General features: G+C 62.8%; 60 protein-coding genes and 1 pseudogene (2 of these 61 only partly in view). 28 read left to right on the top strand and 33 right to left on the bottom strand.

Annotation, left to right across the window (positions count from 1 at the left end; all coding sequences use genetic code 11):
- The 6 genes from AC1VON_RS19305 to AC1VON_RS19280 form a co-directional block, all read right to left on the bottom strand.
- A protein-coding gene (locus tag AC1VON_RS19305; protein ID WP_483124553.1) for an NTP transferase domain-containing protein crosses the window boundary here: on the bottom strand, positions 1-1,578 show its 5' portion. Its footprint begins 33 nt before the window's first position; only the first 1,578 of its 1,611 coding nucleotides appear in the window; its start codon is at positions 1,576-1,578; its stop codon lies beyond the left edge, outside the window.
- Positions 1,579-1,644: 66 nt separating this feature from the next.
- On the bottom strand, positions 1,645-2,382 hold the full coding sequence (locus AC1VON_RS19300) for an XdhC family protein (RefSeq protein ID WP_172352986.1): 738 nt from the start codon (positions 2,380-2,382) through the stop codon (positions 1,645-1,647).
- Between the two features lie 4 nt (positions 2,383-2,386).
- Positions 2,387-2,725, bottom strand: a complete 339-nt coding sequence (locus tag AC1VON_RS19295) for an XdhC family protein (RefSeq protein WP_137930017.1) — start codon at positions 2,723-2,725, stop codon at positions 2,387-2,389.
- A gap of 49 nt (positions 2,726-2,774) precedes the next feature.
- Positions 2,775-4,040 (bottom strand): vWA domain-containing protein, encoded by a 1,266-nt coding sequence (locus AC1VON_RS19290; protein WP_483124552.1) that lies wholly within the window; start codon positions 4,038-4,040, stop codon positions 2,775-2,777.
- Between the two features lie 4 nt (positions 4,041-4,044).
- Positions 4,045-4,974, bottom strand: a complete 930-nt coding sequence (locus AC1VON_RS19285; RefSeq protein WP_483124551.1) for an AAA family ATPase — start codon at positions 4,972-4,974, stop codon at positions 4,045-4,047.
- Positions 4,971-5,498, bottom strand: a complete 528-nt coding sequence (locus AC1VON_RS19280) for a flavin reductase (protein WP_172350784.1) — start codon at positions 5,496-5,498, stop codon at positions 4,971-4,973. Before AC1VON_RS19280 ends, AC1VON_RS19285 begins: the two co-directional genes overlap by 4 nt.
- Before the next feature lie 181 nt (positions 5,499-5,679).
- On the opposite strand from AC1VON_RS19280, the gene AC1VON_RS19275 reads away from it, so the two are divergent.
- Both AC1VON_RS19275 and AC1VON_RS19270 read left to right on the top strand, forming a co-directional pair.
- Positions 5,680-6,753, top strand: a complete 1,074-nt coding sequence (locus tag AC1VON_RS19275; protein ID WP_483126347.1) for a branched-chain amino acid ABC transporter substrate-binding protein — start codon at positions 5,680-5,682, stop codon at positions 6,751-6,753.
- Positions 6,753-7,775, top strand: a complete 1,023-nt coding sequence (locus AC1VON_RS19270; RefSeq protein WP_483124550.1) for a P1 family peptidase — start codon at positions 6,753-6,755, stop codon at positions 7,773-7,775. Before AC1VON_RS19275 ends, AC1VON_RS19270 begins: the two co-directional genes overlap by 1 nt.
- Before the next feature lie 9 nt (positions 7,776-7,784).
- Here the strand turns inward: AC1VON_RS19270 and AC1VON_RS19265 are convergent, their stop codons facing one another.
- A complete protein-coding gene (locus AC1VON_RS19265) occupies positions 7,785-8,039 on the bottom strand; it encodes a DUF2171 domain-containing protein (protein WP_483124549.1) in 255 nt (84 codons plus the stop codon).
- Positions 8,040-8,173: 134 nt separating this feature from the next.
- Here AC1VON_RS19265 and AC1VON_RS19260 point away from each other — a divergent pair, with 134 nt between their 5' ends.
- From AC1VON_RS19260 to purB, 3 genes are all read left to right on the top strand, one after another.
- Positions 8,174-8,899 carry a DUF2259 domain-containing protein gene (locus AC1VON_RS19260; protein ID WP_483124548.1) on the top strand — a complete coding sequence of 242 codons (726 nt, stop codon included), beginning with the start codon at positions 8,174-8,176 and terminating at the stop codon, positions 8,897-8,899.
- Between the two features lie 107 nt (positions 8,900-9,006).
- Positions 9,007-9,423, top strand: a complete 417-nt coding sequence (locus tag AC1VON_RS19255) for a hypothetical protein (RefSeq protein ID WP_172352988.1) — start codon at positions 9,007-9,009, stop codon at positions 9,421-9,423.
- Between the two features lie 156 nt (positions 9,424-9,579).
- On the top strand, positions 9,580-10,887 hold the full coding sequence (purB, locus tag AC1VON_RS19250) for an adenylosuccinate lyase (protein WP_483124547.1): 1,308 nt from the start codon (positions 9,580-9,582) through the stop codon (positions 10,885-10,887).
- Positions 10,888-10,938: 51 nt separating this feature from the next.
- Here purB and AC1VON_RS19245 read toward each other — a convergent pair whose 3' ends face one another.
- Positions 10,939-11,751: a VOC family protein gene (locus AC1VON_RS19245; protein ID WP_483124546.1), complete on the bottom strand. Its 813-nt coding sequence runs from the start codon at positions 11,749-11,751 to the stop codon at positions 10,939-10,941.
- A gap of 245 nt (positions 11,752-11,996) precedes the next feature.
- On the opposite strand from AC1VON_RS19245, the gene AC1VON_RS19240 reads away from it, so the two are divergent.
- Positions 11,997-12,545, top strand: a complete 549-nt coding sequence (locus AC1VON_RS19240; protein WP_483124545.1) for an RBBP9/YdeN family alpha/beta hydrolase — start codon at positions 11,997-11,999, stop codon at positions 12,543-12,545.
- Positions 12,546-12,718: 173 nt separating this feature from the next.
- Entirely contained in the window at positions 12,719-13,891 is a 1,173-nt protein-coding gene (locus AC1VON_RS19235) for an acyltransferase family protein (RefSeq protein WP_483124544.1), read from the top strand.
- Positions 13,892-13,930: 39 nt separating this feature from the next.
- Here the strand turns inward: AC1VON_RS19235 and AC1VON_RS19230 are convergent, their stop codons facing one another.
- Together AC1VON_RS19230 and AC1VON_RS19225 are read right to left on the bottom strand one after the other, a co-directional pair.
- Positions 13,931-14,704 carry an HpcH/HpaI aldolase family protein gene (locus tag AC1VON_RS19230; RefSeq protein ID WP_483124543.1) on the bottom strand — a complete coding sequence of 258 codons (774 nt, stop codon included), beginning with the start codon at positions 14,702-14,704 and terminating at the stop codon, positions 13,931-13,933.
- Between the two features lie 270 nt (positions 14,705-14,974).
- Positions 14,975-15,295 carry a DUF1476 domain-containing protein gene (locus AC1VON_RS19225; protein WP_483124542.1) on the bottom strand — a complete coding sequence of 107 codons (321 nt, stop codon included), beginning with the start codon at positions 15,293-15,295 and terminating at the stop codon, positions 14,975-14,977.
- A 275-nt stretch (positions 15,296-15,570) separates the two neighbouring features.
- On the opposite strand from AC1VON_RS19225, the gene purC reads away from it, so the two are divergent.
- The 6 genes from purC (at position 15,571) to AC1VON_RS19195 (ending at position 19,104) form a co-directional block, all read left to right on the top strand.
- Positions 15,571-16,365: a phosphoribosylaminoimidazolesuccinocarboxamide synthase gene (gene purC / locus AC1VON_RS19220; protein ID WP_172350792.1), complete on the top strand. Its 795-nt coding sequence runs from the start codon at positions 15,571-15,573 to the stop codon at positions 16,363-16,365.
- Positions 16,366-16,408: 43 nt separating this feature from the next.
- Complete coding sequence (purS, locus tag AC1VON_RS19215) at positions 16,409-16,651, top strand: phosphoribosylformylglycinamidine synthase subunit PurS (protein ID WP_483124541.1); 243 nt, start codon at positions 16,409-16,411, stop codon at positions 16,649-16,651.
- A gap of 1 nt (position 16,652) precedes the next feature.
- Positions 16,653-17,321, top strand: a complete 669-nt coding sequence (gene purQ, locus AC1VON_RS19210) for a phosphoribosylformylglycinamidine synthase subunit PurQ (RefSeq protein WP_140767820.1) — start codon at positions 16,653-16,655, stop codon at positions 17,319-17,321.
- A gap of 69 nt (positions 17,322-17,390) precedes the next feature.
- Positions 17,391-18,056: a glutathione S-transferase family protein gene (locus tag AC1VON_RS19205; protein WP_140767821.1), complete on the top strand. Its 666-nt coding sequence runs from the start codon at positions 17,391-17,393 to the stop codon at positions 18,054-18,056.
- Positions 18,053-18,460, top strand: coding sequence for a hypothetical protein (locus AC1VON_RS19200; protein WP_172350794.1), 408 nt, complete (start codon positions 18,053-18,055; stop codon positions 18,458-18,460). The genes AC1VON_RS19205 and AC1VON_RS19200 overlap by 4 nt, the downstream gene beginning before the upstream one ends.
- A gap of 2 nt (positions 18,461-18,462) precedes the next feature.
- Positions 18,463-19,104 carry a Pr6Pr family membrane protein gene (locus AC1VON_RS19195; protein ID WP_483124540.1) on the top strand — a complete coding sequence of 214 codons (642 nt, stop codon included), beginning with the start codon at positions 18,463-18,465 and terminating at the stop codon, positions 19,102-19,104.
- Between the two features lie 8 nt (positions 19,105-19,112).
- Here the strand turns inward: AC1VON_RS19195 and AC1VON_RS19190 are convergent, their stop codons facing one another.
- Complete coding sequence (locus AC1VON_RS19190) at positions 19,113-19,364, bottom strand: DUF1127 domain-containing protein (RefSeq protein ID WP_172350796.1); 252 nt, start codon at positions 19,362-19,364, stop codon at positions 19,113-19,115.
- 93 nt (positions 19,365-19,457) lie between these two features.
- Here AC1VON_RS19190 and AC1VON_RS19185 point away from each other — a divergent pair.
- Positions 19,458-20,869 (top strand): annotated as a pseudogene (locus tag AC1VON_RS19185) (aminotransferase-like domain-containing protein).
- 15 nt (positions 20,870-20,884) lie between these two features.
- Here the strand turns inward: AC1VON_RS19185 and AC1VON_RS19180 are convergent.
- The gene (locus AC1VON_RS19180; RefSeq protein ID WP_172350798.1) at positions 20,885-21,049 is read right to left on the bottom strand and encodes a hypothetical protein; all 165 of its coding nucleotides are present in this window, start codon (positions 21,047-21,049) and stop codon (positions 20,885-20,887) included.
- A gap of 256 nt (positions 21,050-21,305) precedes the next feature.
- On the opposite strand from AC1VON_RS19180, the gene purL reads away from it, so the two are divergent.
- The 5 genes from purL (at position 21,306) to AC1VON_RS19155 (ending at position 26,308) form a co-directional block, all read left to right on the top strand.
- A complete protein-coding gene (gene purL, locus AC1VON_RS19175) occupies positions 21,306-23,537 on the top strand; it encodes a phosphoribosylformylglycinamidine synthase subunit PurL (RefSeq protein WP_483124539.1) in 2,232 nt (743 codons plus the stop codon).
- Positions 23,534-24,058: a hypothetical protein gene (locus AC1VON_RS19170; RefSeq protein ID WP_483124538.1), complete on the top strand. Its 525-nt coding sequence runs from the start codon at positions 23,534-23,536 to the stop codon at positions 24,056-24,058. Before purL ends, AC1VON_RS19170 begins: the two co-directional genes overlap by 4 nt.
- Positions 24,059-24,175: 117 nt before the next feature.
- Positions 24,176-24,409 carry a BolA/IbaG family iron-sulfur metabolism protein gene (locus tag AC1VON_RS19165; protein WP_056562227.1) on the top strand — a complete coding sequence of 78 codons (234 nt, stop codon included), beginning with the start codon at positions 24,176-24,178 and terminating at the stop codon, positions 24,407-24,409.
- Between the two features lie 153 nt (positions 24,410-24,562).
- Positions 24,563-24,898, top strand: a complete 336-nt coding sequence (gene grxD, locus AC1VON_RS19160; RefSeq protein ID WP_013895877.1) for a Grx4 family monothiol glutaredoxin — start codon at positions 24,563-24,565, stop codon at positions 24,896-24,898.
- Positions 24,899-25,039: 141 nt separating this feature from the next.
- Complete coding sequence (locus AC1VON_RS19155; RefSeq protein ID WP_281411401.1) at positions 25,040-26,308, top strand: multidrug effflux MFS transporter; 1,269 nt, start codon at positions 25,040-25,042, stop codon at positions 26,306-26,308.
- A gap of 28 nt (positions 26,309-26,336) precedes the next feature.
- Here AC1VON_RS19155 and AC1VON_RS19150 read toward each other — a convergent pair whose 3' ends face one another.
- The 3 genes from AC1VON_RS19150 to rpsD form a co-directional block, all read right to left on the bottom strand.
- Entirely contained in the window at positions 26,337-27,164 is an 828-nt protein-coding gene (locus AC1VON_RS19150) for an inositol monophosphatase family protein (RefSeq protein ID WP_483124537.1), read from the bottom strand.
- The gene (gene ttcA, locus AC1VON_RS19145) at positions 27,154-28,041 is read right to left on the bottom strand and encodes a tRNA 2-thiocytidine(32) synthetase TtcA (protein WP_483124536.1); all 888 of its coding nucleotides are present in this window, start codon (positions 28,039-28,041) and stop codon (positions 27,154-27,156) included. The genes AC1VON_RS19150 and ttcA overlap by 11 nt, the downstream gene beginning before the upstream one ends.
- Positions 28,042-28,176: 135 nt before the next feature.
- On the bottom strand, positions 28,177-28,794 hold the full coding sequence (rpsD, locus tag AC1VON_RS19140; RefSeq protein WP_010909086.1) for a 30S ribosomal protein S4: 618 nt from the start codon (positions 28,792-28,794) through the stop codon (positions 28,177-28,179).
- A gap of 376 nt (positions 28,795-29,170) precedes the next feature.
- On the opposite strand from rpsD, the gene AC1VON_RS19135 reads away from it, so the two are divergent.
- Positions 29,171-29,368: a hypothetical protein gene (locus tag AC1VON_RS19135; protein ID WP_140767832.1), complete on the top strand. Its 198-nt coding sequence runs from the start codon at positions 29,171-29,173 to the stop codon at positions 29,366-29,368.
- Positions 29,369-29,470: 102 nt separating this feature from the next.
- Here AC1VON_RS19135 and AC1VON_RS19130 read toward each other — a convergent pair whose 3' ends face one another.
- Entirely contained in the window at positions 29,471-29,659 is a 189-nt protein-coding gene (locus AC1VON_RS19130; RefSeq protein ID WP_140767833.1) for a DUF3008 family protein, read from the bottom strand.
- 151 nt (positions 29,660-29,810) lie between these two features.
- Here AC1VON_RS19130 and AC1VON_RS19125 point away from each other — a divergent pair, with 151 nt between their 5' ends.
- Entirely contained in the window at positions 29,811-31,193 is a 1,383-nt protein-coding gene (locus AC1VON_RS19125) for an RNB domain-containing ribonuclease (RefSeq protein WP_172350804.1), read from the top strand.
- Here the strand turns inward: AC1VON_RS19125 and murI are convergent.
- Together murI and AC1VON_RS19115 are read right to left on the bottom strand one after the other, a co-directional pair.
- A complete protein-coding gene (gene murI, locus AC1VON_RS19120; protein ID WP_483124535.1) occupies positions 31,190-31,990 on the bottom strand; it encodes a glutamate racemase in 801 nt (266 codons plus the stop codon). The genes AC1VON_RS19125 and murI overlap by 4 nt on opposite strands.
- Positions 31,983-32,900 (bottom strand): RNA methyltransferase, encoded by a 918-nt coding sequence (locus AC1VON_RS19115; protein ID WP_483124534.1) that lies wholly within the window; start codon positions 32,898-32,900, stop codon positions 31,983-31,985. Before AC1VON_RS19115 ends, murI begins: the two co-directional genes overlap by 8 nt.
- 216 nt (positions 32,901-33,116) lie before the next feature.
- On the opposite strand from AC1VON_RS19115, the gene AC1VON_RS19110 reads away from it, so the two are divergent.
- Positions 33,117-34,328, top strand: coding sequence for an NADP-dependent isocitrate dehydrogenase (locus AC1VON_RS19110; protein WP_172350807.1), 1,212 nt, complete (start codon positions 33,117-33,119; stop codon positions 34,326-34,328).
- A gap of 81 nt (positions 34,329-34,409) precedes the next feature.
- Positions 34,410-35,036, top strand: coding sequence for a glutathione S-transferase family protein (locus AC1VON_RS19105; protein ID WP_483124533.1), 627 nt, complete (start codon positions 34,410-34,412; stop codon positions 35,034-35,036).
- Between the two features lie 30 nt (positions 35,037-35,066).
- Here AC1VON_RS19105 and AC1VON_RS19100 read toward each other — a convergent pair whose 3' ends face one another.
- From AC1VON_RS19100 to AC1VON_RS19080, 5 genes are all read right to left on the bottom strand, one after another.
- A complete protein-coding gene (locus tag AC1VON_RS19100) occupies positions 35,067-35,546 on the bottom strand; it encodes a DUF2269 family protein (protein ID WP_483124532.1) in 480 nt (159 codons plus the stop codon).
- Positions 35,543-36,838, bottom strand: a complete 1,296-nt coding sequence (locus tag AC1VON_RS19095) for an SDR family oxidoreductase (RefSeq protein ID WP_483124531.1) — start codon at positions 36,836-36,838, stop codon at positions 35,543-35,545. The genes AC1VON_RS19100 and AC1VON_RS19095 overlap by 4 nt, the downstream gene beginning before the upstream one ends.
- A gap of 10 nt (positions 36,839-36,848) precedes the next feature.
- On the bottom strand, positions 36,849-39,515 hold the full coding sequence (alaS, locus tag AC1VON_RS19090; RefSeq protein WP_483124530.1) for an alanine--tRNA ligase: 2,667 nt from the start codon (positions 39,513-39,515) through the stop codon (positions 36,849-36,851).
- 269 nt (positions 39,516-39,784) lie between these two features.
- A complete protein-coding gene (gene recA, locus AC1VON_RS19085; RefSeq protein WP_013895892.1) occupies positions 39,785-40,885 on the bottom strand; it encodes a recombinase RecA in 1,101 nt (366 codons plus the stop codon).
- Positions 40,886-40,905: 20 nt separating this feature from the next.
- The gene (locus AC1VON_RS19080) at positions 40,906-41,157 is read right to left on the bottom strand and encodes a hypothetical protein (RefSeq protein WP_483124529.1); all 252 of its coding nucleotides are present in this window, start codon (positions 41,155-41,157) and stop codon (positions 40,906-40,908) included.
- A 9-nt stretch (positions 41,158-41,166) separates the two neighbouring features.
- Here AC1VON_RS19080 and AC1VON_RS19075 point away from each other — a divergent pair, with 9 nt between their 5' ends.
- Together AC1VON_RS19075 and AC1VON_RS19070 are read left to right on the top strand one after the other, a co-directional pair.
- Positions 41,167-42,111, top strand: a complete 945-nt coding sequence (locus AC1VON_RS19075) for a carbohydrate kinase family protein (protein WP_483124528.1) — start codon at positions 41,167-41,169, stop codon at positions 42,109-42,111.
- Positions 42,112-42,185: 74 nt separating this feature from the next.
- Positions 42,186-43,103, top strand: coding sequence for a pseudouridine-5'-phosphate glycosidase (locus AC1VON_RS19070; RefSeq protein ID WP_483124527.1), 918 nt, complete (start codon positions 42,186-42,188; stop codon positions 43,101-43,103).
- A 10-nt stretch (positions 43,104-43,113) separates the two neighbouring features.
- Here the strand turns inward: AC1VON_RS19070 and AC1VON_RS19065 are convergent, their stop codons facing one another.
- Positions 43,114-43,437, bottom strand: coding sequence for a TfoX/Sxy family protein (locus AC1VON_RS19065; RefSeq protein ID WP_172350815.1), 324 nt, complete (start codon positions 43,435-43,437; stop codon positions 43,114-43,116).
- 89 nt (positions 43,438-43,526) lie between these two features.
- Between AC1VON_RS19065 and AC1VON_RS19060 the strand changes: the two genes are divergently transcribed.
- On the top strand, positions 43,527-44,024 hold the full coding sequence (locus tag AC1VON_RS19060; protein WP_172350816.1) for a GFA family protein: 498 nt from the start codon (positions 43,527-43,529) through the stop codon (positions 44,022-44,024).
- Between the two features lie 33 nt (positions 44,025-44,057).
- Here the strand turns inward: AC1VON_RS19060 and sufA are convergent, their stop codons facing one another.
- From sufA to AC1VON_RS19025, 7 genes are all read right to left on the bottom strand, one after another.
- Positions 44,058-44,438: a Fe-S cluster assembly scaffold SufA gene (sufA, locus tag AC1VON_RS19055; protein WP_013895897.1), complete on the bottom strand. Its 381-nt coding sequence runs from the start codon at positions 44,436-44,438 to the stop codon at positions 44,058-44,060.
- Between the two features lie 102 nt (positions 44,439-44,540).
- Complete coding sequence (locus AC1VON_RS19050) at positions 44,541-44,942, bottom strand: SUF system Fe-S cluster assembly protein (RefSeq protein ID WP_172350817.1); 402 nt, start codon at positions 44,940-44,942, stop codon at positions 44,541-44,543.
- Positions 44,942-46,186: a cysteine desulfurase gene (locus AC1VON_RS19045; protein ID WP_172350818.1), complete on the bottom strand. Its 1,245-nt coding sequence runs from the start codon at positions 46,184-46,186 to the stop codon at positions 44,942-44,944. Before AC1VON_RS19045 ends, AC1VON_RS19050 begins: the two co-directional genes overlap by 1 nt.
- A gap of 4 nt (positions 46,187-46,190) precedes the next feature.
- The gene (sufD, locus tag AC1VON_RS19040; RefSeq protein ID WP_483124526.1) at positions 46,191-47,459 is read right to left on the bottom strand and encodes a Fe-S cluster assembly protein SufD; all 1,269 of its coding nucleotides are present in this window, start codon (positions 47,457-47,459) and stop codon (positions 46,191-46,193) included.
- A 25-nt stretch (positions 47,460-47,484) separates the two neighbouring features.
- Entirely contained in the window at positions 47,485-48,240 is a 756-nt protein-coding gene (gene sufC / locus AC1VON_RS19035; protein ID WP_015318168.1) for a Fe-S cluster assembly ATPase SufC, read from the bottom strand.
- A gap of 27 nt (positions 48,241-48,267) precedes the next feature.
- Complete coding sequence (sufB, locus tag AC1VON_RS19030; protein WP_483124525.1) at positions 48,268-49,785, bottom strand: Fe-S cluster assembly protein SufB; 1,518 nt, start codon at positions 49,783-49,785, stop codon at positions 48,268-48,270.
- Between the two features lie 186 nt (positions 49,786-49,971).
- Entirely contained in the window at positions 49,972-51,135 is a 1,164-nt protein-coding gene (locus AC1VON_RS19025; RefSeq protein ID WP_483126346.1) for a cysteine desulfurase family protein, read from the bottom strand.
- Between the two features lie 238 nt (positions 51,136-51,373).
- Here AC1VON_RS19025 and AC1VON_RS19020 point away from each other — a divergent pair, with 238 nt between their 5' ends.
- Entirely contained in the window at positions 51,374-52,048 is a 675-nt protein-coding gene (locus tag AC1VON_RS19020; RefSeq protein ID WP_027042409.1) for an alpha/beta hydrolase, read from the top strand.
- Positions 52,049-52,070: 22 nt separating this feature from the next.
- The gene (locus AC1VON_RS19015) at positions 52,071-52,721 is read left to right on the top strand and encodes an FMN-binding negative transcriptional regulator (RefSeq protein WP_483124524.1); all 651 of its coding nucleotides are present in this window, start codon (positions 52,071-52,073) and stop codon (positions 52,719-52,721) included.
- 27 nt (positions 52,722-52,748) lie between these two features.
- Here AC1VON_RS19015 and AC1VON_RS19010 read toward each other — a convergent pair whose 3' ends face one another.
- A complete protein-coding gene (locus AC1VON_RS19010) occupies positions 52,749-53,570 on the bottom strand; it encodes a phosphatase PAP2 family protein (protein ID WP_483124523.1) in 822 nt (273 codons plus the stop codon).
- Between the two features lie 25 nt (positions 53,571-53,595).
- Positions 53,596-53,634, bottom strand: the 3' portion of a protein-coding gene (locus AC1VON_RS19005; protein ID WP_483124522.1) for an ArnT family glycosyltransferase. 1,611 nt of this gene lie beyond the right edge of the window; 39 of the gene's 1,650 nt are visible here — the last part of the coding sequence; its start codon lies beyond the right edge, outside the window; the stop codon is at positions 53,596-53,598.

The raw sequence follows: 53,634 nt of genomic DNA, 5'->3' as shown, positions 1-53,634 counted from the left end.
CGCTTCGCGGGTGTCGACATCGACGGACGCGCCCTCGCCGATCTCGACATCGATGACATCGAGCCCTTCGGCCTCGACCAGATGGCGAGCGCCGGTGTCGCCTTCGAGATGAGCGATGGCCGGGAACAGCGAGCGCGGCAAAAGCACGGGGTTGCCGCGTTTGCCCTGATGCGAGGCGCGGACCACGGAATTGCCTCCAGCCTTGCGGAAGGCATCGATCAGCCGGTCGAGATCGTCTGACACAACGCCAGGCATGTCTCCCAGAACAATCATCACGCCGGCGGTGTCCTCCGGCAGATAGGCAATACCTGCCTTCAGCGACGTGGACAGGCCATCGGCGAAATCCGGATTGTCTGCGAAGGTGACGTCGAGGCCTAGCAAAGCTGCGCGCACCCGCTCGCGCTGATGACCGGTGACGACGATCGTGCCCGACGCCTTCGAGGCGACCGCGCGCTCGGCGGTGCGGCGCACCAGCGGCTTGCCGTCGAACAACGCCATGAGCTTGTTCGGTCCGCCCATGCGGCTCGACCGGCCGGCTGCCAGAAGCACGGTGGCGACCTTGAGCCGGCTTTTGGCCGGCAACGGCTCGCGCGGCTGCGGCCGTGTCGGGATTTCCATGAGCAACCCGCCGACTCCCATACCGGCGATGTCCTTCGCGGTGACGTCAAGGCCGGCGATCAACCGGTCAAGCACCCAGTCGAAGCCGTTCTCCTTGGGGCTGCGGGCGCAGCCGGGCGCGCCGATGACGCGCTTGCCGCCGAGCGTACCGAGCACCAGCAGATTGCCGGGATCGACCGGCATGCCCGCGCGGATGACAGTTCCGCCCGCCATCTCGATCGCAGCCGGAACGACATCGGCGAAGTCGCTCATCGCCGAAGCGCCGAAGATCACCACCATGTCATTCTCGCGCGCCAGCGAGGTCGCAGCCTCCGCCACGGGCGCGATCTCATGCGGCGTGCGGCGTTCCGCCGTCAGCCTGCCGCCCGAACGCGCCAGCCTTGCTTCGGTGACACGCAGCGTCTTGTCGAGCACGCTGGGCTTGATTCCCGGTAGAACCGTCTGGATGATACCGACGCGCACCGGTTTATAGGCGTTGACGGCAAAGATGACGCCGCCGGCGCAGATTTTCGCGACCGCATCGACCAGCGCAGAGTTGACTGCGAACGGGATGATCTTCACCGTTGCGACCATCTGACCCTTTTCGACCGGCGCATGCCGCGCCAGCGTGGCAATGGTGATGGCTGGATCGACGGCGTTGATGGCGTCGATCATCGCGGCATCGACCGTGAAGACGCCTGATGCCCTGGCGTGGAGATTGACGCGGCCGGTGGCGGCCGGCTTGGCCTCGATGCCGCTGAAAATCATACTCTCGGCAATTCTTTGTGCCGCCGCGTCCTCGCCGAGATCGTCTGAGGCCAGCACGGCCGCGACGACCTGCGAGACGCCAGCCCGCTTGAGTATGGAGACGTCTTCGGCGCTCAGCCGGTGCGCCTTGCGAAAGCGTCTTTCGCCGGCGGTGGTGGCGTGTGCCAGTACCGCGCCTTCGGCCTCTTCAATGGCAACCGGGCCGAATTTCACGCCACCGCGCCCGCAGAGCGGGGCGCGTCCACTTGGACGCGCAAAGGACGCTCCGCCGCTTTGAATCTACGCATCGTGCTTCTCCAAAATCGATTCCGATCTTTGGGCCGATGCGGAGGCATCAAGGCCGCGCGAGCGGAAGGCGTAGATGGTCTGCGCGAGAACCGCAACGGCGATCTCGGCGGGGCTCGCGGCACCGATGTCGAGCCCGATCGGCGCATGGATGCGGGCGATCTGGTCGGCACTCGCGCCCAGCGCCAGCAAGCGTTCGACGCGCTTTGCATGCGTCTTGCGGCTGCCGAGCGCGCCGACATAAAAACAGTTGGCGTCAAGCGCCGCTTTCAGCGCGAAATCGTCGATCTTCGGGTCATGGGTAACGGCGGCAAGCGCCGTGTAACTGTCGAGGGGCTGGCGCTTCAGCACATCCTCCGGCCACTCTGCATGCAAGGCGATGTCGGGAAAGCGGTCCGATGTGGCGAAGGCCGTGCGCGGATCGATGATCTCCAAGGGATAGCCGGCGATCCTGGCCATCGGCGCCAGCGCCTGGCTGATATGGACGGCACCGATCACCACGAGGCGTGGTTGGGGCAGATGCGCATTGAGAAAGAAGGTCCGTCCTTCCGCCTCGACGGAGCCGGAATTGCCCGATCGAAATGCCTTGGCGATCGCGGCCCCAAGGTCGCCCGCGACCTGGTCGCCCTCACGCACGATGCGGTCGCGGCCATCGCCGAGATCGGTGACGAGGATCGCCGCGCGGCGGGCACGGCGCTCCGCGTTGAGCGTTTTCAGCGCATAGGGATCCATTGGATCAGCCAAGCCTTTCCACATAAACCTTGATACGGCCACCGCAGGACAGGCCGACCTGCCAGGCGGTCTCATCGGCAACGCCAAACTCCAGCATCCTGGCCTTGCCGGAGCCGATGACGTCGATCGCTTCGGTCACCACGGCGCCCTCGACGCAGCCGCCGGAGACAGAACCGTGGAAATTGCCGTCAGCATCGATGACAAGGTGGCTGCCGACCGGGCGTGGTGCCGAACCCCAGGTCTCGACCACCGTCGCGATAGCGACATCCTTGCCGTCCTTCATCCAACCTTCCGCGATGATCAGCGGATCGCGGGCCTCATCGAGATAAAGACTGTCACTCATCGTTGCTTCTCTCAGGGTCTGTTTTTCCAAGGGGCCGAGAAACATATGGCTATGCGGCGTGCCTCGCGCCAGCGTCAATCCATCGGCGCGGATCGACGGATTGTGCCGACTTCTTGTCGAGTGACGCGCAGAGGTCGGCGAGCGCATCGAGATTGTGCACCGAGCGGAATTCGTCGACATGCGGCAGCATCGCCCTGACGCCGCGGGCGCGCGCCTGGAAACCATCAAAGCGCAGCAACGGGTTCAGCCAGATCAGCCGCCGGCAGGATTTGTGCAGCCGCTCCATCTCCTCCGAGAGACCGGCGACATCGTCACGCTCCAGCCCGTCGGTTATCAGAAGCACCACCGCGCCCTGCCCCAGCACGCGCCGCGACCATATCAGGTTGAACTCGGCCAGCGTGTCACCGATGCGTGTGCCGCCGGACCAGTCCTTGACCACCATCGAACAGTCTGCAAGGGCGGCATCGGGATCGCGATGGCGCATCTGCCGGGTCAGGTTCGTCAGTCGCGTGCCGAAGACGAAGGTATGCACGCGCCGGCGTTTTTCCGTCAGCGCATGCAGGAAATGCAGGAAGATGCGCGTGTACTGGCTCATTGAGCCGGAAATGTCGGCCAGTACCACGAGCGGCGGATGAACTTCGCGTGTCGAACGGAATTTCGGCAGGATCAATTCGCCGCCGGTGCGCGCAGCTGAGCGCATCATGGCGCGCGGATCGATGCGGCGGCCATGCGCGTCGGCCTTGAAGCGCCTTGTCCGCACCATGTCGACGGGCAGCCGGAGCTCGGCGATCGCCTTCCTGGCATCAGCCATCTCGGCTGCGTTCATCTGGGCGAAATCCTTGCCCCGCAGCACCTCGCTGCCGGAAAAGGTAAAGCGGGCATCGACCTCGATCTCAGGGACTTCCTGCGGTGGCTGGTTCTTCTGGTGGCCTTCGAACATCGCCTGACTGACACGGTTTTCGGCGGCGCGCGGCTTCTGCTTCTCCCTGACGTCAGGCGCCACAGGGGAAAACATCGCCAGCAATTTCTCGATCAGTTCGCGCGATTTCCAGAACAGCCGGAAGGCCTCGTCGAAGGTTGAGTGATCCTCATGCCTGGACACCAGCACGGCATGCAGGGTCCAATAGAAATCGTCGCGCGAGCCTATGCCGGCGGCCAGCACCGCCTCGATGGCATCCTTGACCGAAGCCGGCCCGACCCTCATGCCGGCCTTGCGCAAGGTGCGGGCGAAATAGACGATGTTGTCGGCGATGCGCCCATCCGCCGTCGCCTCCGTGGGGCCGGCCTCTTTGGAGTAAACACCCGGCGCCTTCATCGCGCTACTCCGCCGCCGCGAGCTCGGCCTTGACCTGGTCGAGGATGCGCCGGCCCTCGCCCGAACCGATGCGGGCAATGTCGTCCTGGTATTTCAACAGCACGCCGATCGTGTCGGATACGGTCTCCGGATCGAGCGCCACCTTGTCGAGTTCGGTCAGCGCACCGGCCCAGTCTATGGTTTCCGCGACGCCCGGCACCTTGAACAGCTCGATCTGGCGCAGCTTCTGGATGAAGGAGACCACCTCCGCCGAAAGCCGCTGGTTAGCTCGCGGCACCTTGCGGCGCACGATCTCCAGTTCGCGCTCGGCATTGGGATAATCGACCCAGTGATAGAGGCAGCGCCGCTTCAAAGCGTCGTGGATCTCGCGGGTGCGGTTGGTGGTGATGATGACGATCGGCGGTTCTTCCGCCTTGATGGTGCCGAGTTCGGGCACCGTCACCTGGTAGTCGGAGAGGATTTCGAGCAGGAAGGCCTCGAAGGCTTCATCCGTGCGGTCGAGCTCGTCGATCAGAAAGACAGGCGCGGCACCTGCCTTGCCGGTCAGCGCATCGAGCACCGGGCGGCGGATCAGGTATTTTTCGGAGAACACGTTGCGCTCCATGGCGGAGCGGTCGACCTTGCCGGCCGCCTCCTCCATGCGGATCTCGATCATCTGCGCGGCGTAGTTCCACTCGTAGACGGCGGAGGAGACATCGAGCCCTTCATAGCATTGCAGCCGGATCAGCCGGCGACCAAGCGCCTGCGCCAGCACCTTGGCGATTTCGGTCTTGCCGACGCCGGCCTCGCCCTCGAGGAACAAGGGCCGGTTCATGCGCAACGACAGGAACAGCACGGTCGCCAGCGACCGGTCCGCCACATAGTCCGCGCCGGTCAGGAGATCGAGCGTCTCGTCGATCGTCCGCGGCACGGGACGCGATTTCAGCTCGGTCATTCTTTCTCCGTGAACGCCGCCGCTCCGCTGTCCAGGACGTGATAGCCGCGGGCGTGGTAGATCAGCGGCCGCAAATTATCGCCCATGCGCAGGCCTGTCACCTTGCCAAAAAGCACACGATGGGTGGCCAGATCCTTGGTGTCGATCAATTCGCAGTCGAAGACCGCAAGCGCGCCCTTAAGCGTCGGCGCGCCGGTGGAAATTACATCCCATTCGCCGAGCGCGAAACGCTCCTCGACCGGCAGGCCGGTAATGCCGGAAAAACCAATCGCCAGCGGCTCCTGGTGCGAAGCCAGCGTGTTCAAGGCAAACTTGCCGTTTTTCACGAACAGCTCATTCTTGGCATTTTCACGGTTGAGGCAGACCAGGATAGTCGGAGGGGTGTCCGACACGGAACAGGCGGCGATCACCGTGGTGCCGCGCTTGCCGGCAGGGCCGTCCGTCGTGACCACATGGACGTGACCGGCAAAATGGCTCATCGCGTCGCGATAGGCCTGCGGTCCAATGTCATTCTTCTTCAGCACAAGAACTTTCCACAGCCAGAACCCCTACCGCTATATATGGCCAGACATGACAGGCCACAAGCGAAGTGCTTGGCCCATATCCCTGAATTCGCGTGTTGCACCAAGGCCGGGCAGCCTTTAGGTCTTGGCGGTAATTGGCGCCCGCGCTGTCATCGCGGGTCTGGAGGAACTCTTCGGCAAGATGCGACCCGGGGCAACGATATCGGCCGCACTGGCCTGGCTGTTCCTGGCCGGCACCGCCGGCGCACAGACGCTGTCGATCGGCGTCGCCGCTCCCTTGTCGGGCCCATCGGCCATCCTCGGCAAACAGATCCAGGCCGGCGCCGGGCTGGCGGCGCAGGCAAATGGCGTTGAACTCACGAGCGAGGACGATGGCTGCACCGCCGATGGCGGTGCAGCCGCGGCCAGGGTTTTTGCGGCAGCCAAGGTCAGTGTCGTGGTCGGATTCCTTTGTACCGAATCCATCGAGGCGGCAATGCCGATCCTCAAGGACGCCAACATCCCGGTCATCACCGTCGGCGTGCGAACCGAGAGCCTGACCGATCGCCGCGCCAAGACCGGCTGGCCGGTCTATCGCCTGGGGCCGCGCGGCGACGATGAGCGCAACGCCGTCGCCTCCATCCTCACCCGCCTGTGGCAGAACGAGCTGTTCGCCATCATCGACGACGGCACCATCTATGGGCGCGAGATGGCGGAAACATTTCGCGCGGCTGCGGAGCAAGCGGCGCTGAAGCCGGTGTTCGTCGACACGTTCCGGCCGCAGCTCGACAATCAGATCGGCTTGGTCGGGCGGCTGAAGAAAGCCGGCGCCACACATGTCTTTGCCGGCGGTGACGGCGACGACATTGCCATTATGGGCCGCGATGCAGCACAACTCCAGGCCGGCATCGTCTTTGCCGGCGGCGAAAATCTGCGCACGCCGCCCGGCGACGTGCCTTATGCGACGGGCACACTGATGATCGCGCCGCCCGAATGGGCCGATGTCGCCGACGCAAAAGCGCTGGAAAGCTTCTCCGCGCGGAAGATTGTGCCGGACGGCTACACGCTGCCGGCCTATGCGGCGGTCGAGATCGCCAAGGCGGCATCGGTCTTGTCCGGGAGCTCGGGCAGGCCCCTCGCCCACGCACTGACCGGTCGTGATTTCACCACGGCGATCGGGCCAGTCCGCTTCGACGTCAAGGGCGACCTCAGCCAGAGCCTCTACCGCGTCTTCCGCTTCGACGGCACGCGTTTCGTGCCCTTGGAAGGCAACTGATGTTCCGCACCGGCCCGCGCAATCTTATCACCGACGTTGCCGGTCTGCGCGTCGGCAACGCTTCCGACGCCAGTTTGAAGTCCGGCGTTACGACGGTGCTTTGCGACGAACCGGCGGTGGCCGGTGTCCAGATCCTGGGCGGCGCGCCGGGCACGCGCGAGACGGACCTGCTCGAACCGCACAATTCGGTCGAAGCTGTCCATGCCGTGATGCTGTCGGGAGGTTCGGCTTTCGGCCTTGATGCGGCGTCCGGCGTGCAGGCGGCGCTGCGCGAGCGCGGCATCGGCTTCGAGGTCGGCGGCTTTCGCGTGCCGATCGTGCCGGCGGCGATCCTGTTCGACCTACGCAATGGCGGCGACAAGGACTGGGGCCGCTACCCCCCTTACCGCGACCTTGGCTATGAGGCAGCGCAATCAGCCGCCGCCGATTTCCAGCTCGGCACGACCGGCGCCGGCACCGGTGCGCTGACCGCGGGGCTGAAGGGCGGCCTGGGTTCGGCTTCGACGCTGCTGGATAACGGCGTCACCATCGGGGCGCTGGCCGCCGTCAATCCGACGGGATCAGTGACCGTCGGCCGCACCCGCCATTTCTGGGCGGCACCCTTCGAAATCGGCGACGAATTCGGCGGCCTTGGTTATCCGTCGCCGATGCCCGACGATGCGAAGCGGATTTTGCTGAAATACCGCGACAAGCAGGCAGGCATGCAGATGGAAACCGGCGGCAACACCACCATTGCCGTCATCGCCACGGACGCGGTCCTCACCAAGGCCGCGGCGAAGCGCCTGGCGATGTCTGCGCATGACGGCTTCGTGCGCGCCATCTGGCCGACACATACGCCGGCCGATGGCGATCTCGTGTTTGCATTGGCAACGGGAACGAGCGGCATCCGGCTCGAAGCCGATGCGGCAATCGACCTCTACGCCGCCGCCGGCGCCACCATGGCACGCGCCATCAGCCGCGGCGTGTTTGCCGCGACGCCAGCCGACAACGATCTGTTCCCGGTCTGGTCGCGCCGAAGCTAAAGGCGTCCATCAGGTCGGATCGGACCTTTCTTCCTCAAACGTCACCGCGACATCGGAATTCGCCGACAGCCAGACCTTCTTGCCGTCGACCTCGGCAACCAGGGCCAGGGGAATGTAGTGATGGTGGCCCTTGTGAGCACCCTCGCCGCTGTCGGCCTTGGTCAGTTTGATACGCTGGCCGTCAACCTTGTCGACGGTGCCGACATGCACGCCATCGGCGCCGACGACTTCCATATGCTCACGAATCTTGCTGGTGTCGGTCATGGTGGTTCTCCATTGGGATTGCCGACAATAACAAATAACGGGCCGATTGGATGCATCGGCTTTTGACCCGCACGACGTTTTGATTCGGCCGTGCTAGGGATTGAAACGATCGCGGCCTGCCGGAGGAAGAACCGATGCGAGTACTTTTGTTGTTTGCCGTTTCCCTGGCCGCACAGTTTGCGGCGTCGATCGTCGCCCAGGCCGGCGATGTCGCCGAGCTCGAAATCCTTGGCTTCACCAAGGACGGTGGCGTATTCGCCTTCGAGGAATATGGCGTCCAGGACGGGTCGGGCTTTCCCTATGCCAACCGCTATTACATCGACACGAGCGATGACAGCTTTCTCAAGGGCACGCCAATCAGGGTCCGGCTTGACGACGAGAATGCCACGCTCGACAGCGCCCGCCTCCAGGTCCGGCAAAAGGGCGAGGCCATTGTCAGCCAGACCGAGTTGAGTGCCAATCGCGGCATCACCGCCGGCTTCAACCCGGTGACCGAGCTTTCGGCCGATCCGCACCGCATGGTGGTCAATCCGCGACCGATCTTCTCTCCGGTCGACCAGCCGCTCGAGTTCCGGCTGGACGAAATCGGCATGAACAATACAGAAGGCTGCCAGAGCCTGGGCGAGATCAATGGCTTCCGGCTGCTGCGCATCGAAGCGCAGGACGGCGGTACCACCAAATTGCTCCATGAAGACAAATCGATCCCCAAGAGTCGGGGTTGTCCGAACGGCTACCGCATCGGCGCGGTGCAGACATTCTCGATGGACAGCCTCAGCGCCTATGCGGTGCTGATCGCGGTGCGCCAATATGGCTTCGAAGGGCCGGACTATCGTTGGATCGCGGTGACCGGTCGCCTGTGAGACCGCTTGCTCAATTCGCCACGACCAATCGTGCCCTCGCCCGCTTTCGCGACGCGACACCGACGCTGGGCACGGTCCTTCTCGGTGCCCTCCTGTGGGCTGCCACGATGGGCGCGAGCGCGCTCGTCAATCTGTTGTTGCTGGATAGTTGGGTGACGCCGGATAAAATCCGCACAGTGTCGCTGCTGTTCGCTGGCGGCGGCGCCCTGGCCTTTCCGGTTGGCCTGTTCGCGGCACGGCTGGTCTCGCTCGGAAGGGGCTGGGAGGTTGCCTTCGCGGCAGCAATGGTGTGCCTTGCCGCCGTGACGATCGGGCTGACCGCCGGGCTCTATGCCTTGCAGTACCGGTCATACTATGCCGAATGGCATGCACCCGTCTTCACTCTCACCTGGGGGTTTCAGTTCGCCTTCACGACGGCGGTAGCGCTCTACCAGTTCGTTGTGCTGGGCATCCGGCTCTATTTTCCGCTTGGGTTCATCGCCTTGTTTGCCGCCAGCCTCTGGTTTGCACGGCAGCGGCGTTGAGCATTTCGTCCGCCTCTGTTAGGACGCGGGCTAACCCGGAGCGGTTCAGCGTTGGTAGAACCGCCGACCCGCTCTAACTTCTTCTTTTTCGCAATTCCGGACGGAAAACCGCTGCGCACTTTTCCTGGATTGCTCTAGATACATCAGGACTGACCGATGATCCCTCGCTATTCCCGGCCGGAAATGGTCACCATCTGGTCGCCCGAAACCCGGTTTCGCATCTGGTTCGAAATCGAGGCTCATGCCTGCGATGCGCTGGCCGAACTCGGCGTCATCCCGAGGGAAGCGGCAAAAACCATCTGGGAAAAGGGCAATGCGGCGAAATTCGACGTCGAGAAGATCGACGAGATCGAGCGCGTCACCAAGCATGACGTGATCGCCTTCCTGACCCATCTTGCCGAATTCGTTGGACCGGACGCGCGTTTCATCCACCAGGGCATGACGTCTTCGGATGTGCTGGACACCTGCTTTGCCGTCCAGCTTACCCGCGCCAGCGACATCCTGCTCGCCGACATTGACGGCCTGCTTGCCGCTCTCAAGCGACGCGCCTTCGAGCACAAGGACACCGTCACCATCGGCCGCAGCCACGGCATCCATGCCGAGCCGACAACCTTCGGCATCAAGCTGGCGCAGGCCTATGCCGAATTCTCGCGCTGCCGCGAGCGGCTGGTGCATGCGCGAGAAGATATCGCCACCTGCGCCATTTCCGGGGCTGTCGGTACCTTCGCCAACATCGAACCCTATGTCGAGGAGCATGTTGCGGCGAAGCTCGGGCTGAAGCCGGAACCGGTGTCGACGCAAGTGATCCCGCGCGACCGCCATGCCATGTTCTTTGCCACGCTCGGCGTCATCGCCTCGTCGATGGAGCGGCTGGCGACCGAGATCCGGCATCTGCAGCGCACCGAAGTGCTGGAAGCGGAAGAGTATTTTTCGCCGGGCCAGAAAGGCTCGTCGGCAATGCCGCACAAGCGCAATCCGGTGCTGACGGAAAACCTTACCGGCCTTGCCCGCATGGTGCGCTCCATGGCGCTGCCGGCGATGGAGGATGTGGCGCTCTGGCACGAGCGCGACATCTCGCACTCCTCTGTCGAGCGCATGATCGGGCCGGACGCCACGGTGACGCTGGATTTCGCGCTGTCACGCCTGACCGGCGTCGTCGAAAAGCTGGTCGTCTATCCCGAGAACATGCTGAAGAACATGAACAAGTTCCGCGGCCTGGTGCATTCGCAGCGCGTGATGCTGGCGCTGACGCAGGCCGGCCTGTCGCGCGAGGATTCCTACCGGCTGGTGCAGCGCAACGCCATGAAGGTGTGGGAACAAGGCGCTGATTTTCTTGAAGAACTTTTGGCCGACAAGGAAGTCACCGCCGCGCTCCCCGAGGCGGAAATCCGTGAGAAATTCGACCTTGGCTACCACACCAAGCATGTCGACACGATCTTCAGGCGGGTGTTTGGGGAAGCTTGAGCTTTTCCTTCTCCCCGTTTACGGGGAGAAGGACGCTGTACCGAAGTCAAATCAAGCCTTTCCAGGCACAGTCCTGATCACCGTGCCCCAGGGATCCTCGCGGGTCGTTTCGCCGGTGACATTGTCTGAACGCATCTCGACCCAGGCAAGGCCTGAGCGGGCCGGGTCGCGGCGACCGGCGCCGGCGCTTTGCCAGGCATTGGCGCCGATGTGGTGGTGGTAATGGCCTGACGACAGGAACACCGCCTGGCCGCCATATTTGGCCACCGCGTCGAAGCCGAACTCCTGGTTCCACCAGGCCTCGGCCTCTTCCGGCCTGCCGACGCGCAGGTGGACATGACCGACAATGCTGTTTTCCGGCGCACCTTGCCAGCCCGCGTCGCCGGCCGGCACTTCGCCGACAACCGCAGGAACGTTCAACCGCTCCGTCGCCATGGCGACCTTGTCACCATTCCATTTCCAGTCCTGCGGACGGCGGTCGGCATAGATCTCGATGCCGTTGCCTTCGGGATCGGTCAGGTACAGCGCCTCGCTGACCAGATGGTCGGAAGCGCCCTCGATGGCGATCTTGTCCGATATGGCATGGTTGATCCAGCGGCCGAGATCGGCACGGCTCGGCAGCAGGAAAGCAGTATGGAATAGGCCGGCGCTGCGCGGATCGTCCGGCTTGGCGGAAGCGTCCGGCTCGAGCACCAGCAATGGTCGGTTGGCGGCGCCGAGCGTGATCGCGCCATCGGCACGGCTCAATTCCTGCAGGCCGACGACCCGGCGGTAATAGGCAGCGAGGCTTTCGGCATCGCGCGCCTTCAGCCCGACGCGGGCAACGCTCACCGGCGTGGTGGCGGCAAATGGCAGTTCACTCATCATTGTCTCCGTTGCGGCAACGCTTGATGAAGCTCCCAAAGCCAGGAACCCGGCGCCGCCGATCATTGTACGTCGTGTCAGTGCCAAAATCCCGGTCCTCCACGGCTGTTTTTCTCTGATGACAGATCGTCGATCGCGATCGTTCACACAAGACAGCGAAAAGCGAACATGGTGTTCACTATTTCAACTCAAGAGCTTGCCCGTCAACGGTTGCATGAGACAATCGCGCTCGCTATCTCAGCGCCATGAAAGTCAAAGACGCAGATATCCTGATCGTTCCGGGCTACACCAATTCCGGACCCGAGCATTGGCAGACCCGCTGGCAGTCAAAACTGTCGACCGCGCGGCGTGTCGAGCAGGCGGAGTGGTCGAAGCCGGTGCGCGACGACTGGACCGCAAGCGTGGCCAAGGCGGTCAACGAGGCCGAGAGGCCGGTCGTCATCGTCGCGCATTCGCTGGGAGTGGCTGCGGCCGTGCAGGCCATACCGCAATTCGTCAAGCCGGTCGCCGGGGCCTTCTTCGTGGCGCCGCCCGATGTCGCCAACCCCAGGATCAAGCCGAAGCACCTGATGACCTTCGGCCCCTATCCACGCGAGCCGCTGCCTTTTCCTTCGATCCTGATTGCCAGCCGCAACGATCCGTTCTGCGCCTTCGATGTCGCCGAGGACATTGCCGGCGCCTGGGGATCGCTGTTCATCGATGCCGGCGAGACCGGCCATCTCAACCAGGAATCGGGCTTCGGCCCCTGGCCCGAAGGCTCGATGACCTTCGCCAAGTTCCTGACGGATCTGTGATACCCGGCCCAAAGTCGGAGCAGAGAGTTCCCGAAGAAACCGCAGAATTCCAATAAACAGTAATTTAAGGCGGCTCGCGATAACTTCTTTATGCGCGGCGAACTCTGTTCGTCCCGCAAGTATATGAGAGATTGCTAAACAAAACTTCTTCACGCTCAAACAAAGGTCAACGCTTGCGCAAAGACGCTTCACTCGAATTCTTGAGAGGCGCCGCGGCGGTTGTGGTTCTGAATGGGCATGTTTTGCGCGCTTTTGCGCCGGCGGCGGAGGGCGGAGACAACGCCGCGCAATCGCTCAAGACCAGTCTGGCTTTCATCGCCTTCAATGGCGGCTCAGCCGTCTACCTGTTTTTCGTCCTCTCTTCCTATGTGCTTGTGAAGCGATATTTCCAGTTCCGCGAGGCACCGGATCTGCTGTTGGGCGCGGTAAAGCGCCTGCCTCGTCTGGCTGGACCAGTGGTTGTTACGGTTCTGTTGTCCTGTGCCATATTCAAGCTCGACCTGTATTTCTTCGCGGATGCGGCTGCCGTCACCCAATCTGAGTGGCTGGGCCGATTCGGCAATGCCCCAAGGGTGCTGTCGCCGGAGACTGCGAGCTTCGGCGACGCGTTCCTGCAAGGGGCCTGGCGGACGTTTATCTACGGCGACAAATATTATGACAGCAGCCTGTGGACTATGACGGTCGAATTCTGGGGCAGCATGCTGACCTTCGCCCTCGCCCCGATCTTCTTTTTCCTCCAGGACCGCTGGGCATTGTTGTCCTGGTTTTGCATCGCGACAGCCGTATTCCTGGCGCTGCAAGTCAGCTTCTTCTTTTGTGGCTTTCCGGCCAGCCTCCTGCTCTATCCGCTTCTTGCCATGGGATTTCGCCCGAATTGGTGGGTGAGAGGCGCCATGGTGACGGTTTCCCTGGCGTTGCTGGGTTATGCGGGGGATGCCGTCGGCATATACCGCCCCTTTGCCGTGCTCGAGACCGCGGTTTCCGATGATGTCGGCTTGCGGCAAGCCTGCGTGGCCATCCCGGCAAGCATCATGTTGGTCTACGCGGTGCTGAGTGCGGATCAGCCGCCGGCATGGCTCTCGGGCAAGGTGGCACGGTTCCTGGGCGACCTGTCGTTCCCCCTCTACCTCGTGCATGTACCCGTTATCTGCTCACTGGCTTCGTGGGTGCTGCTGGTCAGTGGTTCCGCCGCACTCGCTGCCGCCGCCGGCATACTGGGTTCGCTCATCGCGGCGTTGCCGCTGATGGCCTTCAACAACTGGTGGGTCCGGGCGCTCGGCGCCCTGTTCAACAAATTGAGGCGCGGCGGCCCGGTCGCCTCGGGGCCTGCTGCGGCGGGCGCCTGACCGTCCGACGCTATGACGGCGCTTCGCCCGGTTCCGGACTCAGGATCCGATCGAGTCCCGTATGCCCTTCAACAGGGTTTTTGCCCCCAGCGAAATCAGCGCATGCTCGGACCCCGTGGCGAGCAGACGATAGCCCATCGACACGACTCGGCCGGCAATTGCCGGTTCGACAACATAGATCGCCGCATGTTTTCCCGCCTTGCGGGTGCGCTCGGCGACCGAGGCTATCGTCTCCATCATGCTTTCCAGCGTCGAATTGACGATCGTGCCGTTGCTCCAGGCGATCGAGAAATCCGATGGGCCGAGGAAAATGCCGTCAATGCCGGGCGTGTCGAGAATGCCGTCGAGGGCGTCGAGCGCGGCGCGCGTTTCGACCATGGCAAAAGCCATGGTGCGCTGGTTGGTGTCGCGCAGCCATTCGGCATAGTCGCCCTTGCCGTGGCGCGGAAAGGCGTAAGTCGGGCCCCATGAGCGCTCGCCGAGCGGGGGATACTTCATTGCCGCGGCGAACAACCTTGCGTCGGCCACCGAATTCACCATCGGAGCGATGACCGCCTCGGCGCCGAAATCGAGCGCCCGGCTGGCCATGTCGAAACGGCCGACGGGAATACGCACCAGCCCCGGCTTGCCGGTGGCGAGCACCGGCGCCAGACCGCGCAGCACGCTGTCTTCATGATGGCCGCCATGCTGCATGTCGAGCGTGACGGCGTCGAAGCCCTGTTTGGCGAGGATCTCGACGGTCAGGGCATCAGGCACACCCGACCAGGCGGTGATCAGCGTTTCATCGGCGGCAAGGCGGGACTTCAGGGACATCTAATCTCTTTCCTCGTTGACGTCGCATCGGCCCGAGAATCGGTTCGATTTCCGGAAAGCACGATGCGAAAACGCTATCAGCGTTAGAGCGAACCTTGTGCGTCCAATAAGACGCACGTCGCCTTAGTGCAGTTTCAGCCGGAAACCACGGCAAAGGCAAAGAAAAACCGCCCGGTTTGGCCGGGCGGTCGATTGGTCCAGTCATTCTTGTTTGTCGCAGGTTCGGCCGCAAAACCGTGGGACACTCTTGCGGAACCTGCTTCGGCCCGATCAGGTGTTTTTGATCTGCTCGATTGCCTGCGCCATCAGTTCGTCCATGGTGCGGCGGATCTGATGGTCCGACTGCTCGACGCCGGCGGCATCGAAATCCTTGCGGATCTTGCGGAACACGTCGTGGTCACCGGCTTCCTCGATATCGGAAACAACCACTTCCCTGGCGTAGGCGTCGGCGTCGGCACCCGACTTTCCGAGCTTTTCGGCGGCCCACAGGCCGAGCGCCTTGTTACGGCGCGCCGAGGCCTTGAATCGAAGCTCCTCGTCGAATGCAAATTTGCGTTCGAAGCCCTCTTCGCGGTCTTTCATGCTGCTCATGGCGTCCCTCCGGGTTAAATCCGATTCGTTGGCGGGTAATATGTGTGTTGCCAAAGCACAAACCAAAAGGTCGCGAGCCGGTCAATATGCTTCATCACATGCTGCGCTGCGGCATTTCAGTCCCGAAAGCGGTTGGTTGAAAGGATTTGCCGATTGAGCAAACGATGTGATTGGGATAGACCCGGCATTGAACCCAACCGTCGCCACACTAATATAGGCAGACGGACAGGAACTGGTCGCTTGCCGCCTGCCCGCAAATCCAGAGAAAAATCCAGATGAAAAATCGCCGCCGCATTTATGAAGGCAAGGCCAAGATCCTCTATGAGGGACCGGAACCCGGCACGCTGATCCAGTTCTTCAAGGACGACGCAACCGCGTTCAACAAGAAGAAGCACGAGGTCATCGACGGCAAGGGTGTGCTCAACAACCGCATTTCCGAGTACATCTTCAACCACTTGAACCGCATGGGCATCCCGACCCACTTCATCCGCCGGCTCAACATGCGTGAGCAGTTGATCAAGGAAGTCGAGATCATCCCGCTCGAAGTGGTGGTGCGCAACGTCGCCGCCGGCTCGCTGTCCAAGCGCCTCGGCATCGAGGAAGGCACCGTTCTGCCGCGCTCGATCATCGAATTCTATTACAAGGCCGATGCGCTTGACGATCCGATGGTGTCGGAAGAGCACATCACCGCGTTCGGATGGGCGAGCCCGCAGGAGATCGACGACGTCATGGCGCTTGCCATCCGCGTCAACGATTTCCTGTCAGGCCTGTTCATGGGCGTCGGCATCCAGCTCGTCGACTTCAAGATCGAGTGCGGCCGCCTGTTCGAAGGCGACATGATGCGCATCGTCGTCGCCGACGAGATCTCGCCGGATTCGTGCCGCCTGTGGGACGTGGCGACGCAGGACAAGCTCGACAAGGATCGTTTCCGCCGCGACATGGGAGGCCTGGTAGAGGCCTACCAGGAAGTCGCCCGCCGCCTCGGCATCATGAACGAGAACGAGCCACCCCGCCCGACCGGTCCGGTGCTTGTCACCTCGACCGATGGCTTCAAAGGCAAGCCGCACTAAGAGCGGCTTTGCGACCCAATACTCGAACAGGAGCATGTCCAGCGTGATCAAAGCCCGCATTACCGTCACTCTCAAGAACGGCGTTCTCGACCCGCAAGGCAAGGCGATCGAACACGCGCTGTCGGGGCTCGGCTTTGATGGCGTCGGCACGGTGCGGCAGGGCAAGGTGTTCGACGTCGAACTGGCGGAAAGCGACAAGGCCAAGGCCGAGGCCGATCTCAAGGCCATGTGCGACAAGCTGCTGGCGAACACGGTGATTGAGAATTACGCGGTGGAGATCGCCTAACGTGAAATCAGCCGTCGTACTTCTGCCTGGCCTCAATCGCGACCGCGACATGATCGCGGCGCTGACCAAGATTTCCGGCAAGGCGCCAGCCACCGTCTGGCAGACTGACACTGAAATCCCCGATGTCGACCTGATCGCCATTCCCGGCGGCTTTTCCTTCGGCGACTATCTGCGCTGTGGCGCCATCGCCGCGCGCATGCCGGTCATGCGGGCTGTCGCTGAAAAGGCGGCCAAGGGCGTGATGGTCATCGGCGTCTGCAACGGTTTTCAGATCCTGGTCGAGGCCGGCCTGCTGCCTGGCGCCTTGATGCGCAACAGTTCGCTGAAATTCGTTTGCCGGCAGGTAAAACTGCAGATCACCAACGCCAACACCATGTTCACCCGCCGCTATCAGCCCGGCCAGATCATCCGCTCGCCGGTGGCGCACCATGACGGCAATTATTTTGCCGACACCGAGACGCTCGCCCGCGTCGAAGGCGAAGGCCAGGTGGTGTTCCGCTATGCGGAAGGCACCAATCCCAACGGTTCGATCAACGACATTGCCGGCATCATCAACGAGCAAGGCAATGTGCTCGGCCTGATGCCACATCCCGAAAACCTGATCGAAGCCGCCCATGGTGGCAGCGACGGCCGTGCACTCTTCGAAGGTGCGCTCGGTATCGCCGCTTGACGAGTTCAGCCGCGAATGCGGTAAGAATTACAAGGACATCGGTCCATTGCTCTGGGGAGAGAAACGGTCATGAAACTCTATTCGCGGCCGTTGTCGCCCTACTCGTCGATCGTGCGCGCGTTGGCCTATATCAAGGACGTACCGCTCAAGATCATCGCGCCGCCGCCGGGTTTTCCGATCCCTGAAGAGTTTCGCGCCATCTCGCCGATGAACCGGATTCCGGTGCTGATCACCGGCTCGGGCGAAACCATCGTCGAATCGGTGGTCATCGCCGAATACCTCGAGGAACGGTTTCCGGAACCGGCGCTGCTGCCGCCCGATTCCAAGGACCGAGCGCTGGTGCGCATGTTCGCCCGCATCACCGATCTCGACGTGCTGACGCCCACAATGAAGCTTTTCGAGCTGCATTCCGTGCCGAAGCGCAACAATGCCGAGATCGATGCCCAATTCGCACGCCTGCACCACGGGTTGGCGGCGATCGAGGCGCGCATGGCGCAAGGCCCCTTCGCACTCGGCAACGACATCAGCTTCGCCGATGCCTGGCTGACGCCGACCCGATTCATCTTCAACAATTTCCGCGCCATGACGGGCCGCCACGACCTGCTCGACGCCTATCCCAAATTCGATGCGTATGAGCAGATCGCCTCGCAACACCCGGCCTTGTCTCGCGTATGGGGGGAGATGACCGACGGCCTGAAAATCTTTCTGTCCGAACTCGAGATGGGTGCCGCTTGATCAAGAGCAAGACGATCGTTCTCGTCGCCGCCGCAGGCCTTGCCCTGGCATCGTGCCAATCGACCCCAAAAAGCACGCCTGTGCCCTCGGGCAAGAGTGCGTCACTGTTGGCCATGGAACAGGTCGCAATCGCGGCCCACAAATGCTGGATCGCCAGCAAGGACCCGGCCTTCAAGCAATATCAAATGGCCAACGAGCTGAATTCCTTCAGCGGCACGCCGCGTTTCCTTTTGGTGCCGGCCAAGCACTATGGCGGAAAGCCATTGCTGGTCGTGCAGGCGCAAGGCAATTCGAGCCACGTCGACGTGTTCGGACCGTTGATGAACGACCCGCTCGGCGCGCGCATTGGTTCGGATATTGCGCGCTGGCAAGCCGGTAACCCGGCCTGCGCCGCGACTGCCTGACGATGGGCCGCTTCCTGCAGGTAGCGGGTCTGGCCGTTGGTCTGGCCGGCCTTGTCCTGCAATTCTGCATCACCATTCCAGCGTCGATGGAGGCAGGCCGCAGCCTGCTCGGCTCGATCGTGTTCTATTTCAGTTTCTTCACCATCCTGACCAATATTGGCGCCGTGCTGGTCTATATCTCGCTGCTGTCATCCAGCGGCTACGCGTGGCTGCCCGCCTTCGCCGGGCCCCGGATGCGCGCGGGAGTCGCCATGTCGATCGCCATGGTCTTCATCGTCTATGCCACCGTTCTGGCGCGTCTGTGGCAGCCGCAGGGCCTGTTCCTGCTCTGCGACGTGCTGCTGCATTACGTGACGCCGGTTGTGTTCGTGCTGTGGTGGCTGATATCAGGCGCCGACGGCAGAACGAGATGGAGCGACATTTCCTGGTGGGTCCTCTATCCCATCGCCTACCTGGCCTATGCGCTGGCGAGGGCGCCGTTCGCCGGCGAGGTGCCCTACCCCTTCCTCGACATTGCCAAGAACGGCGCAACCAGTGTCGCCATTGCAGCGCTGGCCATCACCGCACTGTTTCTGGTGATATGCGTCGTTGCCGTTCTGGCCGATCATGGCGTCGCGCGTCTCAGGACCAACAGCGTACGGTAGGACCGGAGCTATTCCCAGAAACGCCTGATACCTTCACGGTGGGCGTCGCAGCGTGAGATGCCGATATCCTTGAGCTGATCGTCGGTCATTTCCAGCAATGCCAGCCGGCTGCGCCGGCGTTCCAGCAAATGGTCTATCCATCTCGCCAGCGAGCCGACCACCCGCACCAGGCGGCTGACAAAGCCGCGACGACCCGACGGGCGGAGCGCCTGGCCTGGAAATGCGGCTCTTGAATGACGGATTGTCGCGATTGTATCCATTTTCTTTCTGCCAGAATTATCAATTGCACCCATTTTGGTGCGCGATTGATATGTATTGACTCACATTTCGGTGCAATATAGAAAATTGTCACCATGACAAATTGGCTTCCAGATCTTACCGCCAGCACCGGGCCGCTCTATCAACGCCTTGCGGACTCCATCGAAGCGGGCATCGACCAGGGCGTGATCGGTGCCGGAACAAAACTGCCGCCACAGCGCGACCTCGCCTACGACATCGGCGCCACCGTCGGCACGGTCGGCAGGGCCTACCAATTGCTGCGCGAGCGCGGGCTGGTGAGCGGCGAAGTGGGCCGTGGAACCTATGTGCTTGGCCAGCACGCCGACGGCGTGAAGCCGGATGCGCCCGACGTCAGCGTGGAAGGCACCCGCACCGTCGATGCGCCACAGGACAAGCTGCGTTTCGACAGCACGGCGGCACCCGATGTCGGCCAGGGCACCATTGTTGCCGATGTGCTGTCGCGCACCGCGCAAGATCATCCTCACGAGATTTCAAGCTATACGCGCGATTTTCCAACCCGCTGGTACGAAGCCGGCGCCCGCTGGCTGTCGCGAAACTCCTTCCGCCCAGCCGTCGACAGCATCGTTCCGACGCTCGGCACCCATGCCGCGGTGATGGCGGCGATCGCCGCACTCACCACGCCCGGCGACTACGTCGCCTTCGAACACCTCACCTATTCGCAGATTTCCCGCAGTGCCGGGTTGATCGGCCGGCGCACCGCGCTGGTGGCATCGGATGACGAAGGTCTTGATCCCGAGGATTTCGAGCGCGTCTGCGCGCAAAAACATCCCAGGATGATCTTCCTGATGCCGACTGCCAAGAACCCGACGCTGGTGACGCTGTCGGCGGCGCGCCGCGAGGCAATTGCAGGGATAGCGCGCGAATACAATGTCGTCCTGATCGAAGACGACCTCTACGGCAACCTCACCGACGACCCGACACCGCTGCTTGCCGAATTCGCGCCCGAACGCACCATCGTCGCCAGCGGCCTGTCGAAATCGGTGGCGGCCGGGGTGCGCGGCGGCTGGCTCTCCTGCCCCCCGCCTATCGCCATCGTATCCGTGTCGCCCACAAGATGATGACCGGCGGCATGCCGTTCCTGCTGGCGGAGGTGAATGCCCGTCTGGTGCTCTCCGGTCAGGCCAGCGAAATCCGCAAGCGCAGCATCGCCGAAATCGGCGCCCGCATCGCGATCGTGCGGGAGACGCTGGCCGGCTTCGCGTTCAAGTCACACGACAAGGTGCCCTTTGTCTGGCTGACTTTGCCCGATCCATGGCTTTCCGGCACCTTCAAGAATGCCTGCCTCGAGCACGGCGTGCTGATCGACGACGAGGACGAATTCAAGGCCGGCCGCTCCGAACAGGTCTTTCACGGCGTCCGCTTCGGCGTTTCGCAGCCGAGACAGCGCGGCGATGTCGCCGATGGCGTAGCGGTTCTGCGGCGCCTCCTCGATGAAGGCCGCGCCGGCTACGACAGCTTCTCCTGAGAGAGGCGGGCTCGATCAGCCTTCGGCCTTGAAGTTGGCTGCTTCCTTCCTGGCCTTGTCCTTCCCGTGCTTTTCAGCCAATTCCTTGGCCTGCCCTGGCGAAACGTCCGTGGTCTCGGCAATATGCATTGCCTCCTTGTCCGAGAGGCGATTGTCTTTCTTGCCTTGCTTGGTAGCCATGGTCCGGATCTCCTGTAATGGTCGCAGACCCAACGGCCGGGGCGCCATAGCGTTCCCCATTTGGCTTTGCATTCCTCGTGGCGATCTCGCCGGTGACCACTGGCACGGAGGGCGCCTGCACGGACCCTGATGCGGCTTACCCGGTCATCACCTTGTTGCTTTCTGTCTTTTTCCTCGCTCAACGGGTGTATCGGCCGCAAAGCTTGCGATATGAGGGGACTCAAAATCCCCGCTCCATGGACATAAATCGCCGCCCATGACCATTTCCAATTCCGTGCCGATCACCCCAGAGCTCATTGCAGCGCACGGGCTGAAGCCCGACGAGTATCAGCGCATCCTCGACCTCGTCGGACGCGAGCCGAGCTTCACCGAGCTCGGTATCTTTTCGGCGATGTGGAACGAGCACTGTTCCTACAAATCCTCCAAGAAGTGGCTGCGCACGCTGCCCACCACCGGGCCACAGGTCATCCAGGGCCCGGGCGAGAATGCCGGCGTGGTCGACATTGGCGACGGCGACTGCGTCGTCTTCAAGATGGAAAGCCACAACCACCCCTCTTTCATCGAGCCCTACCAGGGCGCGGCGACCGGCGTCGGCGGCATTTTGCGCGACGTCTTCACCATGGGTGCACGGCCGATCGCGGCGATGAACGCGCTGCGCTTCGGTGCGCCGGACCATCCCAAGACCAGGCATCTCGTCGCCGGTGTGGTTTCGGGCGTCGGCGGCTACGGCAATTCCTTCGGCGTGCCGACGGTCGGCGGCGAGGTCAATTTCGACGCCCGCTACAACGGCAACATCCTGGTCAACGCCTTTGCCGCCGGTCTCGCCAAGACCAACGCCATCTTCCTTTCGGAAGCCAAGGGCGTCGGCCTGCCGGTCGTCTATCTCGGCGCCAAGACCGGCCGCGACGGCGTCGGCGGCGCCACCATGGCGTCAGCCGAATTCGACGACAAGATCGACGAGAAGCGCCCGACCGTGCAGGTCGGCGATCCCTTCACCGAAAAATGCCTGCTGGAAGCCTGCCTCGAACTGATGGCCTCGGGCGCCGTCATCGCCATCCAGGACATGGGTGCGGCCGGCCTCACCTGTTCGGCGGTCGAGATGGGCGCCAAGGGCGACCTCGGCATCGAGCTCGATCTCGACAAGGTGCCGGTGCGCGAAGAGCGCATGAGCGCCTATGAGATGATGCTGTCGGAAAGCCAGGAGCGCATGCTGATGGTGCTGCGCCCCGAGAAGGAAAAGGAAGCCGAGGCGATCTTCCACAAATGGGGGCTCGACTTCGCCATCGTCGGCAAGACCACCGACGACCTGCGCTTCCGCGTGCTGCATCAGGGTGATCAGGTCGCCGACCTTCCGATCAAGGATCTCGGCGACAAGGCGCCGGAATATGACCGGCCATGGATCGAGCCGAAGAAGCCGGCGCCGCTTGCCGCCAATGACGTTCCGCAGGCCGATGTCGCGGACGCGCTGCTGAAACTGCTCGGCGGACCGGATCTGTCGTCGCGCCGCTGGGTGTGGGAGCAGTACGACACGCTGATCCAGGGCAATTCGCTGCAGCTTCCGGGCGGCGATGCCGGCGTGGTGCGCGTCGAGGGCCATGCGACCAAGGCGCTCGCCTTCTCTTCCGACGTGACGCCGCGCTATTGCGAGGCCGATCCTTATGAGGGCGGCAAGCAGGCGGTGGCCGAATGCTGGCGCAACCTGACCGCCACCGGGGCCTTGCCGCTGGCCGCCACCGACAACCTCAATTTCGGCAACCCGGAACGGCCCGAGATCATGGGCCAACTGGTCGGCGCGGTGAAGGGCATCGGCGATGCGTGCCGCGCGCTCGGCTTTCCGATCGTGTCGGGCAATGTCTCGCTCTACAACGAGACCAATGGCCAAGGCATCTTGCCGACACCGACCATTGGCGGCGTCGGCCTGATATCAGACTGGTCGAAGATGGTGCGGATCGGCTTTGCCGCGCAAGGCCAGATGATCCTGCTGGTCGGCGCCCCCGCCGCCTGGGGGACGCATCTCGGCCAGTCGGTCTATCTCAGAGACATCCATGGCCGCACGGACGGGCCGCCGCCGCCGGTCGACCTCGCTCATGAGAAGCGTGTCGGCGACCATGTGCGTTCGTTGATCGCGTCCGGCATCGTCACCGCTGCGCATGACGTTTCCGATGGCGGCATCGCTGTGGCTCTAGCCGAAATGGCGATGGCGTCTGGCATCGGCGCGACCGTTCCCGGCCTTGTCGGGACGGATCCGATCCCGGTCTGGTTCGGCGAGGACCAGGGCCGCTATCTCCTGACGCTGTCGATCGACCCGCATGGCGAGGAATGGGACGCCATCCGCAAGCAGCAGGGCGAACTCGGCATCTTCGCGCCGTGGATCGGCTCGACCGGCGGCGATGCGCTGAAGCTTGGCGATGCCAGGGCAATCCCTGTCAGCGACCTGACCGCCGTCCACGAAGGCTGGTTCCCGCGCTTCATGGACCAGGCCAGTTGAGCACACTGGCTGCCCGGGCGCTGCTCGCAGTCGTCTTCTGGCCGTCGCTGTTCTTCTTCTGGTTTCTCGGGCCGTTCGTCTTCTTCCTGCTGTCGACGACATCGAGCGAAGTTTGCCCCAGGCTGGAAACGCGCGGCGAATTCCTTGACGCGGCCAATGGCACGTTTCCGATGCTGGCCCTGCAGACCCTCCTTTATGCCGTTCCGATCGCCTGCCTGGTGCTCTGGAGCCGGCTTTTGCCGGATCCAGCCCGGACGAGGCACATCGTCACCTGCATCAAGCTTTTCGCCGTCGCGGCCGTCATGGGAGCCCTGTGGGAGTATGGCTCTTCGCTGGTCTGCAATGGTTACGGCCAACCGTTCTTCTCGCCCGCCTGGCAAATGACCGCCTATCTGCCGATCGCCAATCTGGCGGTCAACCTCCCCCTCTACGTGCTGGTCTTCAGCCTCGGCCGCGCCTTCTCGATGCGCGAAGACGACCCTGCGGCCGACGCGAACCGTCCGGACGAAAATGCGGCCTAGGCGACAATCGCGCCAGTGCCGACGGAACGGCTTCAATCCCGGCCGGAAAGGCTTTAGGTTTACCCCGACTCTCATCGCACGGGCGCGTGGCCGCCCGCCCGAAACAGGAATTCTGCAATGGCAATGGACGCCCGCGACATCGAAAAACTGATCAAGGACGGCATACCTGATGCCCGCGTAACGATCCGCGACCTCGCCGGCGATGGCGACCATTACGCGGCCGAAGTCGTCGCCGAGAGCTTTCGGGGAAAAAGCCGCGTCCAGCAGCACCAGATGGTCTATGACGCGCTGAAGGGCAATATGGGCGGCGTGCTGCACGCGCTTGCCCTGCAGACCAGCGTCCCCGACTGAGGCAGTTCCAGCCAATACCCGCTTGGCCCAATACGGCCCATCCTTTGCGCCATTTCGGCCATGGCGCGGCTAATGTCTTGTTTCGGGCAACCTATGGGTTTATCTGAAAGACATGCTTCGAGCCTGACTCCCACAGGCGTGAAAGGATGTTCCATGAGCGGTATCAACGACTACATCGACAATGAAGTGAAGGGCAACGACGTCGTCCTTTTCATGAAGGGCACGCCCGGTTTTCCGCAATGCGGTTTTTCCGGCCAGGTTGTCCAGATCCTCGACTATATCGGCGCCGACTACAAAGGCGTGAATGTCCTGGACTCGGCTGAACTGCGCCAGGGCATCAAGGACTACTCCAACTGGCCGACGATCCCTCAGCTCTACGTCAAGGGCGAATTCGTCGGCGGCTGCGACATTATCCGCGAGATGTTCCAGGCCGGCGAGTTGCAGACCTTCCTGGTCGAGAAGGGCGTGAGCGTCAAAGGCGCCGCCTGATTTCGGTTTCCAGGTCCGTCGTAGCGACCGCGCTGAGTATCGGGTAGCCCCACCTCGGCAATTTTTATGTCACGATATCGGGACCAACGAGCCAATGCGCCGGCCCGCCGGCGCATTTTCGCTTGAAAGATCGGACTTGCCGTGGATCAGCAATCATCAGCGCCGCAATCGGCAAGCAAACTGCCTATTCCGCGCTGGGAGTTCATTGCGCTGTGCGCAGCGCTGATGGCGCTGAATTCTCTGGCCATCGACATCATGCTGCCGGCGCTGCAGCAGATCGGCGCCTCGCTCGGCGTCGAGAATGAAAATCACCGGCAATATGTGGTCACCGCCTACATTCTGGGTTTTGGTGGCGGCCAACTGTTCTTCGGACCGATATCGGATCGTTTCGGCCGCCGCTCGCCGCTTGTCGCGGGTCTGATCATCTATGTGGCGGCGGCTGCGGCGGCAGCCATCGCGCCGAGCTTTGAAACCCTGCTGATATGTCGTGCCGTGCAAGGCATTGGCGCGGCCGCCACCCGCGTCATCGCGGTCTCGATCGTGCGCGATACATTCGACGGCCGGCGCATGGCCGAAGTCATGTCCCTGATCTTCATGGTGTTCATGGCGATACCGGTCATCGCGCCCGGCATCGGCCAGTTCATCATGCTGTTCGCGACCTGGCACTACATCTTCGTCACCATGGCCGTCGGCGCGCTGATCGTGTCGGCGTGGTCGCTGCTGCGTCTGCCTGAAACGCTGCGCCCCGAATATCGCCGGTCCCTGACGGTCTCCTCCGTCGTCGGTGGATTCCGCATCGTGCTCACCAATCGCATCGCGCTCTGCTATGCCTTTGCCAGCACCTTCGTCTTCGCCGCCATGTTCGGCTTCATCGCCTCGGCGCAGCAGATCTATGTCGACATCTTCCATGTCGGCGAGATGTTCCCGGTCATCTTCGCCGGTGTCGCGGGCGTGCTCGCCTTCTCCAATTTTCTGAACTCACGCCTTGTCGGCCGTATCGGCATGCGCCGGCTGTCGCAGGGCGCCCTGCTTTTGTTTCTGGTCATCAGCCTGGCCTGGCTGATCGTTTCGCTGGAAATCAAGATGCCGCTCTGGCTGTTCATCACCTTCTTTGCCAGCGCCATGCTTCCCTTCGGCGCGCTTGGCGCCAATTTCAACGCATTGGCCATGGAGCCGCTCGGCCAACTGGCCGGCACGGCGTCATCCATTCTGGGTTTCATGCAGACGTTTCTCGGCGGCATTCTCGGCACGCTGATCGGCCAGGCGTTCAACGGCACGGTGACGCCGCTTGCCGCCGGCTTCTGCAGCGTCTCGGTCGCGGCGCTGCTAATGATCCTGATCGCCGAGCGCGGCAAGATGTTCCAGCCCCACAACCCACCCGTTTCAGGCCACATCACCGACCTGCACTAGACCCTGCCGTCTGCCGCAGGAATTAATCCTACTCGGCCCACAGTTCGCGGCGCAGTTCCCGCCAGCTCTCCTTGTCGGGAGCGACCAGCAGGCCGCCGCCGACATGCGACGGCAGGTAAGGACTGCCGTCGAAGCGCGCGGCATGGCCGCCGGCTTCGGCATGGATCAGCGCACCGGCGAGATGATCCCAGGGCATCAGCTTGTTGTAGACGACGAAATGGCCATGGCCGCTGGCCAGCAAGCGGTATTCGTGGGCGGCGCAGCGGTAGTTGAACTGCGACAGCGTCTTGGTCTGGTTGCAGGCCAGTCGCGTGCGGTCCGGCTCGGCCATGTATTGCCATGAGACCGCGCCGGTCATCTCGGAGATCGGCACACTTGCGGCAACCCGCACCCGCTCCAGGGTACCATGGGCATGGCGGATATGGCTGCCGGCGCCCTTGGCGCCGATCAGCCAATCCTTGCCGACCGGATCGTGGATGATACCGGCGACCGTTTCCCCCTTGACCACGACGGCAAGCATGACACCAAACAGCGGCACACCGGAGGCGAAATTGAAGGTGCCGTCGACCGGATCTATGACGAAAGCCAGATCGGCATCACCCAAACCGTCGAGCAGCGCCGGGTCGTCGGAACAGGCTTCCTCGCCGACAACCATGGCTCCGGGATAACGCTGGCGCAGCCTGGCGGTGATCAACCGCTCGGCGTTGACGTCCGCTTCCGTCACCAGATCGGCGGCGGAGGTCTTCTGTCTGATGTCGCCATCGCCCAGCCGGCGAAAGCGGGGCATGATTTCGGTGTCGGCCACCTCGGCCAGCAGGCTGGCCAGCCAGTCGATCGCGTTGTCGTCAAATGTCATCTGAAGCGTCTTGTCCTGTGATGAGGGTCTGGTTCAGCGCGGCGAAGTCGAAAAGTTTCCTGTCGAGCAGATGTGACGGCCTGGCGTTGGACAGCGCGCGGATCATCGTGTCCTTGCGGCCGGGCATGCGCTTTTCGATGTCTTCCAGCATCGCCTTCATGGCGTTGCGCTGGAGGCCTTCCTGGCTGCCGCACAGGTCGCAAGGGATGATCGGGAACCGCATCGCCGCGGCGAATTTTTCGAGATCGATCTCGGCGCTGTAGCTCAGTGGCCGCAGCACCATGACGTCGCCTTCGTCATTGAGCAGCTTTGGCGGCATGGCGGCGAGGCGGCCGCCATGGAACAGGTTCATGAAGAAGGTCTCGAGAATATCCTCGCGATGATGGCCGAGCACCAGCGCCGAACAGCCCTCCTCCCGCGCGATGCGGTAGAGATGGCCGCGCCGCAGCCGCGAGCAGAGCGAGCAATAGGTACTGCCCTGCGGCAGCTTGTCGGTGACTACGGAATAGGTGTCCTGGTACTCGATGCGGTGCGCAATGCCATTGGCGTTGAGGTAGTCCGGCAGGATGTGCTTGGGAAAATTCGGCTGGCCCTGGTCGAGATTGCAGGCCAGCAACTCGACCGGCAGCAGCCCGCGCCATTTGAGATCGAGCAAGATGGCGAGCAGGCCGTAGGAATCCTTGCCGCCCGATAGCGCGACCAGCCAGCGCTGGCCCGGCTCCACCATCGAGAAATCCTCGATCGCCTGGCGGGTCAGCCGCAGCAGCCGCTTGCGCAATTTGTTGAATTCGACCGAGGATGGCACATCGGCGAACAGCGGATGGGAGCCGCCTTCGGCGACCGGTTCAAGAGTCTCGATGTCTGGCAGCATATTCATGGCGCAGCGGCCCCGGAGATGTGACGTCCGCCCGGATTAGCGCATCGGCCGGAAAATCGAAACGGCAAAGCGGGATGCCGGAAACAAAAAGGCCGCCTCGAGGGCGGCCTTTCAGATATCGCAGAAAGCGTTCGCTTAACGCGAATAGAATTCGACGACCAGGTTCGGCTCCATCTGGACGGCGAACGGAACGTCCGCCAGGCCGGGAATGCGCGAGAAGGTCGCGACCATCTTGTTATGATCGGCTTCGATGTAATCCGGCACGTCGCGCTCGGCGAGGCCGACCGATTCCAGGACGATGACCAGCTGCTTCGACTTTTCGCGCACTTCGATGACGTCGCCCGGCTTGCAGCGGTACGAACCGATGTTGACGCGCTTGCCGTTGACGTTGACGTGGCCGTGGTTGACGAACTGACGGGCAGCAAAAATGGTCGGCACGAACTTGGCGCGGTAGACGACCGCGTCGAGACGCGATTCGAGCAGGCCGATCAGGTTCTCCGAGGTATCGCCCTTGCGGCGGTCGGCCTCTTCGTAGACCTTGCGGAACTGCTTTTCCGAAACGTCGCCATAGTGACCCTTCAGCTTCTGCTTGGCGCGCAGCTGCAGGCCGAAGTCGGAAAGCTTGCCCTTGCGGCGCTGGCCATGCTGGCCGGGGCCGTATTCACGCTTGTTGACCGGGGACTTCGGGCGGCCCCAGATGTTTTCGCCAAGACGGCGGTCGATCTTGTATTTCGCGGATTCGCGCTTGCTCATCGCATTCCCTTTCAAAACAACACACCCGGCACCTCATGGTCCGGGTGAAGGAAACGCGCCCTCCTCTGGCCTCCGTTTTCGAGACCTGACAGGGTTTTCCCACGCAACGCGGCGGAAAACCCACGGGACACGTCAGTTCAAACAAAACCAGAAACAACCAAGGCAACCGGTCTTGCGCATATAAAACAAACACCGGACATCGCTGCCCGGCGTTGGCGGCTGGTTAAACCGAGATTTAACCGGTGTCAAGCTTCCGTCTAGCTTGTCATTGGCGCAACCATATAAGGTTGACGACGTTGAGCAATGCCGGATGTGGCGGGAGGTTTTTACGCCAACGGCACCAGGAAGGGACTGGAGCTAGAGGAGTTCAGTTAGCATGAAGAAGTTCTTCCTTACCCTGGCCGGTGCCGCGGTACTGGCCGGATCGATGGCGGTTGCGCCGGAGCCGGCGATGGCCCGTCATTGGCACGGCCACAAACAGGTCTGCCGGGTCATCGTCAAGAAGAGGGTGGTGTGGCGGCACGGCCATCGCAAGGTGATCGTGCAGAAGGTGCGGCGTTGCCACCGCTGGTAAGGCGGACAAAGCAGCAATCCGAGAGGGCCAGCGAACTGTCGCTGGCCCTTTTCATTCAATGAGTGCCGGAGCGTGGCTTCAAACCCTCAATCCTTGGATTTTTCAATCCTTGGATTTTTTCTCCGGCAGCCCTTTGCGCTTCGTCTCGGCGAATTCCTCAAGCTGTTGTTCGCTCATCGATTCGTACATTTCGCGTGAGGCGCCTTTGAGTTCGCTCTTCCTGGTCTCGCCGCGCTTGGCGGAGAGCGCGGCGCCGGCTGCTTTCTGCTGGGCTTTCGAGGTGGCAGGCATGACGGTTTCTCCTTTTCTGTCAGGACAAACGCCGTGCTTCGGCGGCAGTTCCAGCGCCGATGGCCCAGTTCCTCGTCCGGATCAGGCGACCGGCTTTGGCGATTTCGTTCGCAGCCTTCCCGTGTCCGGAACTCCAGTGTAGGACGGCTGAATGAAGTCTCTGACTGACCCCTCACAAGCTCTCTCCTCCGGCCTGACGAAAATCCGCACCGAATTCCACGTGCCGGCTGGATTTCCGGTTGACGTAATGGCCGCGGCGGACGCGGCGGCCAGACGTGTGCCGAACCAGCATGCCGATCGAACTGATATGCCCTTCGTCACGCTCGATCCAGCAGCCTCCACCGATCTTGACCAGGCGTTCTCGATCGAGGCGAGCGGCGGCGATCTTCTGCTGCATTATGCCATTGCCGACGTGGCCTGGTTCGTCGAAGACCGCGACGCGATCGATCTCGAGGCCTGGACGCGGGGCGAGACGTTTTATTTGCCGGACGGCAAGGCCGGACTCTACCCGCCGGTACTTGCCGAGGGTGCGGCGAGTTTGTTGCCGAATGGACCGCGTCCAGCTGTTGTCTTCACCGTTCGGGTGGCTGAGGACGGTGCGGTGAAATTGGACGGCGCGGAACGGGCAATCATTCGAAGCCGCGCGAAACTCGCCTATGACAGCGTGAAGGCTTCCGACGTTCCGGCCGGCTTCGCTGAAATGGCGCGGCGCATGGCGATGAACGAACAACGTCGTGGCGCGTCACGCGTCGACCCACCCGAGCAGGAGGTTGAAAGGCTCGCCGATGGCACATTCCGGCTGTCCTTCAGACCGCTCCTGCAATCCGAACAGGACAATGCCGCGCTTTCGCTGGCTGCCAACATGGCGATCGCCGACGCCATGCTTGCGCACAAGACCGGGCTGTTCCGCGTGATGTCCGGGCCGGACGCGTCCAAGGTGCAGAGACTTCGCAACGCGGCACAGGCGCTCGGTCTGTCCTGGCCGGCCTCAACCAGCCTGCGCGACTACCAGCGCACGCTCGATCCGGCTGACCCGAAACAGGCGGTGTTGATGCTGGAAATCCGCCGCGCAGGCAACGGCGCGTCCTACCAGCCCTACCAGGAAGGTGTCGTTCCCTGGCATGAGGCGATGGCCGCGACCTATGCCCACGCCACCGCGCCGCTCAGGCGGCTGGCCGACCGCTATGTCGTGCGCTGCGCACTGGCAATCGCCAACGGCCAGCCCGTGCCGCAGGTCGTCACCGATGCGTTCACCAAATTGCCGAAGGTGATGGGACGTGCGGATAGCCGCGCTTCGCAGATCAACCACGCGGTCATCGACCTTGCCGAGGCGGTCATGCTCAGGGGACGCGAGGGGGAAACGTTCAAAGCCGCAGTCACCGACTTCGTCGACCATGGCGTACGCGTTCAGCTTGCCGACATACCAGTCGTTGCCACGGTGAAGGCCACCGGGTTCAGACAGGGCGACAGTCTGACGCTAAGGTTGGCCTCGGCCGATCCGGATCAACGCAGCATCGTCTTCGAACCTGTTTAAGCGGCGGACGTTTCCACCACCAGTCCAAAGCCCTGCATCAGCCGGCTGACGGCGAAATCCGCCTTGCGTGAGGTGAAGACCGCGATATCGGGTTCGCCTTGCGGCAGCGCCCCATCGACGAGCGGCAGCAGTGAAAGCGCTCGCCGGGCGATCGCTTCGGCCGGATCTATCCAGTCGACCGGCCATGGCGCGGTCTTGCGCATGCGATTGACCAGGAACGGATAATGCGTGCAGGCGAGCACGACGATGTCGGTCCGCATGCCGTCACGCTCGATGAAGCAGGGCGCGATCTCGGCCCGCACGGCCTCCTCGTCGACAAAGCCCTCGCGCATATAGACTTCGGCAAGCCCCGCCAGCCTGTCGCTGCCGACCAGGCGGACATGGCATTTCTGCGCCCACTTGCTGATCAGGTCGCGTGTGTATTGCCGCTTCACCGTGCCCGGCGTCGCCAGCACCGAGACCAGGCCCGAGCGCGTGCGCTCCGCCGCCGGCTTGACCGCCGGCACGGTACCGACGAAGGGATGGCCGGGAAATCTGTCGCGCAACGCATCGATCACCAACGTCGAGGCGGTGTTGCAGGCGATGACGGAAATGACTGGCTCAAACCGATCGAGCAGCTTGGCGAACAGCTCCAGTATATGGGTCCTCAGAGCCGGTTCTTCCCAGGCGCCGAAAGGAAACGCCGCATCGTCCGCGACATAGATGAAGCGCCGGTCCGGCATCAGCACGCGCGCCTCGCGCAGAACGGTCAACCCGCCGACGCCGGAATCGAACATCAGGATCGGCTGGTCAGTCATTGTCGGTTCCCTTGCCGCCCAGCGGCGGCGCGTCCTCATCGTCGCCGGCAGGCCGGCGGGCCAGGCGTTCGGCCTCTGCCGTTCCGGCGCGCGCGGCAGCCGGAAGCCGCCTTGGATCATCGCCCGGCGAACCATCGCCGCGCGGCATCGCCGGCGAGAACCTGTCGAGGGACGAGATGATGCCGCGCAGCACCTTGAGTTCCGGCTCGGCAAAGCCGGCACGCGTCAGCACGGCACGCAGATTGTCGACCATTTTCGGTTTCTTCGGCGCTGGCCGGAAATAGCCGCGCGCTTCCAATGCGCCTTCGAGATAGGCGAACAGACCGTGCAATTCTTCCTTGCTGGCCGGCTTCATCTCCGGTCCGGTGAAATTGGTCTTGGTCTCGTCCTCCAGACCCGACTTCATCCACTCATAGGACATCAGCAAGGCCGCCTGGGCGATGTTGAGCGAGGAGAAATCGGGATCGACGGGAAAGGTGACGATCTCGTCGGCAAGCCCGACTTCGTCATTGTAGAGGCCGAAGCGCTCGCGGCCGAACAGGATGCCAGTGCGCTGCCCCATGCTGTGACGGGTCCTCAGCACCCTGCCCGCCTCGACTGGCCCGCGCACGGCCTTGAAGCCGTCGCGCTGCCTGGCGGTGGTGGCGAAAACGAAATTCAAATCGGCAAGCGCCGAGGCCAGATCGTCGAACACTTTCACGGCGTCTATGACATGGTCGGCGCGGCTGGCGGCGGCACGCGCCTTCTCGCTCGGCCAGCCGTCGCGCGGATTGACCAGGCGCAGTTCGATCAGGCCGAAATTGGCCATGGCTCGTGCAACCATGCCAATGTTCTCGCCAAGCTGCGGCTCGACCAGGATGATCGCCGGGCCGGCGGATGGGTTGTTATCGGGATCTTTGGTGACGGGCATGATTGTCAAAGAACTGCTGTTTGCGGCATTTCAGCGTCCCCTGCCATATTCGGCCGCGAAAATGAAGCATTCGCAAATGACAGCGGCCATTGCCTCGCATTCGTGAGCGATCGCCGTTTGCGCGGCCAAAAACCCTTTGATATACGGGCGGCATCTCCCGGCCGAACGCCACGCGGGCAAGGCCGTCCCATATCCCAGCAACGAGGCACTCTTTCCATGGCGAAGATCAAGGTGGCGAACCCGGTCGTCGAACTCGACGGCGACGAGATGACCCGCATCATCTGGCAGTTCATCAAGGACAAGCTGATCCACCCTTATCTCGACCTGAAGCTCGAATATTACGACCTAGGCATCGAGCACCGCGACGCCACCAACGACCAGGTAACGATCGATTCGGCCAACGCCATCAAGAAGTACGGCGTCGGCGTGAAATGCGCGACGATCACCCCCGACGAACAGCGCGTCGAGGAATTCAAGCTGAAGAAGATGTGGAAGTCGCCGAACGGCACCATCCGCAATATCCTCGGCGGCACCATCTTCCGCGAGCCGATCATCATGAAGAACGTGCCGCGCCTGGTGCCCGGCTGGACCAAGCCGATCATCGTCGGCCGTCACGCCTTCGGCGACCAATACCGCGCCACCGATTTCCGCTTCCCCGGCAAGGGCAAGCTGACGATCAAGTTCGTCGGCGAGGACGGCCAGGTGATCGAGCACGACGTGTTCGATGCGCCCGGCGCCGGTGTCGCCATGGCCATGTACAATCTCGACGAGTCGATCCGCGAATTCGCCCGCGCCTCGCTGAATTACGGCCTGCTGCGCAACTATCCGGTCTATCTCTCGACCAAGAACACCATCCTCAAGGCCTATGACGGCCGCTTCAAGGACATCTTCCAGGAGGTCTACGAGGCTGAATTCGAGGCCGAGTTCAAGTCGAAGAAGCTGTGGTACGAGCACCGGCTGATCGACGACATGGTGGCCTCCAGCCTGAAATGGTCGGGCGGCTATGTCTGGGCCTGCAAGAACTATGACGGCGACGTGCAATCCGACACGGTGGCGCAAGGCTTCGGCTCGCTCGGCCTGATGACCTCGGTGCTGATGACGCCGGACGGCAAGACGGTGGAAGCGGAAGCCGCGCACGGCACCGTCACCCGCCACTATCGCCAGCACCAGAAGGGCGAGGAAACCTCGACCAATTCGATCGCATCGATCTTCGCCTGGACGCGCGGCCTCGCGCACCGCGCCAAGCTCGACGACAATGCCGAGTTGAAGCGCTTTGCCGAGACACTGGAAAAGGTTTGCATCCAGACGGTCGAGAGCGGCTTCATGACCAAGGACCTGTCGCTCTTGATCGGCCCGGACCAGCCCTGGCTCTCGACCACTGGCTTCCTCGACAAGATCGACGAGAATTTGCAGAAGGCGATGGCGTAAGTACTCGCAGCTCCACACGCCGAAGGCTCCGAAAGGAGCCTTCGTTTTTTGGGCCGATGAAAGCGACGAAGGGCCGGCAGCATGCCCAAGCCAATCCTCTACGGCGCGGACTACAGTGTCTATGTGCGCATCGCGCGAATGACGCTGGAGGAGAAAGGCGTCGACTACGAACTCGTGCCGCTCGATATCTTCGCCGCCGACGGCATCCCGGCCTGGTATCTGGAGCATCACCCGTTCGGCCGCATCCCGGCCTTCGAGCATGACGGGTTTCGGCTCTTCGAGACGAATGCGATCTCGCGCTATGTCGACGAGGCTTTCGACGGCCCGGCGCTGCAGCCCGCCGACGCGCGCGGCCGCGCAAGGATGGGCCAGATGACAGGCATGCTCGACGCCTATGGCTACCGCGCCATGGTTTGGGACGTCGCCGTCGAGCGGCTGGAAAAGGCAGAACCGGATGAGAGGCTGATCGCTGGCGGCCTGAGCCAGGCACAGACGGTGCTGAAAGTGCTGACCTCGCTCAAGGCGAACGGACCTTGGCTGCTCGGCGACCAGTTGACGCTGGCAGACCTGCATGCCGCACCGGCCATTGCCTATTTCGTCAAGGTTGCCGAAGGGCAAGATTTGCTGGCACGGTTCGCGGACATCGAGGACTGGTATGCGCGCATCACCGCCCGAGCGAGCTTCGCCAGGACCGAAAAGGCAGTTTGAGCGGCCCGCCAGACGAGCTAAGGCGAAGGACTAAAACCCTATCTCGGGCTTGGTGGCCATCAGCCACAGGATGGCAAGCACGGTGGCAAAAGCCGGGAAGCCGCACACAAACCAGATGCGGAACAGACGCCTTTCCTCAGGCGGCAGCGGCACGTTTTCGATGGCCGCCTGCCGCGCCAGGTTGCGGATGCGAATCTGAATCCAGACCACCGGCAGCCAGAACAGGCCGGTCACGACATACAGCAGCAGGGACAGCACAATCCAGCCTTCGGACAGCGGCCAGCCTATGGCCCGCGCCAGCAGCACGCCGGTGATCGGCTGCACAATGACGGCGGTTGCCGTAAAAATGGCATCGGCGATGACGACCGTGCCCGCGACATGGGCGACGAGGTCGGCGCGGCCGGTGCGTTGCGCCATGAGCATGAAGAAGGCGATGCCGGCGCCGGTGCCGAAGAGAACCGTGGCGCCGATGATATGCGCCCAGCGCAAAGTGTCGGCCCAGAGGCTCATCGCTCGTCCAAAATTGCCAGCGCCACCAGGACAAGGCAAAGCGCGGGTACCGCCTTGACCATTGCACCTAGCGGATCGAGCCACAGATCGGGCGCAAGCGCGGTTGCCGCGCCAACATAGGCCAAGGTGATGGCAAGCATCCCCATCAGCGCGAGGCGCGCCGAGGGCCGCATCAGGACAGCGGCTCCGACAACGATGTCCGCAATGCTTCCAGCAAGAACCAGTCCGAGCGCGAAGGCGGGCGACAGGCCATGAGAGACCAGAATGTCGGCCGCCGCATCCTGTCGAGCCAGGCCGACGATGCCGGAAACCAGCCAGAACAGCGAGAGCACGCCGAACACGACTGGTTTCAGCAGCCAGAGGCGGGCGAACCATCGCTCCTGGACGTGGGCAGGCATGGCGGCCAGCGTCGCTTCCAGAGGCTGAAGCGGATGGCCGCTTACATCGTTCCAGAGTCCGGCATTGCCGGTCACGCCACGCGCCAGCGCGACAAGGGCTGCGCTGCGCAAAGGCGATCGCCAACCAAGCAGGCCAAGGCCGTCCGCAATGACGGCGGCAAGCCGGCCGACAATAGCCGGCATCCGCACGACGCGGGCCGGCGGCAGGCCAAGCCATGCCCGAAAGGTTGAGAGAACATCAGTGAGCGATCGGGCCTCGGTTTCAACGAGATCGATCGCAAGGCGCGGCGGCAGAGATCCGGCAACCGCGCGCGAGACTGCCTCGGCGACGTCCGTTACCGACACAGTCTGGATCGGCTGGCGCGCCATGACGGCAGGGACAAAAACGGGAAAGGCCGCGAGGGCGCGCAAAAGTGCGGTCCCGCCATAAGCGGCCGGTGCGATCACCAGGCCCGGTCGCAAGATCGTCCACTCTAGCGAAGAGCCTGTGACGGCCTTGTCGCCTTCCGCCTTGGTGCTGAAGAAAGCATCCGATGAGGCAGGGTCGGCACCGATCGCCGAGATCTGCACAAAACGGCGCACGCCGGCCTGCTCGCAGGCCGCCACCAGCGCTACCACCGAGCCGCGATGAATGGCGTCGAGGCGGTCGCGTGGGCCGTCCTGCAAGGCGCCCGCGGCGTTGACGACCGCGCCCATGCCCGCAACCATCGACAGCCAGTCTTCAGCGGCAAGCAGTTTCGACATGTCCGCTGCGATCCAGCGAACCGCCGGCCGACGCCGACCGGCATCCCCGACATCGCGACCGAGACCGGTCACATGATGACCGTCGCGAAGCAAACGGCCAATGACGGCGTCCCCGATCAAACCATAGCCGCCGAGGACGAGAATTTTCATGTCTCGGCTTTCAGGCGGCTTCGAGTGCCGCCCTGACCGCCGCGATCGCATCATTGGCCTTCGAGGCATCCGGGCCACCGGCCTGGGCCATGTCTGGCCGCCCGCCACCGCCCTGCCCGCCCAGTGCGGCGGAGGCCACGCGGACCAGGTCGACGGCGCTGAAGCGACTTAACAGATCGTCGGTGACAGCAACGACGACGCTTGCCTTGTTGTCCTCGCCGGCGCCGACGAAGACGACGACGCCGGAGCCGAGCGATGTCTTGCCGGCATCCGCCAGCGGCTTCAGGTCCTTCGGCGACACGCCCGATACCGCCTTGCCGAGGAAGCCTATGCCCGCGACGGTCTCGTTCTCCAAAGGCGCGCCGGCCGCGGCACCGCCACCCAGCGCCAGCTTCTTGCGCGCTTCCGTGAGTTCCTTCTCGAGCTTCTTGCGCTCCTCAAGCAAAGCCTCGACGCGCGCCGGCACGTCGGCGGGCGAGATTTTCAGCACGGCTGCCGCCGTCTTCAGACGCCGATCCTGCTCATCGAGATGTTTTCTGGCCGCTTCGCCGGTCAGCGCCTCAATGCGGCGCACGCCGGCGGCAACCGCGCTGTCGGAAACGACACGCACCAGGCCGATATCTCCGGTTGCCCTGACATGGGTGCCGCCGCAGAGTTCGACCGAATAGGGCCGGTTGGCCTTGGCGCCGTGCAGCCCGGTGCCCATCGACACGACGCGCACTTCATCGCCATACTTCTCGCCGAACAGCGCCATGGCACCCTCCGCAATGGCGTCGTCGACCGACATCAGGCGCGTGGTCACCGGGCCGTTCTGCACGACGATTTCGTTGGCCATGCGCTCGACCTCTTCGAGTTCCTCGGCCGAGATCGGCTTGTTGTGCGAGATATCGAAGCGCAGGCGCTCCGGCGCGACCAGCGAGCCCTTCTGCGCGACATGGGTGCCCAGCACCTCGCGCAGCGCCTCATGGATCAGGTGCGTGGCGGAGTGGTTGGCGCGCAGCCTGGAGCGCCTGTTATGGTCGACCTTGAGCTCAACGGCGGCGCCCGTCTTGACCGTGCCGCTCGCCACCTTGCCCAGATGCACGAACAGCCCATCCGCCTTCTTCTGCGTGTCCGAGATCTCGATCGAGAAGCCTTCGCCCGAGATGACGCCGGTATCGCCCATCTGGCCGCCGGACTCGCCATAGAATGGCGTCTGGTTGACGACCACCGCGACCGCGTCACCCTTGCCGGCGCTGTCGACGGTCTTGCCGTCCCGGACCAGCGCTTGGATGAGGCCTTCCGCAGCTTCAGTCTCGTAACCGAGGAATTCGGTGGCACCGGTCTTTTCGCGCACCGAGAACCACACCGTCTCGGTGGCGGCCTCGCCGGATCCGGTCCAATGCTTGCGCGCCTCGGCCTTCTGCTGCTCCATCGCATTGGTGAAGCCGGCAAGATCGACCGAGATGCTGCGCTGGCGCAGCGCGTCCTGCGTCAGGTCGAGCGGGAAGCCGTAGGTGTCGTAGAGCTTGAAGGCCGTCTCGCCATCCAGCATGTCGCCGGCATGCAGCGTTTCCGTCGCCTCGGAGAGCAGGCCGAGGCCGCGCACCAGCGTCTTGCGGAAGCGCGTCTCCTCGAGCTTCAGCGTCTCGGTAATCAGCTGTTCGCCGCGCAACAATTCGGGATAGGCCTGGCCCATCTCGCGCACCAGGGCCGGCACCAGCTTCCACATCAGCGGCTCGTTCGCGCCGAGCAACTGCGCGTGGCGCATGGCGCGGCGCATGATGCGGCGCAGCACATAACCACGGCCTTCGTTCGACGGCAGCACGCCGTCGGCGACTAGGAAGGAGGACGAGCGCAAATGATCGGCAATGACGCGGTAGGACGCCACCGTTTCGGCATCCGGCGCGCGCCCAAGCGCGGACGCCGCCGCATCGATCAGATGCCGGAACAGGTCGGTCTCGAAAACGCTCTCCACGCCCTGCAGGATGGACGCCATGCGCTCCAGGCCCATGCCGGTGTCGATCGACGGACGCGGCAGGTCGATGCGCTCCTCCTTCGTCACCTGCTCATACTGCATGAACACCAGGTTCCAGAATTCGAGGAAGCGGTCGCCATCCTCTTCCGGGCTGCCGGGAGGACCACCCCAGATGTGCTCGCCACGATCGATGAAGATTTCCGAGCACGGCCCGCAAGGACCGGTGTCGCCCATCGCCCAGAAATTGTCCGAGGTCGGGATGCGGATGATGCGATCGTCCGAGAAACCGGCGATCTTCTTCCAGAAGCCCGCCGCCTCATCATCCGTGTGGTAGACGGTGACCAGCAGCTTGTCCTTCTTCAGCCCGAACTCCCTGGTGATCAGGTTCCAGGCAAGCTCGATGGCGCGCTCCTTGAAATAGTCGCCGAAGGAAAAGTTGCCGAGCATCTCGAAGAAGGTCAGATGACGCGCGGTGTAGCCGACATTGTCGAGGTCGTTGTGCTTGCCGCCGGCGCGAACGCTCTTCTGGGCAGTGGTGGCACGCGAATAGGACCGCTTCTCCAGGCCGGTGAAGACGTTCTTGAACTGCACCATGCCGGCATTGGTGAACATCAATGTCGGATCGTTGCGCGGCACGAGTGGGCTCGAGGCGACGACCTCGTGGCCCTCCTTGCGGAAATAGTCGAGAAATGTCGACCGGATCTCGTTCACGCCACTCATGACTGCTGCCTTTTCGCGAAAACCGCCGGCGCGGCCGGCGGAAACTGGTCTCTGCTTTCCAGAAATAGATTTGGCCTTTTAGCGGGCACGCCCCAGCCTGTCCAGAAACACGGAATTGGGCCAATCCACGAGCTTGCCAGCCGTCCGCGCTATCCAAAAACGAAAACCGCCGGCGCGAAGGCCGGCGGTTTTGAACGCGATACTACAGAACTCAGTTACTTAAGCTTCAGATCATGGACCGGGATTATGGCCGAACTCCGGCAATTGCCCTACATCGCGCCGGCTTCGTCCTCAAAACCGTCGTCGCCATTGCCCTCGGAGCCACCATTCTCGAGGAATTTCTCGGCGATCAGCCCGGCATTCTGTCTCAGCGCCAGTTCGATCTCGCGCGCGGTATCGGGATTGTCGCGCAGGAACAGTTTTGCATTTTCGCGGCCCTGGCCGAGACGCTGCGAATTGTAGGAGAACCAGGCACCCGACTTCTCGACCACGCCGGCCTTGACGCCGAGGTCGACCAGCTCGCCGGTCTTGGACACGCCCTCGCCATACATGATGTCGAACTCGACCACCTTGAAGGGCGGCGCCAACTTGTTCTTGACCACCTTGACGCGGGTCTGGTTGCCGACGACCTCGTCGCGGTCCTTGACCGAGCCGATGCGGCGGATGTCGAGGCGCACCGACGCGTAGAATTTCAGCGCGTTGCCGCCGGTCGTGGTTTCGGGCGAACCGAACATGACGCCGATCTTCATGCGGATCTGGTTGATGAAGATGACCATGGTGTTGGAGCGCGAGATCGAAGCGGTCAGCTTGCGCAGCGCCTGGCTCATCAGGCGGGCCTGCAGGCCCGGCAGCGAATCGCCCATCTCGCCCTCGATTTCAGCACGCGGCGTCAGCGCCGCGACCGAATCGACCACCAGCACGTCGATGGCGCCGGAACGCACCAGCGTGTCGCAGATCTCCAGCGCCTGCTCGCCAGTGTCAGGCTGCGAGATCAGCAGGTTTTCAAGATCGACACCGAGCTTGCGGGCATAGACCGGATCGAGCGCATGTTCGGCGTCGACGAAGGCGCAGATGCCGCCCTTCTTCTGGGCTTCGGCCACCGTATGCAGCGCCAGCGTCGTCTTGCCCGAGCTTTCCGGCCCGTAGATTTCGATGATGCGGCCGCGCGGCAGGCCACCGACACCAAGCGCGATGTCGAGGCCAAGCGACCCGGTCGGTACCGTTTCGATCTCGACGACCTGCTCATTCGCGCCGAGCCGCATGATCGAGCCCTTGCCGAAAGCCCGCTCGATTTGCGACAGCGCCGCATCCAGAGCCTTTGATTTGTCCACTGCCTTATCCTCTACAAGCCGCAAAGAATTCTGAGCCATGATACATCACCCCTTGGTCGTCAATGAAGGCCGGACAATCCGTAATCCCTGGCATTTTGTACCTTTTTTGTTCTCATTTGGCAAGAGGCAACAACCTTTTGAAAAATAAACGATATCCGGGTTTGTTCTTTTTTCGTCCCAGAAAGCGCGACAGCAACCTGCCTCCCATTAGACCAGCCGACGCCGTTGTCCTGGCCTGCCGAATCGCTGCCTTGCATGCGAAGCTCTGCCGCGCAGCCTAGCGCTTGTGCGGCTGCAACAACAAAGGTCATATCGCCGCCATGGTGAAATCCGCAAAGATACTGGCCGTGGGCGGGGCCCATATCGACCGGCGCGGCCAGGTGTCCGGCCTCTACGTGCCGGCCGCGTCCAACCCCGGCACGATGCGCGAGGATGTCGGCGGCGGCGTCTTCAACGCGCTGCGCAGCACAGTGCTGCGCGGCATCTCCGCTTCGCTGCTTTCGATGCGGGGCGGCGATGCGGCGGGCGACACCGTTTCACGCGCCATAGCGAAGGCAGGGATTGCCGATCTGTCAGCGGTGTTCCTTGACCGCACGACACCGAGCTATACCGCGTTGATCGATCGCGAAGGCGAGTTGATCGTCGGCTTTGCCGACATGGCGCTGTACGACCTGGCGTTTCCCAAGCAGATCCGCCGATCCAAGGTGCGAGAGGCGATCTTGGCCGCCGACGCCATCCTGTGTGACGCCAATCTGCCATCGGCGGCACTGGAGCGACTGGTTTTGCTTGCCGCCGGCAAGCCCATATTCGCCATTGCCATTTCGCCGGCCAAGATCGTGCGCCTGAAGCCGGTGCTCGGCAATCTGGCCGTCGTCTTCATGAACCAGCGCGAGGCCCTCGCGCTGGCAGGCCTGGACGGCGGGGCTTCCCAGCGGGGCATCGTTGACGGTTTGAAGCGCGCCGGCCTCACTAGCGCGGTGGTCACGGCGGGCAGCGGCCCGGTGCTGGGTTTCGATCGTGACGGCATGTTTGCCATCATGCCGCCGGCCCCGAGGAAGGTTGTGGACGTCACCGGCGCGGGAGATGCGCTGGCGGGGGCAACGGTCGCCGCCTTGCTGCGCGGCATGCCCTTGCGGGCGGCATTGCGGGAAGGAGTCGCGGCGGCAACGCTGGCCATCGAGAGCGCCGACGCCGTTCCCGATTTTACCGCGGCGGCCTTCGTGGAAGCGCTGGCCCTTGTGCCCGATGTGCAGGAAGTGGCATGAGACCGGCAAATTCATAATACCGGAGTGCCGCCGCGCGTCTTGATGGATGCACGCACACCGGTTGGAGATTAGAGATGACGCCAGAGACCGCACGCCCCTTCATCGATATCCACGCGCCGGTGGCGCAAGCCCTGACCGCCGGCCGGCCGGTGGTGGCGCTGGAAAGCACCATCATCACCCATGGCATGCCCTACCCCGACAATGGCGCCATGGCGGCCGATGTCGAGAAGATCATCAGCGACGGAGGTGCCGTGCCGGCAACGATCGCCGTGATTGGCGGCCGCATCAAGATCGGCCTTTCCGACGGCGAACGCGAATCACTGGCCATGACCGGTGACGCCATGAAGCTATCGCGCGCCGACCTCGGATTCGCCGTCGCGCAAGGGCGCACCGGAGGCACCACGGTCGCCGCGACCATGATCGCCGCCCATATGGTCGGGATAAAAGTGTTCGCCACCGGCGGCATTGGCGGCGTGCACAAGGGCGCGGAAAAGAGTTTCGATATTTCGGCCGACCTCGATGAGTTGGCGCGCACACCGGTCATCGTCGTCTCGGCCGGCGCCAAGGCCATTCTCGATATCGAAAAAACGCTGGAAGTGCTGGAGACGCGTGGCGTGCCTGTCGTCGGCCATGGCTGCGAGACCATGCCCGCCTTCTGGTCGCGGCAGTCACCGTTCCGCGCGCCTCTCACCTTGTACAAGCCGGAAGACATCGCGCATTTCTACCAGACCCGGGCTGCGCTTGGGCTCGGCGGTGGCATGCTGATCGCCAACCCGGTGCCGCAGAGCGATGAAATCCCGACCGAGGAGATGGCCGGCTATATCGAGGCCGCACAGAAAGCCGCCGAGGCGCTCAACGTGACCGGCAAGGCAGTGACGCCGTTCCTGCTGTCAAAGATCCTGGAGCTCACCGGCGGCCGCAGCCTGAAGACCAACATCGCGCTGGTCGAAAACAATGCAAGGCTGGCGGCCAAGATAGCAAAGGCGCTGTAGGTTCGCACGGCTATTTGCCGGCGCGCCTTCCAGCCTCATAGGCGCGGCGTGCCCACACCGTCATCTCGTCCGGATCGTCAAAGGCACTGTCGGGAATACTCCAATAGGGCATTGCGACCAGCTTGCCGTGGCGCGAGCCTGTATAGGTCCATTGCTTGCAGCCCTCGGCTTCGAACTCGGGCGCGCTTTGCTCGTCGGCCTTCAGCAGCAATTCGCCGCGCAGCACGATGGCGACGATAACGCCGTCGAAATAGATGCCCTTGCCGCCGAACAGCCTGCGGATGCTGACCGGGCCGAGGCCGGCAAACAGTTCGGCGATGCGTTCATTGTCCATGCCGCGATCATGTCACCGGCATTTGACATTGTCATCGCGCAACCAAGATCATGCTGACAGGTTGAGATTATTCCGTCGGAGGTTTTGTCATGCCGCTTCTGCTCAAGGGATCCTGCCGCTGCAACGCCGTGCGTTTCGAGGTGGAAAGCCACACGCCCGTGCCATTCATGCTCTGCTACTGCTCGATCTGCCGCAAGCAGCAGGGCGGCGGCGGTTTCGCCATCAATCTCGGCGCCGACTACGAAACGCTGAACATCAGGGGCAAGAGGAGCATTGGCGTCTACCGTGCCGAGATCGAGGACGACGAGCATCCCCATTGCGAGGTTTCGACCGGCGAACGCAATTTCTGCCGCAAATGCGGGTCGGCGCTCTGGCTCTACGATCCGACCTGGCCGGAACTGGTGCATCCCTTCGCCTCGGCGATCGACAGCGACCTGCCGAAACCGCCTGAAAAGGTGCATCTGATGCTGAAATACAAGGCGAACTGGGTCGAGCCCGCGGTCGGCAAGGGCGACAAGGTATTCGATGTCTATCCGGAAGAGTCGATCGCCGACTGGCACAAGCGGACGGGTATGTGGGTGGAGTAGTGTTCTTCGCGCCGTAAACTGGGCGAAGGAAGATCAGGCCGAGGCGCGTGCCTCTGCCAGCGCCTTGAGATCAGCCGGCTTCAGTTCGACGGACTCACCGCAGCCGCAGGCCGAACTCTGGTTGGGGTTGTGGAAGGTGAAGCCGGTGCGCAGCGTCGTCTGCTCGAAATCCATCTCGGTGCCGAACAGGAAAAGGGCTGCCTCCGGCGCGACATAGACATGGGCGCCGTCGCGCTCGATGTGGTCGTCCTTGGTATTGGGCTCGGTCACCAGATCGACCGTGTATTCCATGCCGGCGCAGCCGCCCTTCTTGATGCCGAGGCGAATGCCATGCGCATTCTCACGGGTAGCGACGATCTCGCGCACCCGGTCGGCGGCCTTTTCGGTCATCGTGATGACGGCGAAGCGTCCCATTCTCTTTCCTTCTCCATTCCATGCAGGTTCAAGGCCTGCCGAATGATTCCTCACCTAAAATGGTGAAGTTTTACCACTGGCGCAAGTGTACCGGTTCCGACACTAGTACCAGCCCACCGCCACCTGTGCCTCTTCCGACATGCGGTCGGGCGACCAGGGCGGGTCGAAGGTCATGTTGACCTCGACGCCGGACACGCCTTCGACGGCGCCGACGGCGTTCTCCACCCAGCCAGGCATCTCGCCGGCGACCGGGCAGCCTGGTGCGGTCAGTGTCATGTCGATCTTGACCGAGCGGTCGTCCTCTATGTCGATCTTGTAGACGAGGCCAAGCTCATAGATGTCGGCCGGGATTTCCGGATCATAGACCGTCTTCAGCGCCGAGACGATATCGTCGGTCAGCCGCGCCAGTTCGTCGGCGGGAATAGCCGAGGCCGATACGATGCCATTTGCAGCCGGCTCCGGTGCGGTCTCTGCGGTCGTGCTCACATCGTCCATGGTCGTCATCACCCAAAGAACTTTCGCGCTTTTTCAAGCGCCTCGGCCAAAGCGTCGACTTCGGCCCTGGTATTATACATGCCGAACGATGCCCTGCATGTGGAGGTTACGCCAAAGCGTTTCAACAGCGGCTGGGCACAATGGGTGCCTGCCCGCACTGCAACGCCCTGCCTGTCTATCACCATCGACACGTCATGGGCATGAATGCCTTGCAGTTCGAACGAGATGATGGCGCCCTTGCCCGGCGCGTCGCCGAAGATGCGCAGCGAGTTGATGGCGCGCAGCCGCTCATGCGCGTAAGTCTTGAGGTCTTCCTCATGTGCAGCAATGCGCTCGCGGCCGATCTTTTCCATGTAGTCGAGGGCAGCACCCAGCCCGATCGCCTGGACGATCGGCGGCGTGCCGGCCTCGAAGCGATGCGGCGGCTCGTTGTAGGTGACAATGTCCTCCGTCACCTCCTCGATCATCTCGCCGCCGCCCATGAAGGGCCGCATGCCGGCGAGAATGTCCTTCTTGCCGTAGAGCACGCCGATGCCCGAGGGACCGTAGACCTTGTGGCCGGTGAAGACGAAGAAGTCACAGTCGAGATCCTGCACGTCGATTGGCATATGCACGGCGCTCTGGCTGCCGTCGACGAGTACGGGAATGCCTCGCGCATGCGCGATGCGCACGATCTCCTTGATCGGCGTCACCGTGCCCAGCGCATTCGACATCTGGGTGATGGCGACGAGCTTGGTGCGGTCAGTCAGCCGCTTCTCGAATTCCTCGATATGGAAGACGCCGAGATCGTCGACCGGCACCCAGACCAGTTTGGCTCCTTGCCGCTCGCGGATGAAATGCCAGGGAACGATGTTGGAGTGGTGCTCCATGATCGACAGCACGATCTCGTCGCCCTCGCCGATATTGGGCATGCCATAGCCATAGGCGACCGTGTTGATCGCCGAGGTCGTGTTCGAGGTGAAAACGATGTTGTCGGTGCTCGGTGCATTCAGGAAGCGGCGTACAGTCTCGCGCGCTTTTTCATAAGCGTCGGTCGCCGCGTTGGACAGGAAATGCAGGCCGCGGTGGACGTTGGCATACTCCTGCGAATAGGCGTGCTGGATCGTATCCAGCACCACCTGCGGCTTCTGCGCCGAGGCGCCATTGTCGAGATAGACCAGCTTCTTGCCGTAGACTTCCCGCGACAGGATCGGGAAGTCGCGACGGATCGCCTCGACGTCGTAGAAATCTCCGATCTTGCCTGGAGCGTTCATCATTTCACCCGTGCGTCAAAAACCAATCGTCCAGTCTTGCTTCCAGCGCCTCGACGATCGCCTCGTCATCCAGTTCCTCGATCACCTCGGCGACGAACGCCTTGACCAGCAGGCCACGGGCCGACTTCTCGTCGACGCCGCGCGCCATCAGGTAGAACAGATGGTCATGGTCGATCTCGGTGACGGTCGCGCCATGGCCGCAGACGACGTCGTCGGCGAAGATTTCGAGCTCCGGCTTGGTCGAGAACTCGCCATCGTCAGACAGGAGCAACGTGTTGCAAGCCATCTTGGCGTTGGTCTTCTGCGCATATTGGTGGACGTTGATACGGCCCTGGAAGACGCCGCGCGCCTTGCCCGTCACCACGTTGCGGATGATCTCGGTCGAGGTCGTGTGCGGCACAGCGTGGTCGAGCACCATCGTCACGTCGCTGTGGGTATCGCCGGCCAGCAGGTTGATGCCGCGCAGCTTGAAATCTGCGCCTTCGCCCGTCGTCCTGACCATGACCTCCTGGCGCACAAGCTTGCCGCCGGCGTTCATCACGAACAGCGTCAGCTTGGCATTCTTGCCAATATGGGCCTTGAACTGCGCCAGATGGGTCGCCGTCTCCGGCTGTTCCTGGACGATCAGCCACGTCACCTCGGCACCCTCACCCAGCACAAGCTGGCTGACCGAACTGACCAGTGCAGCCCCGTCTCCCGCCTGACGCTCGACGATGACCGCCTTGGCCCCGGCACCGACACGCACCGGCAGACGCACATGGGTCTGGCCGCCGGCCTGCACATTCTGCAGTTCGATCGGCTTTTCGAGTTCCGCGCCATCGGCGATGTCGACAAAATAGCCGTCGGCAACGAAGGCGGTGTTCAGCGCACCGATCGCATCGTCACTGCCATAGGGGTCGAGGCCCGGCGCAATGCTGCCATCAATCAGCTTTTCCGACAGGCGCTGGACGGTGACGCCTTCGATATCAGGCGTCTTCGCGTCGGACTTGCCGTTCAGGATCGCCAACACCGCGGAGCCTTCGACGATCGGCGCAACGGCTTTTGCCGCTGCGGCCGGGTCGAAGTCCGGCACCACATTCAACAGCCGGCGCAGGTCCGTGTAGTGCCAGGATTCGATACGCCGCGTCGGCAGGCCGTGCTTGATCGCCTCGATCGCGTCGTCGCGCTTCAGCATCACCGCGCCGTCGCCCGGCAGCAGCGACAACCGGTCGCCGAACGCGTCGATCAACGCGGTTTCGGCCGGTGTCCGCTGCGGTTGTGTGTGCATATTCATCAGTTTGACCTTGCCTTCTGGCATCTCACGCGGCTTCGCCGATCACGCCGGCATAGCCGTTGGCTTCGAGGTCGAGCGCCAGCGACTTGTCGCCGGACTTGATGACCTGGCCCTTGTAGAGCACGTGCACGCTGTCGGGCACGATGTGTTCGAGCAGGCGCTGATAGTGGGTGATGACCAGGAAAGCACGGTCCGGCGCGCGCAAAGCGTTGACGCCGTCGGAAACGATCTTGAGCGCGTCGATATCGAGGCCGGAATCGGTCTCGTCGAGCACGCATAGTTTTGGCTCCAGCAGCTTCATCTGCAGGATCTCGGCGCGCTTCTTTTCGCCGCCGGAGAAGCCGACGTTGAGCGGCCGCTTCAGCATAGCCATGTCCATGCTGAGCGAGGCGGCGGCTTCCTTCACGCGCTTCAGGAATTCCGGGATCTTCAGGGGCTCCTCGCCGCGCGCCTTGCGCTGCTCGTTCATGGCCACTTTCAGGAATTCCATGGTCGCCACGCCCGGTATCTCCATCGGATACTGGAAAGCGAGGAAGATGCCCGACGTCGCGCGCTCGGCCGGATCCATTTCGAGGATCGACTGGCCATTGTACAGGATGTCGCCTTCGGTCACCTCATAGTCCTCGCGGCCGGCGAGGATGTAGGACAACGTCGATTTGCCCGAGCCGTTCGGGCCCATGATCGCGGCGACCTCGCCGGCTTTCACCGTCAGGTTCAGGCCGCGGATGATTTCGGTGCCGTCATCGACGATGCGGGCGTGCAGGTTCTTGATTTCAAGCATTCTTTTGTTTCCTGAATATCTGTCCGGTCAGCCGACCGAGCCCTCAAGCGAGATGCCGATCAGCTTCTGCGCCTCGACGGCGAACTCCATCGGCAGTTGCTGGATGACGTCCTTGACGAAGCCGTTGACGATCAGCGCGATGGCTTCCTCTTCGGGAATGCCGCGCTGCATCACGTAGAATTTCTGGTCCTCGGAAATCTTCGACGTCGTTGCTTCGTGCTCGAATTGCGCCGTCGAGTTCTTGGCTTCCATATAGGGCACGGTGTGCGCGCCGCACTGGTCGCCGATCAGCAGGGAGTCACAGTTGGTGAAGTTGCGGGCGTTGGTCGCCTTGCGGTGCGCGGAAACCTGGCCGCGATAGGTGTTCTGCGAGAAGCCGGCGGCGATGCCCTTGGAGATGATGCGGCTCGACGTGTTCTTGCCGAGATGGATCATCTTGGTGCCGCTGTCGACCTGCTGGTAGCCGTTCGACACGGCGATCGAATAGAACTCGCCGGAGGAATCGTCGCCGCGCAGGATGCAGCTCGGGTACTTCCAGGTGATCGCCGAACCGGTTTCGACCTGCGTCCACGAGATCTTCGAACGGTTGCCACGGCAGTCGCCGCGCTTGGTGACGAAATTGTAGATGCCGCCCTTGCCTTCGGCGTCGCCGGGATACCAGTTCTGCACCGTCGAATATTTGATCTCGGCATCGTCGAGCGCCACGAGTTCGACCACCGCGGCATGCAGCTGGTTCTCGTCGCGCTGCGGCGCGGTGCAGCCTTCGAGATAGGAGACGTAAGCCCCCTCCTCGGCGATGATCAGCGTGCGCTCGAACTGGCCGGTGTTCTTTTCGTTCATGCGGAAATAGGTCGACAGTTCCATCGGGCAGCGCACGCCCTTGGGCACGAAGACGAAGGAACCGTCGGTGAAGACAGCCGAGTTCAGCGTGGCGTAGAAATTGTCCGATGTCGGCACCACCGATCCGAGATATTTCTGGACCAGTTCCGGATGCTCGCGGATGGCTTCAGAGATCGAGCAGAAGATCACGCCGGCCTGCGCCAGTTCCTTCTTGAAGGTGGTGACGACCGAAACGGAATCGAACACCGCGTCGACAGCCACACGGCCCGACTTGTAGACATTGTCGCTAGGCTCCTCGAGATCGGAGGCATCGGTCTTCTGCACGCCGGCGAGGATCTCCTGCTCCTTAAGCGGAATGCCGAGCTTCTCGTAAACCTTCAAGAGTTCGGGATCGACATCGCTGAGCGACGATGGGCCAGGCGTGCTCTTGGGCGCCGCGTAATAGTAGATGTCCTGGAAATCGATCTTCGGATAGTGGACGCGCGCCCAGGTCGGCTCTTCCAGCGTCAGCCAGCGCCGATAAGCTTCCAGGCGCCATTCCAGCATCCAGGACGGCTCGTCCTTCTTGGCCGAAATGAAACGGATGATGTCTTCGCTCAGGCCCTTGGGGGCCTTGTCGACTGCAATTTCCGTCTGGAATCCGTATTTGTATTGGTCGACGTCGATCTTTCGGACCCGATCGATCGTGTCCTGCACAGCAGGCATATGCGTTCTCCATCCACGCCGGGGTCAAGGCCCGACAGTTTTCAAACTATGGCACCGCCGAAATAAGCGCCGAAGAAGCGCTCGCGGCAGCGTAAGTTCCATATAGTGCGCCTCGACCGGAAATGCACCCGGCCAGTATGAAACGCACGGCTCTACCAGGCCGAAAAGCCCAAAATCGTCCAACCGCTACGCGGCCCTTCCCTTATCCGCCCGACGAGCGGCGATGCCCGCCAGCGCGGTGTGGAACAGTTCTATGTCCCCAGCACCCGTCGCCGGACCGATCGACACACGCAAGGCACCGAGACTGTCGCCATAGCCCATGGCTTTCAGCACGTGGCTCGGCCCGACCTTGCCCGACGAACAGGCGGAGCCGGCCGACAGCGCAACACCGGCCAGATCGAAGGCGATCTGCGCGGTTTCGGCCTTGACGCCCGCAATAGCGAAGAATGTCGTGTTGGCAAGCCTTGGCGCGCCGGTTCCAAAGATTTCCGCATCCGGGACCAGCGTTTTGACGATGGCCTCTATCTCGTCACGGCGCTCGCGCACCGCATCGATGGCCGGCAGTCCGGCCAGCGCTTCGCGTGCGGCAGCACCAAAACCGGCGATGGAGCCAAGGTTTTCCGTACCGCCGCGATGGCCCTTTTCCTGGCCGCCGCCGTTTATCAGGGGCTTCGGCATCATCAGGTCGGCGGCAGCGACGATGGCGCCGACGCCCTTGGGGCCGCCGATCTTGTGCGAAGACAGAATCAGATAATCGGCGTAACCCGCTGACATGTCGATCGAAACGCGACCCGCGGCTTGAACCGCATCGACGACAAGAATGCCGCCGGCGGCCTTGACGATCTCGGCCATACGATCGATCGGCTGGATGACGCCGGTCTCGTTGTTGGCGGCATGGATCGCCACCAGCGGCAGGCCATCGGCCTTGTCATGACCTGCAAGCGCGGCCGCCAAGGCCGCAAGATCAGCAATGCCATTGGCGTCGACGCCGATGCGCGTCACTTGCGCCGCCGGGAAGCGCCCGCCATTCAACAGGCAGGGATGATCGGCCTCCGACACGTAAAGCCGGCTCATGCGCAGGCCGCCGCGGCCCATCTGCCAATCAGGGACCAGAAGCGTCGAGGCGGCTTCGGTCGCTCCGGAGGTGAACACGACATGTTCGGGCCTGGCATTCCCCAATGCCGCGACCTCTCGCCTCGCCGTCTCGATCAGGCGCCGCGCGGCGCGGCCCTCGGCATGGACCGACGACGGGTTGGCGGCCACGTCAAATGCCGCGACCATAGCCTCGCGTGCCGCTGCAAGCAGCGGCGCACTGGCATTGTAGTCGAGATAGGCGCGTTTTGCGGCCATTTTCGTCCAGTTGGTCCCGTCAGAAGCCATTCGGTCGTCGTATGGCGTTATTTCCTTGAAATTCCAAGGCGAGCCGTCCTATTTACGCGGCTTGCGGCGCGGGTGGCCGGGCTCGACGTCTGGCCACTCAGTTTTGAATAGTTCTAAACTAGCTTCTAAGAAGACGCTCGCCCTGCGTCAAGGCCAGAGGAAGACACGTTCCGGGCGCCGCGCATTCGTATACCAAGTGGAGTATTTCATGCCTGAGGTCATTTTCACCGGTCCGGCCGGTCGCCTGGAGGGACGCTACCAGCCCTCCAAGGAAAAGAGCGCGCCGATCGCCATCGTTTTGCATCCGCACCCGCAATTCGGCGGCACGATGAACAACAAGATCGTCTACGACCTCTTCTACATGTTCCAGAAGCGTGATTTCACCACGCTGCGCTTCAATTTCCGCGGCATCGGCCGCAGCCAGGGCGAGTTCGACCACGGCACCGGCGAATTGTCGGACGCGGCGGCCGCGCTCGACTGGGTCCAGTCGCTGCATCCGGATTCCAAGAGTTGCTGGGTCGCCGGTTATTCCTTCGGCTCGTGGATCGGCATGCAGCTTTTGATGCGCCGACCGGAGATCGAAGGCTTCATCTCGATCGCGCCGCAGCCCAACACCTATGATTTCTCGTTCCTGGCGCCCTGCCCGTCATCGGGCCTGATCATCCATGGCGATGCCGACAAGGTGGCGCCGCCGAAGGATGTGCAAGGCCTGGTCGACAAGCTGCACACGCAGAAGGGCATCACCATCACGCAGAAGACCCTGCCCGGCGCCAACCACTTTTTCGCCAACGACGCCGACCTGCTGATCGAGGAATGCGCCGACTATCTCGATCGCCGGCTGGCGGGCGAATTGTCCGATCCGCGGCCGAAGCGGCTGAGATAAACAGGGGAAGGCGCCAGCGCCGATGTACGAGCCTCCCCATTTCCAGGAAACGCGACCCGATGTCCTGCATGGACTGATCAGGGCGTATCCGCTCGGCATGCTGATCTCGAACGGGCCTGACGGCCCGGTCGCAAACGCCATTCCCTTCCTGCTCGACGCTGAAGCGGCGCCGAACGGCAAGTTGCGGGCTCACCTGGCCAAGGCCAACCCGCAATGGCGCCTCATTGCCGACAATCCGGGATCGCCCTTGCTGATCGTCTTCCAGGGCACCGACGCTTATGTGACGCCCTCCTGGTACGAAACCAAGCGCGAGACCGGCAAGGTGGTGCCGACTTGGAACTATGCCATCGTGCAAGTGCGCGGCACCGCCAAGGTGATCGACGACCAGGAATGGCTCGCGCGCCAGATCGCCGACCTGACCGCCTCCCAGGAAGGTGCGCGCGAGGCGCCTTGGGCAGTGACCGATGCGCCGCCGCCCTTCATCCAGTCGCAGATCAAGGGCATTATCGGGCTGGAGATCGAGATCAGCGAGATCCATGGCAAGTGGAAGGTCAGCCAGAACCGTCCCGTCGCCGATCGCGCGGGTGTCGCGCAAGGGCTCGAAAGCGAAACGGCCAATTCGTCCGACATGGCTCGCCTGGTGAGATCCTACGGCGGACTGGACAGCAATTAGATCAATCCGCCCTGCGACTATCTTTCGCTATCTTTCCGGGGCAACCAACCGGAACGATGCTTTGCGGACCGGCAATCCCGATTGCGTCGGCCGGAAGATGAAGCCGAGACGGGCAAAGACCACCCCGCAGGCGAGCGCGAAGGCGCAGCCGAGGCCGAAGCCGGCGACCGTGTCGCTCGGGTAGTGGGCACCAACGAAGACCCGGGTCGAGGCGATGCAGGCCGTCACCGCCAGCGCGATGTACCAGCGTCGCGGAAACAAGAGCAGAAGAACGCCGAACACCGCGCCCATCGTCGTGGCATGGCCGGACGGAAAACCGGCGAAGCGTGCATCGAAAGCAAAGGGATGCAGGGCCAGGACACCAAAATCCTGGAAGTAGAGCGGTCGGGCCCGGCCGATCGCGTACTTCAGGACATTGACCGTCAGACCGGACAGGCCGACGGCGCTCAGCACCAGGAAAGCCAGGCAAGTCCAGTTGTAGGCGAGCATCAATGATCGTCTCGAGAGACTTCGCCAATCGGTCAGATTGGCCGCGACGAGCAAAAGCGCGGGCGGAATAAGATACCAGCCGCCGAGACCGAACTGCGTGAAAAAGTCGGCCAGACGGACGAATCCCGGTGACCATTGATCGCGAAGTATCCCCGCAGGGGTGTCGAGACGGACAAACGCCGCCGCTGTCAGCAGAACCCAGCCCAAGCCCCAGACCGACCATACTATGTTCGGGTACCTGGCGGGACGAGCAGCAAAGCGCCCTCTCACGATCCGCATCGTGTCGAGAAAATTGTCGACCGACCGGCGCCCTGCCCCCAGGAGCCTGCCAGAAACGGGTGGGCGCGATTTCACGAGCATTGGGAAGTCGACCTCATCGCCGAAATCATTGCGCGATACGATAGAGGCCGAGCGACAATTTGTC

Source organism: Mesorhizobium sp. HAY1-8B, assembly GCF_056868045.1.
The sequence above is the reverse complement of the archived record's forward strand: the minus strand, read 5'-3'. Positions and strand labels throughout refer to the sequence as shown.

Excerpts from the sequence above, each read along its gene's own strand:
- AC1VON_RS19300 (WP_172352986.1), bottom strand. The coding sequence starts at position 2,382 with ATGGATCCCTATGCGCTGAAAACGCTCAACGCGGAGCGCCGTGCCCGC.
- AC1VON_RS19295 (WP_137930017.1), bottom strand. The coding sequence starts at position 2,725 with ATGAGTGACAGTCTTTATCTCGATGAGGCCCGCGATCCGCTGATCATC.
- AC1VON_RS19290 (WP_483124552.1), bottom strand. The coding sequence starts at position 4,040 with ATGAAGGCGCCGGGTGTTTACTCCAAAGAGGCCGGCCCCACGGAGGCG.
- AC1VON_RS19285 (WP_483124551.1), bottom strand. The coding sequence starts at position 4,974 with ATGACCGAGCTGAAATCGCGTCCCGTGCCGCGGACGATCGACGAGACG.
- AC1VON_RS19275 (WP_483126347.1), top strand. The coding sequence starts at position 5,680 with ATGCGACCCGGGGCAACGATATCGGCCGCACTGGCCTGGCTGTTCCTG.
- AC1VON_RS19270 (WP_483124550.1), top strand. The coding sequence starts at position 6,753 with ATGTTCCGCACCGGCCCGCGCAATCTTATCACCGACGTTGCCGGTCTG.
- AC1VON_RS19265 (WP_483124549.1), bottom strand. The coding sequence starts at position 8,039 with ATGACCGACACCAGCAAGATTCGTGAGCATATGGAAGTCGTCGGCGCC.
- AC1VON_RS19260 (WP_483124548.1), top strand. The coding sequence starts at position 8,174 with ATGCGAGTACTTTTGTTGTTTGCCGTTTCCCTGGCCGCACAGTTTGCG.
- AC1VON_RS19255 (WP_172352988.1), top strand. The coding sequence starts at position 9,007 with ATGGGCGCGAGCGCGCTCGTCAATCTGTTGTTGCTGGATAGTTGGGTG.
- purB (WP_483124547.1), top strand. The coding sequence starts at position 9,580 with ATGATCCCTCGCTATTCCCGGCCGGAAATGGTCACCATCTGGTCGCCC.
- AC1VON_RS19245 (WP_483124546.1), bottom strand. The coding sequence starts at position 11,751 with ATGAGTGAACTGCCATTTGCCGCCACCACGCCGGTGAGCGTTGCCCGC.
- AC1VON_RS19240 (WP_483124545.1), top strand. The coding sequence starts at position 11,997 with ATGAAAGTCAAAGACGCAGATATCCTGATCGTTCCGGGCTACACCAAT.
- AC1VON_RS19230 (WP_483124543.1), bottom strand. The coding sequence starts at position 14,704 with ATGTCCCTGAAGTCCCGCCTTGCCGCCGATGAAACGCTGATCACCGCC.
- AC1VON_RS19225 (WP_483124542.1), bottom strand. The coding sequence starts at position 15,295 with ATGAGCAGCATGAAAGACCGCGAAGAGGGCTTCGAACGCAAATTTGCA.
- purC (WP_172350792.1), top strand. The coding sequence starts at position 15,571 with ATGAAAAATCGCCGCCGCATTTATGAAGGCAAGGCCAAGATCCTCTAT.
- AC1VON_RS19205 (WP_140767821.1), top strand. The coding sequence starts at position 17,391 with ATGAAACTCTATTCGCGGCCGTTGTCGCCCTACTCGTCGATCGTGCGC.
- AC1VON_RS19195 (WP_483124540.1), top strand. The coding sequence starts at position 18,463 with ATGGGCCGCTTCCTGCAGGTAGCGGGTCTGGCCGTTGGTCTGGCCGGC.
- AC1VON_RS19190 (WP_172350796.1), bottom strand. The coding sequence starts at position 19,364 with ATGGATACAATCGCGACAATCCGTCATTCAAGAGCCGCATTTCCAGGC.
- AC1VON_RS19180 (WP_172350798.1), bottom strand. The coding sequence starts at position 21,049 with ATGGCTACCAAGCAAGGCAAGAAAGACAATCGCCTCTCGGACAAGGAG.
- purL (WP_483124539.1), top strand. The coding sequence starts at position 21,306 with ATGACCATTTCCAATTCCGTGCCGATCACCCCAGAGCTCATTGCAGCG.
- AC1VON_RS19165 (WP_056562227.1), top strand. The coding sequence starts at position 24,176 with ATGGCAATGGACGCCCGCGACATCGAAAAACTGATCAAGGACGGCATA.
- grxD (WP_013895877.1), top strand. The coding sequence starts at position 24,563 with ATGAGCGGTATCAACGACTACATCGACAATGAAGTGAAGGGCAACGAC.
- AC1VON_RS19150 (WP_483124537.1), bottom strand. The coding sequence starts at position 27,164 with ATGACATTTGACGACAACGCGATCGACTGGCTGGCCAGCCTGCTGGCC.
- ttcA (WP_483124536.1), bottom strand. The coding sequence starts at position 28,041 with ATGAATATGCTGCCAGACATCGAGACTCTTGAACCGGTCGCCGAAGGC.
- rpsD (WP_010909086.1), bottom strand. The coding sequence starts at position 28,794 with ATGAGCAAGCGCGAATCCGCGAAATACAAGATCGACCGCCGTCTTGGC.
- AC1VON_RS19135 (WP_140767832.1), top strand. The coding sequence starts at position 29,171 with ATGAAGAAGTTCTTCCTTACCCTGGCCGGTGCCGCGGTACTGGCCGGA.
- AC1VON_RS19130 (WP_140767833.1), bottom strand. The coding sequence starts at position 29,659 with ATGCCTGCCACCTCGAAAGCCCAGCAGAAAGCAGCCGGCGCCGCGCTC.
- AC1VON_RS19125 (WP_172350804.1), top strand. The coding sequence starts at position 29,811 with ATGAAGTCTCTGACTGACCCCTCACAAGCTCTCTCCTCCGGCCTGACG.
- murI (WP_483124535.1), bottom strand. The coding sequence starts at position 31,990 with ATGACTGACCAGCCGATCCTGATGTTCGATTCCGGCGTCGGCGGGTTG.
- AC1VON_RS19115 (WP_483124534.1), bottom strand. The coding sequence starts at position 32,900 with ATGCCCGTCACCAAAGATCCCGATAACAACCCATCCGCCGGCCCGGCG.
- AC1VON_RS19110 (WP_172350807.1), top strand. The coding sequence starts at position 33,117 with ATGGCGAAGATCAAGGTGGCGAACCCGGTCGTCGAACTCGACGGCGAC.
- AC1VON_RS19105 (WP_483124533.1), top strand. The coding sequence starts at position 34,410 with ATGCCCAAGCCAATCCTCTACGGCGCGGACTACAGTGTCTATGTGCGC.
- AC1VON_RS19100 (WP_483124532.1), bottom strand. The coding sequence starts at position 35,546 with ATGAGCCTCTGGGCCGACACTTTGCGCTGGGCGCATATCATCGGCGCC.
- AC1VON_RS19095 (WP_483124531.1), bottom strand. The coding sequence starts at position 36,838 with ATGAAAATTCTCGTCCTCGGCGGCTATGGTTTGATCGGGGACGCCGTC.
- alaS (WP_483124530.1), bottom strand. The coding sequence starts at position 39,515 with ATGAGTGGCGTGAACGAGATCCGGTCGACATTTCTCGACTATTTCCGC.
- recA (WP_013895892.1), bottom strand. The coding sequence starts at position 40,885 with ATGGCTCAGAATTCTTTGCGGCTTGTAGAGGATAAGGCAGTGGACAAA.
- AC1VON_RS19080 (WP_483124529.1), bottom strand. The coding sequence starts at position 41,157 with ATGACCTTTGTTGTTGCAGCCGCACAAGCGCTAGGCTGCGCGGCAGAG.
- AC1VON_RS19075 (WP_483124528.1), top strand. The coding sequence starts at position 41,167 with ATGGTGAAATCCGCAAAGATACTGGCCGTGGGCGGGGCCCATATCGAC.
- AC1VON_RS19070 (WP_483124527.1), top strand. The coding sequence starts at position 42,186 with ATGACGCCAGAGACCGCACGCCCCTTCATCGATATCCACGCGCCGGTG.
- AC1VON_RS19065 (WP_172350815.1), bottom strand. The coding sequence starts at position 43,437 with ATGGACAATGAACGCATCGCCGAACTGTTTGCCGGCCTCGGCCCGGTC.
- AC1VON_RS19060 (WP_172350816.1), top strand. The coding sequence starts at position 43,527 with ATGCCGCTTCTGCTCAAGGGATCCTGCCGCTGCAACGCCGTGCGTTTC.
- sufA (WP_013895897.1), bottom strand. The coding sequence starts at position 44,438 with ATGGGACGCTTCGCCGTCATCACGATGACCGAAAAGGCCGCCGACCGG.
- AC1VON_RS19050 (WP_172350817.1), bottom strand. The coding sequence starts at position 44,942 with ATGACGACCATGGACGATGTGAGCACGACCGCAGAGACCGCACCGGAG.
- AC1VON_RS19045 (WP_172350818.1), bottom strand. The coding sequence starts at position 46,186 with ATGAACGCTCCAGGCAAGATCGGAGATTTCTACGACGTCGAGGCGATC.
- sufD (WP_483124526.1), bottom strand. The coding sequence starts at position 47,459 with ATGAATATGCACACACAACCGCAGCGGACACCGGCCGAAACCGCGTTG.
- sufC (WP_015318168.1), bottom strand. The coding sequence starts at position 48,240 with ATGCTTGAAATCAAGAACCTGCACGCCCGCATCGTCGATGACGGCACC.
- sufB (WP_483124525.1), bottom strand. The coding sequence starts at position 49,785 with ATGCCTGCTGTGCAGGACACGATCGATCGGGTCCGAAAGATCGACGTC.
- AC1VON_RS19025 (WP_483126346.1), bottom strand. The coding sequence starts at position 51,135 with ATGGCCGCAAAACGCGCCTATCTCGACTACAATGCCAGTGCGCCGCTG.
- AC1VON_RS19020 (WP_027042409.1), top strand. The coding sequence starts at position 51,374 with ATGCCTGAGGTCATTTTCACCGGTCCGGCCGGTCGCCTGGAGGGACGC.
- AC1VON_RS19015 (WP_483124524.1), top strand. The coding sequence starts at position 52,071 with ATGTACGAGCCTCCCCATTTCCAGGAAACGCGACCCGATGTCCTGCAT.
- AC1VON_RS19010 (WP_483124523.1), bottom strand. The coding sequence starts at position 53,570 with ATGCTCGTGAAATCGCGCCCACCCGTTTCTGGCAGGCTCCTGGGGGCA.